This is a genomic window from Paenibacillus massiliensis 2301065 = DSM 16942, assembly GCF_000377505.1.
Lineage (GTDB): Bacteria > Bacillota > Bacilli > Paenibacillales > Paenibacillaceae > Paenibacillus > Paenibacillus massiliensis.
Window position 1 is genome coordinate 57,672 of sequence record NZ_KB898193.1, and the last position, 57,671, is coordinate 115,342.

Genomic DNA, 57,671 nt, shown 5'->3' on the forward strand with positions numbered 1-57,671 from the left:
CCCTGATGACTGCGATACTCCTCCTCCGTTGCAAATTCCTGAGCTACTGTGCCCGGCTTATGCATAAGACGCCCCCGGGACCCTCCATAAGCAAAGGCACGTCCAATTCCGATGGCGCCGATGGCATCCAGCCGATCCGCATCCTGTACAATCTTGCCTTCCAACGTTCCCAGTGGCACGCTATGACCACCACTGTAGGACATATTTGCGATGATATCCATAACATGTGCCATGTCCTGCTTGTCCAGGTCTCGCCCTTGCAGCCAGTCCTGCACCTTGTTCAGTCCCTCTTCCTTGGAGGGATTCAGCTTGGCGTCCGCTACATCATGAAGCAGAGCTGCCAGTTCACAGATGGTTACATTGGCCCCTTCCTGCTTGGCGAGAGCTACAGCCATCTTTCTCACTCGATAAATATGCCACCAATCATGCCCGCTACTATCGTATTGAAGCTGCTCCTTCACGTATTGCTCAGCCTGCTCCAGCAGTTCTGTCTTGTCTTCCGATTGCTCCAGACTCATCGTTATCACTCTTTCCCGAATATGTAATTTCAATCTCATTCTATTGTACAGGCTGGAATAGTTCAGCCAAGTCATTTCTGACACAGCATCCCCGTCCTGAAGCCGCTCATAATAGACTTATGAGGGAGGCATAATCAGAACGGGGATGCATAGACTACGCTTTTTTTCTTTTTTTACGGAACCAATAGATGACGAAGATCAGCAGACATGCAGCAATGAATGCATATGTAACGTTAGAATATACGTCCATGAAGGCCAGAATATCCTCCCAGCGATCTCCTAGTGCCGCACCGATAGATACGAGAATGACATTCCAGATGAGGGTACCTATCGTGGTGAAGAATAGAAACACCCAGAAATTCATACCGGACATTCCCGCCGGGATCGAGATCAGACTGCGAATCAGCGGTATCATCCGGCAGAACAGCACGGTCCAAGGACCATATTTATCAAACCAGGCATCCGCTTTGCGAATATCCTCTTTTTTGACTCGTAAAATATGCCCCCAACGCTCTACGATGCTCTCCATCCGCTCCACGCTCAAAATACGACCCACTCCATACAGAATGACAGCTCCGAGCACAGAGCCAATCGTTGCTGCAACGACTACACCCGGCACAGTCAGCTCCGATGTTGTGGTCATAAAGCCACCGAAGGTCAGGATCACCTCAGACGGAATGGGCGGAAACACATTCTCCAAAGCAATCATAAGCATAATGCCTAAATAACCGTATTCCTCCATAAAGGACGTAATCCAGTTCTCCATAACTCCCCCTCTGTCCAAAGACGAATAAGATAGAACAATTCTACCAAGAATCAGAGGACTGGAGCAAACCCACCAAAGTAGTATTTGAAGGGGGCGTACGGTCTACCTTGCTACGAATTGGAGAACACCAATAATGAAGAAAAATAATGAGAACACAATTGGAATCCCTACCAGCACAATCAGGATAATTAACAGCTTCTTGGTCGTTCGATTCCTCTGCTCCATGATCTGCTCTATATGTGTGAGTCTTGAATTAATCTCCTGCAGTTGATGCTCCTGATCCATTATGTAGCCTCCTTAATTTGGATGATCTTTGTTCCTGCTTACACGTTAACGTTATGCTGAATATGTCAGCCGCATGAGTAGAAGCTCACTGTGCTACGTTTGCCTAAGTCCGTTATTCAATCCTTATCGACAATTTTCCAGCTGTCGCCCTCCTGCTTTCCCCGTTGAAGTACATAATTGTAATCCAGCTCATCTTCACTTCCGTAACGCTTCTCTTTGATAGGAACCACCACCTGGAAGACGTTCCGCTGCTCTTGAATCTGAATATCTCTTACAACTTTCGTATGGCTCACCCGGTAGGACGGCATCCCCTGTAAAGGAGTGTTCGAATGCAACAGCTCCAGGTACTCCTCCTCCTTACCTGCATTTAAAGATTCCAGACTACGATTAATTATGGAGATCACCTCACGTTCTTCTCCTGTATAGGCATCCTCATTGATATATACCGGAGAAGGCTCCAACGGGGCCTGTACTGGCGAATTCGTATGACAGCCGCTAAGAAGTATAAGCAGGGCTACCAGTAGGAAGGTATTTACATACGTCATGGAATCGCCTCCATTTTCACAATCTTATCATCATTCTACAGTATTTTCCTGTCGGATGCTGCAAAAAACAGCAGATTGGCCTCAAGTGGCAATCTGCTGCGCATACTTCTTCAAGTCTAAAAGATATCCTCCAAGAGCTTAGGAATCAAGATCATCCGTGGCGGTCGGTGTGGTCTTGGATACCCATTCCTCTGCTTCTGGCTCAATGTCCTGTCCTTGGGACAGCTTCTTCTTCTCCATCAATGAATCGCCCTTCGGGTCTGGCTTATTCCGAACTTGATCCTCAGATAGATGCTCCATGCTCATCCTCCTTCAACCATAGATAGGGAAGACCTTGATCATGCAGAGTCTCCCGTTCATAGGTTATCCAAACATTCACAGATCCAACCAGCAGAGAGAGCACACACGAACAGCAAGCTCATATCAGTTCCTATACAACCAGACTGCCCGCCTTGTCTGCTCTACTAATTATAGCTTCAACACCTGCATTGAATTCGAGATAATCCTCCTCCATACCGTCACTGAAGATCACGCCCTGCTCAGGCATTTGCGATGTGATTCGAAGCTGCTGGCCTTGCTCAATACAGCCGCAAGCTAATTCACCACCTGTTGTGCGGCTTACAAATGGCTCCCTTACTGTAAAGAACAACTCGGGTAAGCTCCAGCGACTATAACGATTCATATCCATGCCTCTATTCTGCGCTATAGGCTGCTCTGTCTGTCGCTCCTCCTTCACAGGCTGCCGTTCGGACTGTCGAAGCTGATCGGAGGTCCATGACATCCGCTGGCCTGTTACCTGTTCTGCGACCCTTGAGGCTCCAGTCATTACACTGCTTAGCCATCCTGTAGAGCCGAGACCCGTCGAGACAATAACTCCGCTCGAAGACTGGGTCTCCTGCCGACCCTCGAGCTGAAGGAGATAGCGTGCAGATACATGAGTCCTGCGTCCGATGAACAGATCGTTCACAGCGTAGATGATCTGACCGTCATTTAAAGTAGCCTGTGCCAAAGTTACTTCCCGGCTGGATCTATAGCCCTGAAGTACATCGCGCACAACAGCCTTGACATCATGCACCAGAAAGGGGAGCAGTACACCGTCCCAACGAAGCGGGTCTGGATTCACAGCTACCAGTGGCTGACCCGACAGATACTTCATAGTATTGGCTACGAGGCCATCCTGGCCGAGGACCACGACGATATCCTCAGGACCGAATATAAAATTCGGCACATAGGCACGATTCACCAGCTGCACTCTCCCTAGCTCAGCAAGCTGCTGTTGCACGCTGGCAAGTGCTACTTTATAATCCTGATCCTCCTGCATGTAATCTCCAAAATCCGCTCCCAGACGCTCAATATAAAAGCGGGCCTGCTGCACCGTATTGTAACGAACTACCAACTCCGCAAGACGCGACTTTCTGGTAATCAGGACAAACTTGGCATCCCGCTTATTTTTATTTCCATCCATCGCCCCGCCGCTCCTTCATCGTCCGCATATGATCACCAGGCCCCTCCATCAAGCCCTGCAGCAAGTCCGGGGTAATGTTCAGCTGACCAATCTTCTCTGCGTTCTCTGCCATCTCACGGAAGGCAATGGCAATCAGCTTATCCGGATTCATATCCATCTGAGTCATGGATTGCAGCAGAGCCGGCTCCACTCCCTCCAGTGAACGCATGACAGCTGTCAATTCATAGGCCTTGGCATCCGCTTCGGCCTTCTTGTTGGCAACAGCCAGCTCAATCAGTTCACGCTTGCGCTCCTCCAGAAGGGTGTCGTGGTTCAATTGCTCCTCCTTCATCTCATTGTGCTTTTGTAGGGCAAAGCGCTCGGATTCCAGCTTGGCCTCCTGAATCTGCCGCTTCTTGGCCTCCACAGCGATTTCGGTATTCAGCTCATTCTCCTTCACACGTCGCTCCTGCTCAATCGAGGAATTACGTCGTTCATAGAGGGCATCGTCTGCCTGTCGCAATATTTCCTCCCGCGCCTCAGCCTCTAATGCTCGCAGCGTCTCCTTATTGGGAAGGATCGCCAGAATCGATAGACCGATTAGCTCAATTCCTAGCTGCTCCAGCTCTTCATGCACTCGAAGCTCCTGACGAATGCTACCCGCCAGACGTTCACTTGATTGCAGTACCTCCTTTAGGGGCATGTGCTCAATATGCTTCTGAATTTGCACCTTCGCCATATGAATGACACGTTGCGACAGCTTATCCGGATCATCGGAGAGGTGGCGGTGCTTCCTGGGATCATAGGTATAATTCAGCAATCGGGAAATGCGACGAAAATCCGTAATTCGATAAGTCAATTGTCCCTGCACCGTCACCGTCTGATAATCCCGAGTCATCTCATCGAACATGAAGGGTACATCAATAGATGAGACTGGGATAACCACAATCGAAGTCAACGGGGCATAATAATAAAAGGAAAGTCCCACACCTTCTTTGATTACTTTGCCGCTTCGGAACTTCATTACATATTCGCTTGGTTGAAACTTCACAAATTTCCATCCCAGCATCATGTCACCGTCCTTTATCAAGTTTATTTCATTGTTTTGATATTAACCATTTGTTATTAACAAAATAATATCATCAAACGAACATATTATCAATATGTTAATATCAAGGTGTGTATGAAAAATATGATGACAAAATTGTCGTTCATCGTTACGCAAATCATGGTATCTTGGTAAAGTCTTCTGCCAAAGGCTTAATTTTGTGTCAAAGGGATTGAATCCATGAAATTACATAAGTTAAAAATAGTCTCGCTGATCCTGGTACTCACCAGCGTACTCGTACTCTTGTGCTGGAGCATGCAGGACTACTATCATTCACCGCTGCCCGATAAGGCCGCACATACCCGGACAGCCAATGCGGACAGGCTGGCCAGTCATATTTTCCATACCTCAGCTACACCAGATAAGACCTATTATCGCAATCAGGTGATCGTGCTCATGTACCACGATGTCAGCCCGAACCCGGTGGACGATAAATCCATTAGTGTTGCTTCCTTCCGTGCTCAATTAGAGGCGATGAAGGCGAATCATTTTCAATGGATCTCGATGGAGCAGTATGTGAACTTCGTCCTTCATGGTGCTCCTGTACCGGATAATGCTGTCCTGCTGACCTTCGATGACGGCTATGAATCGTTCTATACCAGTGCTTATCCTGTGCTGCAGGAATACGGCGCCCCAGCTACCAATTTCGTCATTACCGCTACAATAGACAACCCCAAGCATATCGGAGTTGCCAAGCTCTCGTGGGAGCAGATTCGTGAAATGCATGCCAAGGGAATTGATTTCTACAACCACACTAATGATTCGCACGGGTACGGTTACGTCAATGAAGAGCACACCAAACAAAAGCCGCTACTCATGGCCCCCATTCACTTGAAGGCGCTTGGACGCATGGAGACTCAGGCTGAATTTGAAGCGAGAGTGCTGAAGGATCTTCGGACGGCCAACAGCTTGCTAGACTCACAACTGAACAATCATCTGCACGTACTCGCCTTTCCTTACGGAGGACATAATGCAGATACGCTGCGTCTCGCCAAGAGCCTCGGAATTGATGTGACCTTCACGGTGAAGCGGGGAATCAATGTCCCTGGCCAGACCAACGGCTACCGAGTCAATGCAGGCGGAATGTATACGAAGGCTGAGGTGCTCATCCAGTACATGAAGCAAGGTGCACCGATGCGACCACTGCCATTCTCAAGAGGCTATAACACCACCTCGTAGCTTCATAACCCTCACTAGCACAGCTATGCTGTGCTTTTTTCTATGCCCACAGCCCACACCGCACAACGAGCGTAAGCCGAGACCTTCGGCATGTCCTCTACCACTTACCAGCATCATATAGAAGTGTATTTCCCATATAATTAACAGTTCATTAACACAAATATGAACATATGATAATATTTCGAGTTTATCTTTATATGTAAGTATTTATATTCCACTCATTTCAGGAGGTAGTATATGTTATCCAAATTCAGCAAAAAGCTGATTCCTGCTACAATTTTATCAACCGTGATGATGGCCTCATTGCTTCCGGGAGCACAGCCGGCTGCAGCGGCTACCAACACTGGCGAGATCAAGAACGTTATCTTTCTGGTGGGAGACGGTATGGGCTTCTCTTACATTACGGCACACCGTTACATGAAGGACAACCCTAACACTCCACAAAAGGAATTGACCGCATTTGATCCATACCTGGTCGGTGCCCAAATGACCTATCCGGATGATGACAAGCAGAATATTACGGACTCGGCTTCCGCAGCAACAGCTATGTCAGCTGGTGTGAAGACGTACAATGCGGCTATTGCTGTAGATACCAACCAACAGGACGTGAAGACCGTGCTGGAGCAAGCGAAGGAAATTGGCAAGTCCACGGGTCTTGTAGCGACCTCCGAGATTACACATGCAACACCTGCCGCTTTTGGTGCGCATGACATTAGCCGCAAGAACATGGACGCTATTGCCAATGACTACTATGATGAATTGATCAATGGGGAGCATAAGGTGGATGTGCTGCTCGGAGGCGGAAAGACGAACTTTGTTCGTGCAGACCGTGATCTGACGAAGGAATTTACAAAAGACGGATACAGCTATGTCACCAACCGCGATGCTTTGCTGAAGGATAGCAACACCAAATTACTTGGCTTGTTCGCAGACGGTGGACTGGACAAGATGATTGACCGTACCAGTGCTACTCCTTCCCTTGAGGAAATGACGAACGCAGCGATTGATCGTCTGAGCAAGAATGATAAAGGCTTCTTCCTCATGGTTGAGGGTAGCCAAATCGACTGGGCAGGTCATGATAACGATGTCGTGGGTGCCATGAGTGAAATGGAAGATTTCGAGCGGGCGTTCCAAGCAGCGATTGATTTTGCCAAGAAGGATGGTCATACCCTTGTAGTAGCTACTGCCGATCACTCCACAGGCGGCTTCAGCCTGGGTGCTGCTGGCGAATATAACTTCAATGTTGAGCCGATCAAGGCAGCTAAGCGCACTCCAGATTTCATGGCCAATGAAATTGCGGGTGGTGCAGATGTGGAGACCGTGCTGAGTCAATATATTGCACTTGAGCTGACACCAGAGGAGATCCAATCGGTGAAGGCTACGGTAGGTAAAGACGTGGCAGACATTGATAATGCGATTGAAGAGATTTTTAATACTCGCTCTTTCACTGGCTGGACCACAGGTGGACATACGGGTGAGGAAGTGCCTGTATACGCTTATGGACCAGGCAAAGAGAATTTCGCAGGCTTGATTGATAACACCAAGAATGCGGATGTTATTTTCGAAATTTTCAAAAAATAAGAGTAGCCTGGATAGAAACAGCAGCTGTAATTACAGCAGATGATATGCAACAGGTGTAGGCTCAGCAACATTGATGTAGATGCAGCACGTTCAGGAACTGGAACGCAGCAAAGGTCCGGAGATATTCTCCGGACCTTATTCCTTTTTAGGAGCAGTGTCTAGTATAGATCGAAATCTCGTACAGCCTGCCCAGTTCGCGCCGAGGTGAAGATCGCTTCAATAATATTCAGCACCCGCAGCACCTCTTCATTACGCACAATCGGCACGCCCGTTCCTTCTACTACCGCAACATAGTTGTCATAAAAGCTGCTCGCATGCTCAAAGGGCTGTGGCAGTGCTTCTGTAATCGTTGCTTCCTCCGAGGGAGGTGCCATGGTCTTCGTGAGCCCCACGCCAGCCTGAATTGGCTTCGGTTCGATACGACCTACATCCTTATTGCGTGTCACCACACGACCACTAAGCGACCAATCCTCGATGATGCCTGTACCTTCCGTTCCTTTCACATACCAGCGGGGGAGTGGAATATAATTAGTCGTTCCCACCTCTACCAGTGCAGAGACGCCATTTTCAAACTCCAGAATAGCCTCGAAGCCATCATCCACCTCATCACCGAGAATGTAGCTGAGCCGACCACTGATACTGGTAATCTTGCTATCCACCATGAAGACCAGCTGATCGAGCAAATGTACACCCCAATCCAGCAGCATGCCTCCTCCATATTGCTCCAGATGACGCCAATCGCCAGGAATACCATTCGCCCCATGTACACGAGATTCAATACGGAACAGCCCACCAATGGTCTCCTGATCATACATCTGCTTGATTATACGGAAATCCTCATCCCAGCGGCGGTTCTGATGCACCATGAGGATCTGTCCTGTCTGCTCGGCAACAGCTACCATTTCACGGAATTCCGCTACCGACAAAGCTACAGGCTTCTCGCAAATGACATGCTTGCCAGCCTTGAGAGCCTCAATGACCAGCTCCTTGTGCACATCATTCGGCGTAGCAATCAGCACTGTATTTACCATCGTGTCATTCAACACGGATGCATAGCTGTCATAGTTACGATAGCCATCCTGCACAGCGGCCTCTTGCCGATCTGTCTGAATATCATAAGCTCCAACTACACGGAGACTATTCGCCTGCCCAATGAGCTTGGCGTGATAGCTCCCCATGCCTCCATAACCCACAATCACAACTGCGTGCTGTCCTTGATTCATAGGAATCGTCCCTTTCAGCCTTGATAGGAAGAATATGTCACTCTCATTCTAGCCCGAAGCGAAGGAGCATAAAATGCACATTATGATAAAAACATGAACAATCTGGTCAATCTTTGGAGGTCATCAGCTTGGTTCGGGCGATAGCTACTGTGCCTGGTGCTATACTGCCGAGCATAGTCATAGATTTCTTACTTTTTTCCTGCTGTAGTTGGCACTAACCTCAGCCTATTAAAGCTTTGTGAGCAACTCGGTATAAAAGCTGTTGCCATTGCGTTGATCCAACCGCTTGGCTGTAGCTTGAGCCTGCTCCGCAAAATACAGAGCAAGACCCGGCAAATTCCCCGCATCTCCTTGATAAGGCAGCGAAGCTGGTAACACGGGTCGAAGTCCCTGCTCCTCCTCGGCAAGCTGTCGCAGTAACGCTGCTGAGGCTCCATCAAATAGCAGCTTCGCAATCGGATTCTCCAGATCAATGGACATCGCCACATGCTTCTCGAACACCTCTAGCGCCTTCATCGGATGAACTCTGCGCAGATATGTAATATGTCGGGCAATCGGAATCATGAAGTCCCTTTCCCCTTTGACCAGACGATAGCTCTTGCGCTCCAGCTTATCCGCCCGTTCCGTCTCGCCTCGTTCAAGAAGTGGAAGGAACAGATGGGACAGGGTCTTATGCGGAATCTCCCCACACGTCATACGTCCTGATACGATCGGCTCGGCCTTGCGCAACAATTCATCAATGTTCCCGGCCACCTGCTCGTACTCTACGAATTGATCCTGCTCACAGGCGATACAGTCACTCATACCATCTCGCTCCATGCCCAAGACCTTGTCCATGTAGACTCCAGCCTCGGCAATGTTACCGCACATGAGGGCAACGAGACTTTTATAATAGTAATATGTGCGATCGCTGTAGCCGTATTCCTGATAGCGTGTCCTCATATCCTCCAGCAGATTATCAATCTGCTTCAAGCTGATCTCCGGAAATGCAGAGATGCTGTTCAGAATCCATTTATAGGACCATAGTAAGTCGAATTCGTCATAGGCTTCCGGCTCACGGTCGAACTGCCCCAGCATCCATGAGAAGGCTACCAGTGCCTTCATCGGATAGCCGCCAAAGGTCCCTGCTTCTACCATCTCTGAACGAGCCGCATATCCCTCCTCTACCAAATTCAGCACATCCGCTGTACGAATGGCCTCCTCCAAAAGAGCAATTTTGGCCCTGCCATTCGGCAATGCGTAAGCCTGACTCATCAACTCATCGAATTCGGTACTCATAGTGTATCCCCTCCATCATTTGTGCCCTTACGAGCTGTATCTGTTGCCAATCCCATATCTATAAAATGTAAAATTCCTTGATTGAGCACAGCCAGCTCTTGTCTATTCATCGGATAATGCCCCATCAGGAGCGAATTCACATAGAGCAGTTCAACTGCTGGCTTGAGCATGCTCGTCAGGCCTGCTTCGAATAAGCGCCCTACGAGCGGATTATCCAGGTTCAGATAGAGCGTGGAGTATGCGGCTTCACGGTATTTGGAGCCAAGGCTTCCAAGGACCGAGGATATGGCTTGCGGACTAATTTCCTCAGCAGCCTCCAGTGCCCGCATGTCAGAGGATTCCTTGGACAGTGTGAAGAGTGCTGGCAGCTCTGTTGGCTTGAAGCGCTTCAGCTCAACACGGCAGCGAAAACGCTGCAGCACAGCATCCGCATGGAGCACCTGCTCATAAAAGCGCATCCGCTCCGCTGCTGTCACCTCCGTGAATGCAAGCGACACATCCTCCGGGATCAATCGCTCCGTGGCAACCTCAGGCAGGATGTCTGGCAAGGTTGCCAACAGCTCCGCATCGTACAGATAGCCACCATTAATGACAAGTAACGATTGGGCCGCAGCGACATGGGTAATCTGTCGGTACTCGTCCAGCGTTAATGTATAATACAGGGTTCTGCCTTCCTCCAGCAGCTCGCCCAGCTCCTTGGAACCGAAGGTACTCTCAAAAGGTAGCCAGCGATAAATCATTCGATAGAAGTCTTTATGCTCCATAGCCAATGACTTCATCGAGAGTGCGTGCAGACGTATCGTCTGGCGGAGTCGTTCCGGCTCTGAATCAGCCATCTGAACCAGCTCCTGACGCAAGGCTTCACCCAGCTCGGTCCGAACCTCCTCCAGACGTTCATTTTCATAGAAGTCCTCACGCGATGCTGTTGGCTGCAGCTCATCAGTCCAGATGATGCATTTCACGAAAAATGCCCAATCCGGCAGCACATTCTGTGCTTTGTCCGATACCAGCATGTTCCTCAGGTACACCCGATGGGTCTTCTTCGCGTTCAGATTCACGGTCTGCGGCAATATATAGGCAATGCCTCCTGTACGTCCAGAGGCTGTCTGCAACGGAATAAAGTCATGGAAGCGTTCACCCAGCAGTCTTGAGCCGAATTGTAGTACCTCTTCCCGATGACTCCGTGCCAATCCTGGCTCTGTAATCCATGTTGGGCGCCATTCGTTGATCGTTCGGGTCTGCTCCTGATCCTGCAACTTGATTGGATAAGGCAGAAGCGCGCCATAGTCATACAACCATCCAGCCAGCAGCTCTGGCTCATAGTACAATTCGAAGCCAGGCTTGCAGCGCAAATACACCTTTGTACCTATCGACAGATCCATATCCAGCTTACGGATCGAGTAGGTGCCATCGGGCTTGCCTCTCCATTCGAGGGCGGGTCCCCCCTTCGCGGAACGGGTGATCATGACAATCTCATTGCTCACGGTGAAGCAGGATAGAAGGCCGATGCCAAACCGACCAATAAAGCCCGATTCCTGCAAGGGCTCGAGCCCTTCTCCCCGCTTGGAGGATTGACCAATCATCGCCAGAAACTCGTGAATATCCGCTTCGGTAAGACCGATACCATTATCCTCAATCATCAGAGTGGCCTCAGTGCCCGTCCCCGTAATCTGCACCAGAATCTGCTCCTCATAGCCGGGGTCCTGGGCTTTGCGTGCCGTGATGGCGTCTATTGCATTTTGCATCAGCTCTCGTATGTACACCTTGGGATTACTATATAGATGATCTGATAGAATCTGAATCATGCCGCTCAGGTTAACCTGAAAACGGTAATTATCCTGTTCACTCATGCTGTCACTCTCCTTTGTTATTTACGCTTTCCCCACTGTTAGACGTTGTGAATCACTGTGATTATAGCTGTGCTCATCGTCATCCATCCGATGGTACAGATATTCTTTCCATGACAAAACAACAATCCAGGAACGCTGCAAGGCAGACTGTGACAGATCACACTCTTCTAGCAGTTACTGTACTGTTGTCAGAAATACGAATACCCGTTTGTAACACTTCTCCGATTTGGTGCAAATTGGATGTTAATTAATAGTATACGTGGAGGATGAATAGCTGGCAATAAGCCCCAAGTAGCATTAGCTCCGTCCAAAGTCCCTACATATAACAGCAAAAGAACCCGACTGCCTCAGCTATCTCAATAGAGTAGCCTAGGACCTTCGGGTTCATCTTGTTACCATCATTATTGAGTCGCTAACCAACAAGACTCAGGTGCAGCTTCATATTCGATAGTTAAATAGCGGCAGCTTCCTGCTCCAGCTTCATCGTATAATAAAGAGGCTTCTGATTGTTCTGCTGTTGATATACCACCAGCACCAATGTACGACCCTGAGCCACTGCTGCGGCATCACCCGCAAGCACTGCTGATAGATCGAAGGGCAGGATTTCAAGCACCGCATGCTTCTGCAGCTCGCGCTCTCCCAGTCGAAGCTCTGCGAATGTCGGTGAGCTCTCGCCCCCTGTCTCAAGCTCGTGTCCACTATGTTCCAGACTACCGTTACTCTCGATATCTGCGATATCTCCCCGAGCTGCCTGCAATTTCTCAGGCTGCTCTGCGGCCAGCTTCATATAGCTTCCCCACTCGTCCTTCTCCAGCCCAAAATCCCACCAGATCTTCCGCGGCTTGTATTTGTGATTCAGGAAGTAATCCAGTTTCATCAGACCAAGAATAATCTCCATGTTCTTCGTATCCCGCTGCTTCAGGAAGGAGTGCAGACGCATGAAGAGATCCTCCAGCTGGTGCCCGATCTTCTGCCAGCCTTGCCCCTCCCAGTAATCGCCGAACTCCTGAAAAAAGTCAAAGGCAGACGGAAATTCCTGCTCCATCAGGAACTTCAAGGTACGATCCATCCGGTGCGCATTCCAATATTTCTCCAGTACATCCTCCAGACGCTTGAGTCGTACAATATCCTCGAAGGACAGCACATCATTGCTCAGCATCTCGTATGGAGCTACATCCATATACGTGTAATTGTATTTCTCTGCATCCAGACGCAGTCCGGTACCGCGAAGCATCTTTAGGAAGCCCAATTGCAGCTCCTCAGGCTCCAGTGCGAATACATCATTGAACGTCTTGCGAAATGTATTGTAGTCCTCCTGTGGCAAGCCTGCAATGAGATCCAAATGCTGATCAATCTTGTGGCTGTTCTTGACCTTCGTCACGGTACGCGTCAGCTTGGCAAAATTCTGACGACGCTTGACCAGTTCATTCGTCGGGTCATTCGTCGATTGGACACCGATCTCGAAGCGGAAGATCCCCGGCGGTGCATGCTCTGCCAAATAATCCAGCACCTCGGGTCTCATAATATCCGCCGTAATCTCGAACTGGAACACGCAGCCCCGGTGGTTCTCGATCAGGAACTGGAACATCTCCAGGGCGTAATCACGCTTAATATTGAACGTCCGATCCACGAACTTGATAAGCTTGGCACCCTGATCTATCAAGTATATGATATCCGCCTTCGTTCGCTCGATATCATAGTACCGGACTCCAACCTCAATACTGGACAGACAGAACTGACAGCTGAACGGACAGCCACGGCTAGTCTCAAAATAGACAATCCGGTTCGCCAGCTCGGGAATATCCTCCACAAAACGATGCGGTGAGGGCAAGTCGTTCAGATCGGCCTTCGGACGGCCTGGCATCAGAATGATCTCTTCTCCCTTGCGGTAGGCAAGTCCATAGACAAAATGGTACTTTCCCTTGCCCTCGATCTCCTGAAGCAGCTGATGGAACGACTCTTCTCCTTCACCCATGACGATGAAATCCACATTCCTGAGCCGCTTCATCCAGTCCTCTGTATCATAGGATACCTCGGGTCCACCCAGTACAATGCGTACCTCGGGCATAACCTTCTTCACAATATCAATGACCTTGATCGTCTCTTCAATATTCCAGATATAGCAGGAGAATCCGATGACGTCCGGCTTGCGCTGGAATAAGTCCGATACAATGTTCATGACCGGGTCCTTGATCGTATACTCTGCCAGCTCAATGTCAAAATCCTTGTCACTGTAGGCCTTCAGACAGCGAATTGCAAGACATGTATGAATGTACTTCGCGTTCAGCGTCGAGAGAACAACTTTCATAATTCACCTTCTTTTTTTAATTCGTAGCGCAGGTTGCTAGTGTCTTGACGGGAACCACTGTGAGTTTAGAGCCTCTGCAAGCAGGAGTCCTGTCGACCGCAGATAAGCTTGCTGTTCTTCGATCTAAGATGAATAGCAGTTGAACAGCAACCTTAAAGTCATCTAGTACCCTGCGTAGTCGTCAAATCCATCATCATAGGGTATTTGCTCCGCCTCGGACTGCTTCTGGAAGAATTCAAGGAACGGACGCCCGTATTTCCGAAACTTCACCTCACCTACACCCTTCACACGCAGCATGTCTGCTTCGCTCACAGGAGCGGCAACGCTCATCTCACGCAAAGTCGCGTCATTGAAAATAATATATGAAGGTACATGCTCCTTGGCCGCCAGCTCACGCCGAATCAAGCGAAGCTGCTCGAAGACCGTCTCGTTCACAGCGGCCGGATAGGCATCCTTCGCACGTCGGCCTCCCGATCCAGTGAAGGACGTCGCATGACGTACCACACGCTGCATGACCTGGCGCTGCCCCTTGAGCACCTCAGCCGCCAGCTGCTGCAGCCGTACTACTGGATATTGTCCTTCCGACAAGGATAAATATCCCTCCGAGATCAAAATGTTGATCATTTCCACGATTTCCTTCTCGGTCCGGCTCCCCAGCACGCCATAGGTTGGCAGGCTGTCGAAGCCGTATTGCAGCACCTTCTTGTTGCGCGAGCCCTTGAGCACGGAGGCGACCATGGAGGCACCGAACCGTTCACGCATACGGTGGATGCAGGAGAATATCTTCTGTGCATCTACGGTAATATCAACGATCTCGCGGTCATCTGTACAGGAGCTGCAATTGCCGCACCCTTCCCCGTCATGCTGCTCCCCAAAGTAGTCCAGCTGCGCACTGCGCAAGCAACGAGTCGTATAGGAATAATCCACCATCTGCTGCAGCTTGCGGTAATCATTGCGCTTGCGATCCTCATCCTGCGGGTTCTGCTCAATCAGGAACTTCTGGGTTACAATGTCCTGAGGGCCGAAGAGCAGAATGCACTGGCTCGGATCACCATCCCGGCCCGCACGACCTGCCTCCTGAACGTAGGCCTCCATATTCTTCGGCATATTATAATGTATGACATACCGTACGTTGGACTTGTCGATCCCCATCCCGAAGGCATTCGTCGCCACGATGACCCGGATATCGTCGTACAGGAAGGCCTCCTGACTCACCGCCCGCTCCTCATCGCTCATACCTGCGTGATATCGTCCGGCCGCGAGCCCTGCTTCCTTTAGGCGGAGATACAGATCATCCACATCCTTACGAGTAGCGGCATACACGATCCCGGACTCATCCGCATGCTCCTTCGCATAGTTCAGCAGAAACGACCGTCGATCCTCCCCGCGCAGCACGCTAAAGGCCAGATTGGGACGTCCCAATCCTGTGACAAAGGTCTCTGGCTCACGCAGACGCAGCAGCCTGACAATGTCATCCATGACCTGCGGAGTGGCCGTCGCTGTGAAGGCCGCCAGCACCGGACGCTCCGGCAGACTTTCCACGAATGGAGATACGGCCAGATAGCTTGTCCGGAAGTCATGCCCCCATTGCGATACACAGTGCGCCTCATCAACAGCGACACAGGAGATTCCGAGCTGGCTCATCTCTTCACGGAACCAGTCCAGCTCCAGACGCTCTGGCGCTACATACAGCAGCTTCAGCTGTCCTTGACGCGCAGCTCGCAGCCGATCATTTACCTCTCTGCCAGTCAAAGTACTGTTAATATAAGCAGCAGGAATGCCCATCGTCGTCAGCGCATCCACCTGATCCTTCATGAGGGAGATCAATGGAGACACTACCAGTGTCACCCCTTCATATAATAAGGCCGGGATCTGGTAGCAGATGGACTTTCCTCCTCCTGTTGGCATAATACCAAGCGTATCGCTGCGCTCCAGGAGACTGCCTACAATCTTCTTTTGTCCTTCCCGAAAGTCGGGATATCCGTAGTATTTGACTAAAAGCTCACGTGCCTGCTCTAGACTCGGTGCTTGTACACTCATTTTTCATAACCCCTTATAAAAAGCCAATACACTCTATTTTCCCATCAAAGCAGCATCATTTCAATAGCTGAGGAAGCCTGAAATTACTTTCCACTATGCGATATTCAAGTCACACTCTATGGATAAAATGATTCTATTCGACTATATTGCACTTCATAGCGCTTCGAATCGAATGATGCACAATGCTGAGGTAAACAAGACCATCTCATGGGCCTGGATGGGCTTAGGATGGGCCTAGTGCCGCTAATAGAAAGGAGCTGCGACGAATGATCGTACCCTTCCGTCGAATTCCTCACATGATATTGTGAAGCATCCGTATAGCCTGTGCTCTGTCCTCCACCCCAAGCTTGCTGTACAAATTACTGATATAATTGCGAGCCGTCCCTTCAGCAATACACATGATCTCAGCAACCTCCTGATTGCTAAGTCCTTGGACCAATAGCCGAGCCAGCTCTTTCTCGCGATAAGTCAATTGATTACTCTGTACTTCTCTTCTGGATAATCCTCCCTTATGATGCAGATCCCGTGCATACCGGGCCAGCTTGGCTGCAATCAAGGATGGGAGAATAAACTGTCCCTTCATCACATCACGAATGGATTCAATTAACCTGTCGGCCTCCATATCCTTCATTACATAGCCCTGTGCTCCTTCAGACATCCCTTCCAGAATATAATCCGTCTCTGCAAATGTTGTTAAAATAATCACCTTAATTTGCGGCTGGTTGGCTCGAATATGCCGTAGCGCGTCCAGGCCATTCATGACAGGCATTTGAATATCTAGCAGTATCACATCAGGCTCCAAGGCTGCTGCATATTCACAGGCCTCTTTACCATTCTCTACGATGCCAATAACCTCCATATCTTCTTCCAGTTCAAGAATTGTACGGAAGCCTTCTCGCACATACTTCTGATCGTCTACTATGAGTAATTTGATCGTGGACACGTTCTGTCTCCTTTCTCAGACGCTGCTTGGTGGTTCAGCCTTTTGTATCATTGGATTCGAAACACTATGATGTGATATATAGACAAATAGAATTATGATCAGATTTCCCCCTATATATCATAGCAGTTCACTTCATGATAATCATGTGTATCCTATGGATAAAGTAATACGTAAAAGCAGCACCCCAACCATACAAGATGGACTGAAGTGCTGCTGTTCACCTGAACTTATGATTTACGACTTCACAATACTCACTTGTTCTCCATCACCCTGTACACTGTGGCCTTATCACCACTCATTCCATCCTTATACGCCACATATGGAGAGCCACTACGATCCATTGCCAACGAAGGGGATGACGCTTGACCTGCGGAAAATCCCGCACGGCCTACGGTTGTCCATTGACCTTCCTCATACTTCATCACCGTAGCTCGATAATTATTCTCTACATCCTGATACGCCACATAGGGTGTATCTTGGACATCCAGAGCCAGCGAAAGGGAACAGGCTGCACCCGCAAACACTCCTGCACGACCTACCTCTATCCATTGACCTTCCTCATACTTCATCACCGTAGTCATATAATCATTCTCTACATCCATATACGCCACATAGGGAGTATCTTGGGCATCCAGAGCCAGCGAAAGGGAATAGGCTGCACCTGCAGACACTCCTGAACGGCCTACCTCTATCCATTGGCCTTCCTCATACTTCATCACCGTGGCCCTATAATTATTCTCTACATCCATATATGCCACATATGGCATGCCACTGGCGTCCAGGACCAGGTCAAGAGAATAAGCTGCACCTGCAGACACTCCCACACAGCCTACCGCTGTCCATTGACCCTCCTCATACTTCATCACCGTGGCTTTAAAATGATTCTCTACATCCATATACGCTACATAGGGAGTACCGCTTGCATCCAGTGCCAAGGAAAGATAATATGCTTCACCTACGGAAAATCCCGAATTGCCTACCGCTGTCCATTGACCTTCCTCATACTTCATCACCGTGGCTTTAAAATGATTCTCTATATCTGTATACGCCACATACGGTGTACCGCTTCCATCCAGTGCCAAGGAAAGATAACCCGCCTGGGCTACGGAAACTCCCACACAGCCTACTTCTGTCCATTGGCCTTCCTCGTACTTCATCACTGTAGCTCTATCATTATTCCCTGCATCCTGATACGCAACATACGGCGTACCCCTGCTATCCAGTGCCAGGGAAGTGTAATTCACTGCACCAGTGGAAAATCCTGCACGGCCTACGGCTGTCCATTTTCTTGCGGCAGCATACGCTGTTTGAGCCGATTCTTTATATTTGTCCACTTCCATCATTCTGTGCATTTTCCACACCCCTATTATTCCTTGTCATAGAACTATTTCCCGTACACATACTGTGACTTTTGTACTAGCATCTATTTCAATATACAAATATTTCACCGCCCAGAATAGTGACTCCTGTCATCAATTTGTCATATGACAAATTGGTAATTTTATGTATCTTCTCCCTCCAAAAAAACAGCACCTCAACCCTGTTATAGCGGGCTGAAGTGCTGCTCTATCCTGAACGTATAATTTCACTTTACTTAGACTTCATTGGGGATAGACTTGATTTGGACGTTTCTTGCTAAGGGTATTCATTTAGAAGGTCGACTTCGTCTCTGGCAAGAGCTGCAGGATATTCAACAGCACTTGTACCACCTCAGCACGGGTAGCCGTCCCTTGCGGATCAAAGTGGTTCTCTTCCTTACCCTTCACCAGCCCTGCTTCCACGAACGCTGTAATCGCAGCTCGTGCATAGCTCGATGCCTCATCCAGATCGTTCATTTGCTGACCTGCTTGTACCTGTGGCAATTGCTGGGTGTCCAGCAGACGGGACAGCATCGCTACCATCTCTTCCCGGCTAATCGGTTGATCCGGTCGGAATTCGTCCGTGCTGTAGCCCTTGACGATCCCTGCACTTGCAAAAGTCTGAATCGCCTCTCTCGCCCAATGCGCTTGCGTATCCGTGAAGCTCACTTGCTCTCCATCATGCTTCACCTCGAACAGCTTCGACAACACCGTTACGAATTCGCCGCGAGTGATCGCCTGGTTCGGACGGAATGTGCCGTCCGGGTAACCCGAGATCAACTGATGCGCTACGAACCATTGGACCGCATTCTTCGCCCAATGACTGCTCACATCCAGGAAGGAACCGTCCGCCGACGTTCCCAATGCTGATGCTTGCAGACGTGCCACCAAGGACACTACCGATACCTGCGGCTGCAGCATCGTCTGCGCAGTGGCGGTTGAATCGGTACTTACTGGCGGGGCTTCATTCGCCGCCGGGGTAGGGCTATCCGCAGGAGGGGTATCCTGGTTCGTCACGGGAGCAAAGTCTCCACTGTCCGAGCTACTTCCCGACCTTGCCTTAGCTCGTACCACATTCAGGGTGTAGCTCTGTAGGGTATTTCCGTCCTCGGCCGTCACCTGAATCCGAATGATATTGCTACCTACGGCCAACGAGATCGGCACACTCGCCTGACCGCTGATGGCGGGCTCCCCATTGATGTGCAGCTTCGCCTGACCGTCTGCAGTTGTTGATGTGATCGTTAAGCTCTTCACACGGTTCGCTACATCGGCTGTGTAGCTCAGTACATCTGCCGAGAATATCGGGTTCAGCGTACCCTCAGATAACGTCAGGCTGCCCAGCTTCGCATCCTCGCTCGCTTGAGGAACGACTTGCAGCGTATAGGTCATGTCGTCGCCATGCTCAGACGTGACTTGGATCTGCACCACATTCTCACCCGACCAAAGATCGGTCATCTGGTAACGATACACATCATCGGTTACCGATAGGTACGTCGCTCCCGTCACGCTCACTTGCTGTGTAGCCTGTTCTTTGCTCAGTGTGAAATCCAGAGTGGTCATCTCCCGGGCGACTTCCACCTCATAGTTCAACATTCCTGGTGAGAATTCCGGCTTCAATTCTCCCTCCTCCACCTGCAGACTGCCCAGCACAGCAGATGTTGAAATCCACTTCGCATGCAGTGTCAGGTCACGGGTGACGGGTGACGTAAAGGCATAAGATTGCGTCAAGGCCTCATCTGTATACCAGCCCGCAAAGACGTAGCCGGATCGCGTTGGTGCTGATGGCTCGCTGAGCAATTCAGTATACTTCACCGTTGCACTATCAACTGCTGTTCCCCCGTTGCTCGCGAAGCTCACCGTGTAGTCATTCGCTTCCCACTTGGCATACAACGTCAGGTCACCCGTTACAGGTGAAGTAAAAGTGTAGGATTGCGTCAAGGCCTCATCCGTGTACCAGCCTGCGAAGGCATAGCCCGTTCGCGTCGGCTCGGATGGCTTGCTAACCAGTTCATTGTACTTCACCACTGCACTCTCGACTGCTGTACCTCCGTTGCTCTCGAAGCTTACGGTATGGGCATTCGCTTCCCACTTGGCATACAACGTCAGGTCACTGGTCACGGGTGACGTGAAAGCATATCGCTGCGTCAAGGCCTCATCCGTATACCAGCCTGAGAAGGCATAGCCCGTTCGCGTCGGCGCTGACGGCTCGCTGAACGTTTCATTATACTTTGCTGTTTCACTACCGATCGCTGTTCCTCCATCGCTCTCGTAGCTCACGGTGTAGTTATTCGCTTCCCACTTGGCATACAGCGTTAGGTCACGGGTTGCCGGAGAGGTGAAAGCATATGGCTGCGTCAGATCAGCATCCGTATACCAGCCTGCGAAGGCATAGCCCGTTCGCGTCGGCGCTGATGGCTCGCTGTACGTTTCATTATACTTCACCGTTTCGCTACCGACCGTTGTTCCTCCATTGCTCTCGTAGCTCACCGTATACGCATTCACTTCCCACTTCGCATACAGTGTCAGGTCACCTGTCACAGATGACGTGAAAGCATATGGCTGCGTCAGGGCCTCATCCCTATACCAACCCGCAAAGGTGTAACCTGTACGTGTCGGCGCTGATGGCTGGCTGAACGTTCCATTATACTTCGCCGTTGCACTATTGACCGTTGTGCCCCCGTTGCTCTCGAAGTCCACCGTATAGTCATTCGCTTCCCACTTGGCATACAGCGTCAGGTCACCCGCTACCAGAGACGTGAAAGCATATGGCTGCGTCAGGGCCTCATCCCTATACCAGCCTGCGAAGGCATAACCTATACGCGTCGGGGCTGAGGGCTCGCTGAACGTTTCATCATACTTCGCCGTTGCACTATTGACCGTTGTTCCTCCATTGCTCTCGTAGCTCACTGTATAGTCATTTACTTCCCACTTCGCATACAGCGTCAGGTCACCTGTCACAGATGACGTGAAAGCATATGGCTGCGTCAGAGCCCCGTCCCTATACCAACCCGCAAAGGTGTATCCCGTTCGCGTCGGCTCGGATGGCTCGTTGACTGCCTCACTATACTTCACCGTTGCACTACTAACCGTTGTGCCTCCATTGCTCTCGTAGCTCACTGTATACGCATTCGCTTCCCACTTCGCATACAGCGTCAGGTCACCGATTACGGTAGACGTGAAGGCGTAGGATTGCGTCAGCCCCTGATCCGTATACCAGCCTGCGAAGGCATAGCCTGTACGCGTTGGCGCTGATGGCTCGCTGTACGTTTCATCATACTTCGCCATTTCACTATTGACCGTTGTGCCTCCATTGCTCTCGTAGCTCACGGTATAGTCATTCGCTTCCCATTTCGCATACAGCGTCAAGTCACTGGTCACGTGGGACGTGAAAGCATATGGCTGCGTCAGGGCCTCATCCGTATACCAGCCTGCGAAGACATAGCCCGTTCGCATCGGCACTGACGGCTCGCTGTACGTTTCATTATACTTCACCGTTTCACTATTGACCGTTGTGCCTCCGTTGCTCTCGTAGCTCACGGTATACGCATTCGCTTCCCACTTCGCATACAGCGTCAGGTCAGCGGTCACGGGCGACGTGAAAGCATATGGCTGCGTCAGAGCCTGGTCCGTATACCAACCCGCAAAGGCGTAGCCTGTTCGCGTCGGCTCTGTAGGCTCACTGTACGTTTCATTATACTTAACCGTTTCACTATTGACCGTTGTGCCTCCGTTGCTCTCGTAGCTCACGGTATAGTCATTCGCTTCCCATTTCGCATACAGCGTCAGGTCACCTGTCACAGGCGACGTGAAAGCATATGGCTGCGTCAGAGCCTGGTCCGTATACCAACCCGCAAAGGCGTAGCCTGTTCGCGTCGGCTCTGTAGGCTCCCTGAATGTTTCATTAACCCTCACCTTTTGAATCTTGACTGCTGAGCCCCCGTTACTCTCGAAGCTCCGTGTACTCACCAGTTCAAAGCTCATCACCGTGGTTTTATTACCATTCTCTTCATCCTGATACGCCAGATACGGCGTACCACTACTATTTAGCGCCAGCGAAGAAGAGAATGCTCTGCCTGCGGAAAAGCCAGCGCTCCCTACAGGTATCCATGCACCTTGATCATACTTCATCACTGTGACTTTATCATCATTCGCTTTATCCTGATACGCCACATACGGTGTACCATTGCTATCCAGCGCCAGCGAAGGAGAGAGCGCTTGACCTGTGGAAAATCCAGCATTCCCTACAATGCTCCATCCGCCTTGGTCATACTTCATCACCGTAGCCTTATTGTCAGATCCATCCTGATACACCACATACGGCGTACCGTTTCGATCCAGTACCAGCGAAGGAGCGGTCGCTGAATTTGCAGAAAAACCATAATCATAATATTGATACCCTACAGTTTCCCATGCGCCTTGATCATACTTCATTAAATTAGCTTTATTACCAGCAAACACATCCCCTTCCATATACGCCACATACGGCGTACCACTGCCATCGAGCGCTAACGAAGTAAACTGTGCTGTAAATAAAGTAAAACCAGCATCCCCTACAGGGGTCCATGCACCTTGTTCATACTTCATCACCGTCGCTGCATTATAATTCGCTCCATCTTGATACGCCACATACGGCGTGCCACCGCCATCCAGCTCCAGCGAAGTGTAATACGCTATACCTGCGGAAAAGCCAGCACTACCTACAGGTATCCATGCACCTTGATCATACTTCATCACTGTGGCTTTATTATTATTCCCACTATCCTGATACGCCACATATGGCGTACCACTGCCATCCAGCGCTAGCGAGACAAACTGCGCTGCACCTGCGGTAAATCCAGCATTACCTACAGGGGTCCATGCACCTTGTTCATACTTCATCACCGTAGCTTTATAACTATTGGCTCGATCCGAAAATGCCACATACGGCGTACCACTACCGTCCAGCGCCAACGAAGTGTAAGGGGCTGCATCTAAGGTAAATCCTGCATTACCTAGTTCTATCCAATCCATTGCGGCGGCATATGCTCTTCCATCCTGCGTATTCCACCCTGGTATCCCACCCACTGTTAGCAAGACCACCAATAACATGGCTACTGCTCTTCGAGCCCATCCTTGATTCTTGCCCACTTTCTTCATCCTGTGCACACCCACTCCCCTATCATTCCCTGTCATAGATCTTTTCCTAGTACACATACTGTGACTTTTGTACTAGCATCTATTTCAATATACAAATATTTCACCGCCCAGAATAGTGACACCTGTCATCAATTTGTCATATGACAAATTCCTATTATTTCACAAAAAAAGCAGTACCCAGAATCATCCTCCTGAGTACTGCCTATCTTTCGTGCCCTATTCGTCCATGGTTCTCTAGTACTTGTTGAAGGACAGAGGGATCATCAGCTGCAGTCGGCAGCCTCCAGCCCGTGCATCCTCAATCGTCATTGTACCGCCAAGCTGCTCTACTCGCTCTCTCATACCGCGTAGACCAAATCCCGGTGGCCGGCCGCGCAGACCCCTTCCATTATCCAGCAGACTGAACAGCAGACGCTGCTCTTTCTCCTCCAGTAGAAAATGAAATTCCGTGCTGTGTCCATGCCGAATGCCATTCGTCAGCCCTTCCTGAAGTGCATGATAGATCACTTTCTTGGCAGACATCGAGACGTAGGAGCTGATCGGAGATAACTGCGCGTGAATTCTGACGCTCGTATTCTGCTCCGTGCTTTCCATTAATTCATGCAAGATGCCTGGCAAGTCTGCATAGCGATCCTCACGCAAAAGATGAACAGATTGCCGAATATCCTCCAGACTGCTGCGTGCCAGATTTTGCGCCTGCTGCAGCCGCTCAAGGCCCTCTTCCCGATCCTTTTTCAACAGCCGCTTGCTGGCCTCCATCTGCAATACCACAGAAGTCAAGGTGTGTCCCACGACATCATGAATATCCTGCGCGATACGATGTCGCTCTTCGAAGATCGAGATCTCCGCCAATGCCGCAGATGCCTCCTTCATTGACCTTTCCAGCTCCCTTGTCCGTTCCTCTACCTGCTGCTCCAGATTGCCATGCATATGCTGTACTTCGGCATACAGTCTCGCGTTAGACAACGTCACAGCCCACTGCATGCCCAGCAGCCTGAGCACCTCCTGCCTGCGTGCCGTGAACAGACCTGCAATCAGCGAGCTCTCCAGATAGAGCACTGCAATCAACCGTTGCTGTGTCATGATTGGCAGGCATAATACCGATTTCAATTTTTTTCGCTTTACATAATCCTGACGGGTGAACTGTCCTTCATGACAGGCATGATCCAGCACTAGTGCCGACTTTGTATTTATGGCATAACTAATCAGTGCAGCGGGCGCCACCTCATCCTCGGTCTCCAGTAATCTTGTCTCGATCCGCACCTGATCTCGGGTTCCATGAGCTTCAATTGTATAGCTGTTCTTCTGCTCGTCACACAGAATCACCGCTCCATATTCAGCTCCCGCGTTATACAGCATCATGCGCAGCAACCCGGAGATCAGAGGTATCATCTCAATCTCCCCAGACAAGGCGTAGCCTGCCTCGATCAGGGACATCATATCTGCCTCCTCCAGACCGGAAGGGTGCTTGCGCTGCAATAGCGAGCTATACTTATGCTCCATATCCCGTACCTTGGCTATGGCCCCCCACTGCTCGTAGGCGTTGCAGGCTTCCGTTAAATAGTGACGTGCGAGATACACCTTCCCCCGCTGGATTCCATAACGACCGTAGCATTCGGCGATCATAGCCAGCTCATGCATGTATCCACTATTCGCTGCTTGCTCCAGTGCTTGCTCATACAGGGTCTCTGCCACGCTGAACTTTCCATCCAAGCGTGCAGCCTCAGCTCGCAAAAGGAGCCATTTCTGCGTATACAACGCAGGAGCTCTTTTGGCGATCCGTCGCATCCTGCCTATGAGCTTGCGAATCATGCCTCTGTATTTTTGTTGCTTGTCGCCAGAGCTCATTTCATAAATACGGACAAGCACCAATCCCTCATAAAAATACTGAACGACATTATCACTAGAGCCTGATTTTCTGAGCTTGCTGGAAAATATAGATTGCTCCAGTGCTGCCAGCGCCTCATCGTATTCTCCAAACAAAAATCCGGTTAGATAAGTGAAGTAAAGCGCCAACTCTCTAATCAGTTGGTCATCGTCTCCATAGCCCTCTCCTGCAAGTCTGCGTCTGTGAAACTCCCCTACTGGATAACGCTCGTCACTTGAACGCTCCCCGATCAGCCTGGACACAATGGCAACAAGACCTGTCGCTGTCCATTTCTGCCATGTATTATTCAACCGATCGAACTCATGCTCTCGCTGCTGCAGTTGGTCATAAATCTGTGACAGGGGACGTCCTTCCATCAGCAGAATGACCGCATTGACAATTACATTATGATTGCCCTGGCGCAAATCGCCTGTCTCCATGGAGATGTTCGCCGAAAATTCCGCGAATTGATGTGCCAGCTCTGGTTCGAATTGGCGCCAACTGTCATAGCAAAAAGTGAACGCCGTCTGTACCCGTATATGCAGCTCAGGATAAGGACGGGAGAGGGCCAGCGCCAGCTTTCCCCATTTATAAGTGTTCCTATCATCCCGCTGGTAGTAGAGCATCATCGCGTAGCCAACATATCCGATAGCCGACTCTGGTGCTTGCCCATGCTTCAATGTGATGTTCATGATCAGCAGTGTCGCAGCTACCCAGGCTGCAGGATCTGCCACAAACAAAGCATCCGTGCTTCCAGCCAATACCGTAATGGCAAGCTTCTGCACCTCATCCTCAAGTGGTGGAAGCTCTGCAAGACTAGCGATGTCCTGGCGCCACAGCTGCTGCTTGATGCGAATCCATTGTCTCAACAGCTGCCCTTTCCCTGTCCGCAAACGATACGCTTCGCCCAGCAAGGCCAGCGCCTGTCTGCACAGCGCGACAGCCTGTTCATTCCGATTATAGCTGGCCTCCAGCCGAATGCGGCCAGTAAGGACCTTTACTGAATCCATATCTGTTGCCGCATGGTCCGTCAGTACCGCAAAAACCTCATACGCCCGTGACTCCAGGGCACAGAGCATGGCAGCCTCTGCCTGCTCCATGTAGAGCTGGAACATTATCGTATAATGCAGCTCCCAGTCACCTGGATAGCTGTATTTTGTCGCGGTCTGCCACCATACAAGCGCCTCCTCGTATGCATAAGCTCGCTTGGCCTCCGCACCTGCAGCCATATTCAAGCGGATCAGTAGAAGACGCTCCTCCTCTGGCAGCGGAAGCGTAGGGCAGATCAAATTCCAATGATAGGCTATTTCGAACGGACTAACCTCTTCCCCGCCCCTCAGGCGCACCAGCAGTAATTCCCCCATGCGTCGATGAAGCTCCTGACGAGTCTCTTCCTTCAAATAGCTGTAAGCAGCCTGACGTATTCGATCATGGTAAAAGCGGTAGCTCCTCTTGCCCTCCTCCGGTACATAGACCAACAAATGCTCCTGTACAGCGGATTCCAGCAGGTCTATCGCCTCTTCCTCCGAGCACCCTGTCAGCGCACTTAACGCAGCAACATCACACCTACTCCCTGCTACAGCCACTGCTCCCAGCAGCCCGAGCGCGTGCTGCGACTTTTGGGCCAACCTGGTGGCAAAATAATGCTCGGTCCCCTTCAGAAGTGTCTGAAATATCTCCTGATTCCACTGCCAGCTGCCTTGAACGTTCTGAAAATAAAGCAAGCCTTGATGAAGCGCATCCTGGAGTACCTGCTCCAGAATAAGTGGTTGCCCCTTTGTATGATTCCAGAGCAGCTCCAGCAATAGCTCTTGTTGTTCAATTCGTTCCCCAAATGTATCCTGTAGTAACTGTTCAAGCTCTCCAAGCGGCAGTGCCTGGAGTTGAAGACTATGTACGGGCAATCCGAGTTCAGCCAGTCCCTGCTCCCAGCTATGCGGTAATTGTGTATGGCTCGTCTCACTCTCAGAGCGATAGCTTACAATCACACAAAGATTGCGGGTTCCCGGGTCCTGAAGCAATTGAAGCAAATATTGCAGTGAAGCAGCATCCGCCCACTGGATATCATCCAGCCCAATGACAAGTGGGTCCTCGTGTGTCATGAACAATTGCAGCACACGGTTCAGCACATACGTAAAGCGACTCAGCGCACCATCAGGAGAGACCGGCGGCAATGGCGGCTGCTCACCGATCAATTCCTTCAACGAACAGACACGCTCTGTCAATAGACCTCCATATTCGCCCAGCACCTCTAATAGCCTGACCCTCCAGACCTCCACTTGCAGAGCAGACTGGTTCAGTACATGCATCAGCAAGCGGTCCAGCACACTGAGCCAGGCCTGATAGGGAGACTCCATGTGCTGTTCCTCGAAGGCTTTTATGCTGTAATATCGACTATTACCAGACCAGGACTGCTTGAGTGTCTCCGTCATGAAGAGAGTCTTGCCGATCCCGCTCTCACCGGTGATAGCCAGTATGCGCGCCCGCTCTCCTACAGTAGCTGTAAGGGCAATCTCTCTGAGCAACCATTCGCGTTCCCTCCAGCGCCCGTGCAGTCCATGCAATTGTCCCGATACGTTCTTGGTCTGCTCCGCAGCAGATAGCTCGAATGTTGGAATCTCTCCATTATGTTCCCATTCCTCCAGACAGCGCACCAGATCATTCCGAACCTCCGAGACCGCTTGATAGGACGTATTCCCGTCCTTGCCCAGACATTTGAAGATCATTCGGGACAACATTTCCGGGAGCTTGGAATTGACCTGATGAGGCAGCTCTGGCAGCAATGCTCGGTGACTATACATTAAATCTCCTGCATTCTTAGCCGTAAAAGGTCTATGTCCTGTGAACCATTCATACAGAACGATTCCCAAGGAGTATATATCTGCCTTCATATCATCTGTACGCACAGGCTGCCCTACAACCTCTGGAGACACATAAGCCAGCAGCTCTGTTGTCCAGAGCTCGCCGCTTTGCACAGAGCCGTGCCCCAGCACAGAAGCGCCAAGACTATAATCCATGAAATGCATCTGCTGTCCCACATCATCATATAAGAGACTGGAAGGGGGCAAGGCCAGCATCACAACCTGCTCATGATGCAATTGCTCCAGACGTTCGGTTAGAGCCACCGCAGCCTGAAGCAGATACCCCATGCTCAGCTTCTCCCATCTCTGCGGCTCCAGCAACGCTGACATACTCTCCCCAGCCAACTGCTGGAACAAGAGCACCGGCTTGCCGTCCACATGCTCCAGCAAGCAAGACCCGCTCAGGCCACGCAACGCCAGATGCCTTAACAAATCCTGTTCATAGTGAAAGCTTGCAACGCTACGGGTATCCCAGAATCCCCCAACGCTTGTCTTGGCAATATACTCGTTCCCATCTGCTTTCCGTTGTACATGATGCCACTCGAACCGATCATTCTTCGCTATTTTTTGCAATATGTTATATCCTGATAGCTCTAGCATCCCTCACCCCTTCTTGCCCTATTGGCTTTATACTCTCTAAGCCTACTTCAATCAGCTAACCCATGTGTTACCATAAGCCCGTTCTGTTCACATTCCTCCATCTATTATGCATCATAGCAGTTAATTCCTGAGTAATCATGTGCATCTTATGGATATGGTATAGTATTCAGTAAAAAAGTGCCCCACCCCCACATAACCGACTGAAAATAGGACCTCTTCCATGACAGGTTTTTGCCAGCCGCCACATAGCTTTCCATCCTCCCACATGATATAGTGGACACGATACTACAGAGGATGGAGATTTTACCGTTATGAGTGAACACACACGCCCTCGCAAGGGGACTCAAACCAAGGCTCAACCTACCAAGCAAACCAATTCTCAACCATATACAGGAAAAAAATCAGGCAAGAGCTATGCTAGCGCCAATCAATCCAGTACAAACCAATCAGGTAAAAACCAATCAGGTAAAGGCCAGCAAGATACAGGCAAACACGTTACAAGTAAAAGTAAACCAAAAGTAGGCCATTCATCGGGCCCCCAAAAAACTAGCTCTCATATGAAAGCTGACGCTCCCAAATCGAGAACCAACATGCAAGCCTTTCAGCGTCAGCGTCCTAGTGCTGCCGATGCAGAGGAGTTGCGCCCGAATGATCAGATTGTTGTCACCATCAAGCGATTGGGAATCAACGGCGAAGGCGTTGGCTATTATCGACGCAAAGCTGTATTCATCACGGGCGCGCTGCCGAATGAGGTCGTCAAGGCCAAGGTAGATACTGTGCAGCAAGGCTTTATCCAGGCTACCCTTACAGAGATTGAGAAGCGCTCTGCGCATCGCATTGATGCTCCTTGCCCTGTCTTCGGAGAGTGTGGAGGCTGCCAGATCCAGCATATGTCCTATGAGGGACAGTTGGAGGCCAAGACCGATATTGTCCGTGAAGCGTTCAATCGGTATGCAGGACTTGATTCCGTACCCATGAAGCCAATGCTAGGCATGGAGCATCCGTGGGATTATCGCAATAAGGCGCAGCTACAGGTCACCCGTCGCCAGGGAGAGGTCATCGCCGGACTATATGAAATGAACAGTCATACGATCGTAGATATTAGTGGCTGCCCGATTCAGCATCCCAAGGTCAATCAAGCGGTAGCAGCGACCAAGCAGGTGCTGGACGAGCTGCGTATTCCGCTGTACAAGGATCAGGGCAACCGCGAGGGCATCCGTACGATTGTTGTACGGCATGGGTTCCAGTCCGATCAGCTTCAGGTGACACTCGTCTCCGCAGGAAGCAAGCTACCACAGCAGGAGCAGCTCATTCGCAGGCTACGGCAAGAACTGCCGCAGATGTCTGGCTTGTCCCTGAATATTAACTCTGGCAAGACTCACCTCGTCTTCGGTGACCGGACCCATACACTGTGGGGAACAGAAGCAATGGAGGAGTCACTAGGGGATCTGGAATTCCGTCTGTCTCCGCGTGCCTTCTTCCAGCTCAATCCACAGCAGACCGTCAAGCTGTATGAGAGTGTACGTATTGCAGCTGCGCTGACCGGCAAAGAAACGGTTGTAGATGCCTACTGCGGAACAGGTACGATTGGCCTATGGCTAGCTCCTTACGCCAGTGAGGTGCGAGGTATCGAGGTTATTCCGGAGGCTGTCGAGGATGCGGCACGCAATGCCCGTCTGAACGGGCGGGACAATGCGACATTCTACACGGGGGAAGCCGAGGCACTGCTGCCTCGCTGGGTGAAGAGCGGCTTCACGCCTGATGTCATCATCGCAGATCCTCCGCGCACAGGATTGGACCGTCGTTTTCTGGAGACCATACTTCGTACCAAGCCACAACGATTCGTCTATGTATCCTGCAACCCGTCGACACTGGCCAAGGATGCCAAAGTCTTGCTGGACGGCGGCTATGAGCTACAATGGATACAGCCCGTCGACATGTTCCCGCAGACGAGTCATGTGGAGTGCTGCTCACTGTTCGTCAGGAAGGGCTAATAGTTGAGATGTATTGGCGCACTGCAGCAAAGAAGCGGGAATTTCCCCGCTTCTTTTTTTGATCATAAATACAATTAAGGACGACTATTGATTAGCCGTTACCCTTTTCGACGTAAAAGTATTGTAATACCTACATGACACAACAGTAGCATACGCAGGGGATATCAAAATTTGAACTGCCCCATCAATGTTTTACTTTCTCTTAGCGGGCCTCCACTTGAAACCACAGTTCATACAGCCGTTAACAATTTCACTTCTTCCAACGAAACCGACTAAGATACTTACAGGCAAGGACAAGCTAACGGATATCCCACAAATAATGCCGATGAAAGCTATCAAACCCTCCATCCCCCCACCGTCTACGCCACTTCCACTACTACCGACGTTAACATTCATCTGTCCCCCACTTAACCTTAGAGAAACTAATCATCTACTGTCTAAATCGTAGTGACACCCCTTCCACGTACCAATGAGTTCAGTAGCCGAAAATCAATGGCTCCGTCCTCAGCATAATTTTTGCAACCTATTTAAATATCAGTCACATTCATTGATTTCCTGAACACATACACGTGATAAATTTCACATTATCCCCTATCTTTATATGCTAAAATTCCAACGAACAATGGTTTCGGACTCTGGAATAACCTGCTAAAAGCTTACTACACAACGTTTTTTACCAATTTTGTTATTAAAATGTGTTGCATTTTAATATATATATATTTTATTTTACTGGAGGTCATTTAGATGAAGAAAGCATCTATTCTACTCTGCACTGCCCTGTTGATCGGTGTTCTTGCTGGCTGTAATTCGAACAGCAGCACCGAGAATACAGCCCCTGCAAACAATGGCGCAACGACTGAAAACACAGGAGCTGCGAGCGGTACGAACAGCGGAGACACTGCCGCTGAGCAAGGCCAATACCAAGACGGCGTGTACTATGCTATTGGTGAAGTTGATGCTAAAACCGGCTGGCAATATTATGTTACCTTGACTGTTGCAAGCGGTAAAATTACCGAAGCCAACTGGAGCGGCATTAACGCTAATGTAGGCCCTGACAAAAAGACATACTCTGAATCCGGCAAGTATGGCATGAAAGCTGGCGGCGCTTCTGCCGAATGGCATGAGCAAGCTGCACTAGCTGAAGCCTACCTCATTGAAAAGCAAGACCCTAAAGCCGTCACTTTGAATGAAGAGGGTAAGACTGACGCGATCTCTGGCGTATCAGTGCATGTCAATGAATTATTCGATCTTGCTGACAAGGCACTGGCAGCTGGTCCGGTAGAAGCAGGTATTTATAAAGACGGAACCTACCATGCCGAAGCTGACAAATTCGCCGAGAAGTCCGGCTGGAAAGAAACGGCTGACGTTGTTGTCGCTGCGGGCAAGATCATCCATGTTAACTTCAGTGGTGTGAACGAAGCTGGTGAAGACAAGAAACAAAACTCCATCGATGGAAAATACGGCATGAAAGCCGGCGGCGCATCTTCCGAATGGCACGAACAGGCTGCTCTGGCTGAGTCCTATCTCGTCGAGAAACAAGATCCTGCCTCCCTTACATTTAACGAAGAAGGCAAGACCGATGCGATCTCCGGCGTATCTGTTTCCCTGAAAAGCTACTATGACCTTGTAACCAAAGCACTTGAAGGTGCGAAATAATTCGTAATTAGAAGTTAGGTAAGTCCCACCACCCTAGTTAAGCAGGTGAATCTTTTGAAGAAAATTGTTGTCCTCGGCGGAGGCTACGGCGGTGTTGTTACTGGTAAGCACCTCGCCAAATTGTTCAAGAAGGATAAGGACGTGTCGATCCAATTGATCGACCGCAATCCTTATCACACACTCCTGACGGAGCTGCACGAGGTCGCGGCTAACCGCGCTCCTGAAGACTCGGTAAAGATTGAGCTCAAGAAGATTTTTGCCGGTCAAAAGGTTGACGTCGTTCTGGATTCTATCGATAATATCGACTTTGCAGCTAAAGAGCTTCGTTCTGCAAAAACAACCTACAAGTATGATTACCTCGTTATCGGTACTGGCTGTAAGCCAACCTTCTTTGGAATTCCAGGTGCGGAGGAGCACTCACTGACTCTCTGGTCCTATGAAGATGCTGTTATAATCAAAGACCGAATCCGTGATAAATTCGGCAAGGCTGCTAAAGAAAACGATCCGGTAAAACGCCATAAAATGCTCTCTTTCGTGATCGTAGGTGCTGGCTTTACCGGTGTTGAGCTTGTGGGTGAAATGGCGGAGTTCCGCGATGAGCTTTGCAAGGAATTCTATATCGATCCTAGCGAGGTTCGTCTTGTCGTTGCTGATATGGCACCGAAAATTCTGCCGATTCTGCCTGACAAGCTGATTGAAAAATCAACCAAGTACCTGAACAAGATCGGCGTAGAAATTGTAACCAGCGCAAAAATCACTGGCGTTACCCCGTCTGGCGTAGTGCTCGGTGATAAACAGCTTGAAGCCGATACGGTAGTATGGACCGCAGGTGTTGAGGGCTCCGAGCTCGTCGGCAAGCTGGATGTTAAACAAGAAGGTCGCAAGCGCATTGTGACTAACGACAAGCTGCAAAGTGTTGATCATGACAATGTATACATCGTCGGCGACAACATCTTCTTCATTCCTGAAGGTGAGTCTCGTCCGGTTCCTCAGATGGTTGAAAATGCGGAGCAAGCAGGCCCGTTGATCGCCCATAACATCTATGCGGATGTGCATAACAAGCCGAAGAAGCCTTACAAACCAGGCTTCCACGGTACTATGGTAAGTATCGGCAGCCGCTACGGCGTAGCGAATGTCGGTCTTCCGAACAAAATGTTCATGCTCACCGGCTTTATGGCGATGTTATCCAAGCACATGATCAACATGTACTACCTCTTCACTGTAGCTGGCTTTAATAAAGTATGGACTTATATGATGCATGAGTTCTTCCATGTGAACCATCGCAGAAGCTTTGTCGGTGGACACTTCGCTAAGCGTTCCCCGAACTTCTGGTTGGTGCCGCTTCGTATCTTTGTTGGCTGGAAGTGGCTGGAAGAGGGTCTAGACAAGCTACCGAAGATTTTGAAGGACCCATCAAATATATTCCTGATTCCACCACCACCGCATGCGGATGTTGTGACCGCAGCAAGTGATGCGGCCGGTACTGTCAAGGATGCTGTCGACGCTTCGTCCGCAGCCTCGGCTGTAGAAAGCGCATCGACTGCCGTAACTGCGTTACCAGTTCCTGATTTTGTGAGTAGTAGTGTGAACTGGTTCATGAACCTCTTCTTCTATACACCAGATGGTGGTTATACCGCTCTTGCTAGCGTGTTCCAATTCTTTATGGTGTTCATGGAAATTGCAGTCGGGCTCATGCTCATCGTCGGTCTGTTCACAGCTGTAGCTTCCGCTATTACTGTTGCTCTCGGCGTTATGATCTGGTCCTCCAGCATGGCCTCGGCTGAAATGCTGTGGTACATGACAGCAGGTGTTGCTCTGATCGGTGGGTCTGGCAGTGCATTCGGACTTGATTACTATGTACTTCCTTGGCTCAAGAAGCAATGGAAGAGGATTCCTCTCGTTCGACGATGGTATCTGTACACAGAGTAATGGATTGAACTTGAGTAAGCTCAACAAATAGCCTCAATTAGAGTAATGCGCGCATGCGTGCATTACTCTAATTTTTACTTTTTCTAGCTTGAGTTGTGCAGCAATACGTCTGGAGGAGTGTGCCATCATGAACAAATACGAGCTGATCCAAGACACATTTCATATGTTGCAGAGAGAAATTTCACCGGATACGGGAATTCGACTGAATATGCCTTGTGAAGAAGCGGAAGAGATGGCGAGTCTGCTGCTTGAATATGGACTTCCAGCGCTACGCACGACCCGTTTATTATCTATTTACATCGCAATCAAGCTCGCCCTCCTGCGTCATTCGGAATGCGACAACGCTCTGAACGGAGAGAAGTTGACCCGCAGTGTGCTCGACGGCGACTACCTATATAGCTTCTATGTGCAGCTTTGTCTGCAATGGAATGAGCATGATCTTCTCGTCCGTCTTGCCCCCGTCATTAAGCAAATACAGATTCGGAGAATCGAAGGCGCTTCCTATGACGATGCCTTGCTTCGCTGCTGGGAGCTGTTTCTGGAGATGGAGGAAGGACATGTTCGCAAGAGTTGTGCCATCTGAGGCCGACAGGCCCTTATCAACATCAATCGGGAGAGAATCATATGACAAGACTGGATGCAGAACTAGGGATCTCGCTTCGCTCCGTTGATCGTGCCATCGAGAGTATGGTCAAATTCGATAAGGATATACCCCGCTCTTCCATGCTTGCCCAGCATGTTCTTCAACTGATCCGTTCTGGCGGCAAAAGAATTCGCCCGTTGCTGGTTATCGTAGGGTCACGCTTCGGCCCATCCGCTGAAGAGAAGGACACCATGAGGCTGGCGGCGGCGGCTGAGCTCATTCATGCGGCATCCCTGATTCACGATGACATTATTGATGATTCATCGGTCCGACGTGGCGAGCCTGCACTGCACGTCAAACTTGGCATCCATGATGCCCTGCATGTCGGCAACTATATGTCCGCACGCGTCGTTGAGCTAATCACCGAATATTCTGCAGAACGGGAGCGCTTTGCCTACGATTTGTCTTCCCTCGTTACCACTCAGCTATGCCTGGGTGAATATCAGCAACTATCCCATTTGTATAATTACGAGGTTCATATTGAGGATTATTTGGAGAAGTCCCGGAACAAGACAGCGCAATTGATGGCGTCGTGCCTGAAGATCGGCGCATTATCTGGAGGCGCGAAGAATGATATCTCAGAGCTGCTTTATTCCTTCGGTGAGAAGCTAGGAATGGCCTTTCAGATTCGCGACGATATTCTGGACTTTACTCAATCCGCCGAGAAGCTTGGCAAACCGGCTGGCAGCGATCTCCGCAAGGGCCAGGTAACCCTTCCTGTGCTGTTCGCACTGGAGCAGGAGGAGCTGGCTTCAAGGATTCGTTCTATCGGACCGGATACTCCTAAAGCTCAGGTTGATGCGGTTGTGACCCTCATTCAGCAGTCGGATGCGCTCCGGCAGAGCGAGCTGATCAGTGAACAATATCTCGACGACGCTCAGCACATTATTCGGCAGCTGGAGTCCTATCCTGCCCATCGGGATTTGACCGTCCTGCTGAACTATCTTAGCGGACGGGAACATTAATGGCATACATGTATGCAAGAGAGGGTGCCCCTCAGTCATCTACGATGACCTTTGGGACAGCCTTTTTTTATGGATCGCCCCATTTCAGCTGAGATAGCCCGCTGGTACTGCGCTAATCTGAACATTTACGTCAAATATCCTCAAATAAGCTTCGGATTGTTCTGCAAATGCAGACAAGAGCACCGCCCACAATTGCTGGCAGTGCTCTTGAGATTGACATGAGGGTAGCTACCCTCATGGGAAAACATCAGCCATGCTACGGCTAATACATATGGCTAACTCAACAGAAAGAAATCAGCCATCGTGAACAACAGGATCGTCATACTGATTACCTGATTCAGATTGTACGAAGCCACCTTCATGACCTTACGGTTAGAAGGCTTGATGATCCGATGCTCTGCCATCAGCAGCAGAATCGAAATGACCAGGCCCAAAATGTACAGCCAGCCAAGCTGCTGGATCGGAATCAGCGAGATCAGCAGCAGCACCATAATCGAATGAAGTCCCGCAGCAATGCGCAGACCGTTCTTTAAGCCGAATATGCTAGGGACGGACCATAGCTTGTGCTCCCGGTCGAACTCAATGTCCTGGGAGCCATAAATGATGTCAAACCCGGCGATCCACAGCATCACGACGGTTCCCAGGATAAATGGCAGAAAGGCGAATTCACCTGTGACGGCGAACCAGGCGCCGATCGGTGCTGAAGCGATGGTGAAGCCAAGATACAGATGGCTCATGTAAGTAAACCGTTTCGTATACGAATAGGATGAGATCAAGAAGATCGCTACTGGTGACAAAATCAGGCAGAGCGGATTCAGCATTCCCGCTGCGACAATAAAGATGGCGTAGTTCACCACGACAAACAAGAGCACTTCTCTCTCCCCTAACAGCATCCTCGGTAGATGACGATGCGCCGTGCGGGGGTTCTGGGCATCGAAGACCCGGTCAACGACACGGTTGAAGGCATTTGCCCCATTACGGGCAGCGACCAGGGCGATCAGCCCCCATAACATGATCCGCCCTGACGGTAGCCCGTCAGCCGCCCAGATCATGGAGATGACCGCGAAGGGTAGGGAGAACAGTGTGTGGGAGAACATAACCAATTCACCGTACAGCTTGATGCGGTGAACAATTTTACGCGTGATCTCCATGATGAACTCCCTCCTGTGCCACGGATGATGCTGTGTGCACCGCTTCCTCAAGCGCTTGGTCAAGCGCTGCAAGCATCTCTGTGATGTCCTTCTCCGTAATGACGAGCGGCGGCTGGAAGGCCAGCACATTGCGGCCGACACCGTTCTTGCCGATAATGAAGCCGCGATCCTTCAGCGTCTCAAGGACGTCATCGACAAGGTGGGCGCCAAGCTCCGTGTCGCCCGCACTCAGCTCAGCGCCAAGCATCAGACCGGCGCCGCGCACCTCGGACAGCACGCGCGGATAGCGTGCTGCCAGCTCTTCCAGACCGGCGCGCAACAGGCCGCCCAAGCGCTCGGCACGTTCCGGCAGGCGGTTCGCTTCGATGTAATCCAGCACCGCCAGCGCGGTGGCCGATGAGACGGGATTGCCGCCGAACGTGGAGGCCGAAGGCCGCGTGAAGCTGGCGGCAATGACATCATTCGAAGCAAACGCCGCTACCGGAACACCGCTACCGAGCGCCTTCGCCATGGAGATAATATCGGGCGTCACGCCCCAGCGATCCATGGCGAACATGCGGCCTGTGCGGCCGAAGCCGGTCTGAATCTCGTCGGCGATGAGCAGTACGCCATACTGCTCAAGCACAGCCTTCACTTCAGGGAAGTACCAATCCGGCGGTACAATAATGCCAGCATTGCCCTGAATTGGCTCTACGATCATAGCGGCAATATCGCTGCCTTTCTCCTCCAGCACCGCCTTCAGCGCCTCGAGCGAGCGGCGTGCCGCAGCATCTGCACTCATCCCTTGCTCATAGGGACGCGGAATGAATGTTACGTCTTCCGCAGCATCCAGCCTAGGAAGCTGCGGATCTGAGCGCCACATCTGTAGCCCTGTGACGCTCATCGTCAAATAGGTCCGTCCATGCAGCCCCTGCTCTAGCGCGATGAATCCTTTGCGACCTGTATGCAGCCGGGCAAGCAGCAGGGCTCCCTCATTGGCCTCGGAGCCGCTGTTGACAAAGAACGTACGGCACAGGTCTCCTGGCAGCACCTCCGCAAGTCGCTCCGCTAGATCGACATTGGGCTGCGTCAAATAGATGGTGCAGGTATGCTGCAGTGTTCTAAGCTGCTCCATCGTTCTTTCCACAATTTCCGGATTGCAATGGCCGCTGGCCACCACCGATACGCCAGCAAAAAAGTCGATGTATCTTTTCCCGTCATGTCCGTACAGGTATTGCATATCTCCTCGTACAAACTGAGGTGGATTCCGATAGAAGTGACTCGTAGTAGGGTAAAAATACTTACTCCGCTTCTCCAAAATGCCTTCCGGTCCAATATATTGCTGCATGCTTCATTCGCCTCTCTTCTGTTCAATCGCTATTTCACTTATACTAACGGCCGGACACTGTTATAGCGCCCGGCCCATGCATTGGCTTACCGCTGTACTGCCGGCTCGCTTTCTTTGGTCACTGCAGCTTCATTTTGCACGGTGCTTAAGGTCGTATTCGCGACAGCAGCCCCGCCGTCAAACTGAAGTGCGCCCAGCGTATACCCGGCATAGATTGGGTTCAGGGATGCGAGTAGCTCTTCCGCACGCTCCGGCTCATTCAAAGCGGTCTTGTACGCTGTGACAATCGCTGCCAGCTGCTCCGGGCGATAAGTCGTACCTTCGATCCGGAATACGGCCAGACCTGCTTTCTTTAACTCGGGAACGAGCGGCAGAAGACAGAGCTCCTTGGCCAGGGTCAAGTGATTGCGTCCATGCACATCACGGTACACGGGACTCTCTCCCTTATCCGTTTTGAGCACCAGAACCGAATTGGCGACATAGGTATTATCCTCTTCGCCCATCGGCTCAAGCACCTCCGTATTCTCATACAGATCATGCTCCATATACATTAATGCTGGTGATCCGTGAACAATCGCCTCAAGCGGTACCGGCGTCTCCGCCAGCAGCGCCCGGAAATCAATCGCAGGTAGCTCCATAGAAGCAGTGAGACGCGTCACCCCCATCTTGCTATAGAAGCCAGCAGATAGCTTGTTATATACGTTCAAGTTGAAGTCTCCGATTAATGGATAGCCTTTACTGGAAAATTTACGAACAGCCCCAAGGTTGGTCACCATGACGCCATCAATCGGCAACCGTTCACCCGAGAGCAATCCGTCATAGATGTCGAACTGTAGCTCTGTCATCATCCGCGGCAGGCAGACATATAGCTTCGCCTCGCCCTTTATGGCTGCAAGCTGTCTAATCTCTTCCTTCGTAAACGCATGGTCGGGTTCGTATACATCTCCTGATAGGTAGATATGGTCCGCACCCGCTGCAAGCGCCGCCTCAGCCTGTGTGACATTATTCACATGAACGGAAATCTCTGGGCGCTCAGCAGTCACTTTCTGTGTCCCTGTATATGCAGACCACATGCTGCGAAGCTCGTTCAGCCTTTTCTCTCCAAGCTCCCGTTCCTCGGTCGGTGTGCTGAATACTTTGCCTGTACTATAGAACTTGCCTGTTCCTTCATAACGCTCATTGATGTTGGACAACCCAGGACGTCCAAAAGCATATGCCGTCGAGAAGTCGCGTTTCCGATTGTCATACAGCACATCACGATCCTTGGCACGTTCAAATCCGACCGGATCCGCAATATAGCGGTCAATAGCATCTCCATAGGCGTTGACCAGCATAAGCACGAACGCCGTGTCCCGCATTCGGCCCTCGATCTTGAAGGATGTAATTCCACCATGGATCAGCTCTGGAATGTGCTCATACATATACATATCTTTAACGGCCAGCGGATATTCGGAAGGATAGATGAAGCCGTCCTTTTTAACTCGATAATCCCAACGACATGGCTTCAGACATTTGCCCCGGTTACTGCTCATTCCGAATACCATCGAGCTAAAGTAGCAATTCGCACCGTGAACGGAGCACATATCGCCGTGAATAAAGTATTCCAGCTCCATGCCCGTCTGTGCCTGTAGATAACGCGTAGATGCCAGATCCATCTCTCGGGAAGTAACTACCCGGGTGACCCCTAGCTCCTTCAAGGCCTCCACCATCTCAATATTATGAACATTCATCATGACCGAGGAATGAACCGGTATCGACAGGCCCAATTCACGAATCAGCTCCAGAATAGCAAAATCCTGAACGATGATCGCATCTGGACCTGCATGCTCCAAAAAGCGCAAGTAATCTGCTGCTTCCTCCAATTCCCCTTCATTTAGCAAATTATTAACCGTAACATAGACCTTCTTGCCGAGGGAATGTGCGATTTGTACCGCCTCGATAATTTGCTCAAACGTAAAATTGTACCCTTTGCGCATCATGCGCATATTCAGACTCGGACCCCCAAAATACACCGCATCACAGCCCGCTGCGATAACCTCCTCGAAAATCTCAAACGTTCCCGCCGGTGCAAGCAATTCGACTTCTTTTCCATTAAAAAAGCGCGCCACAGCGTTTCCCCTCCTTCTAGTTGCCTCGAATAATATGTGTTATTTATCTGTATAGCTTAAACCCCTAACATCCATTGAAGTCCAAGCACAACTCCAATCAAGCCCACGAATGATAGCACGAACCCTGTAGCCCGTGTGCACCAGACCAGCTTGTGGTACTCCGAACGCGGTTCTCCGATGATGAAGCCCCGGGCCTCCATGGAGAACACAAGCTCTTCCGCACGGCGAAAGGCACTGACGGTCACGGGTACGAGCAGTGAGACCAACAGCTTACCCTTTTCCTTCCAAGCGAGCTCCTTCAGGTCTGCACCACGTGCCGCCTGGGCCTTGAGTATTTTGTGGGTCTCATCCAGAATGGTCGGGATGAATCGCAGCGCAATGCCCATCATCAGCGTTAGCCGCTCTGCGGAGATGCCGATTTTTTTCAACGGAGAGAGCACCCCGCCAAGACCTTGATTCAGGACCCCAGGTGTCGTTGTAAATGTCAGCATTGCCGTAAAGGATACCAGTAAGGCCATTCTGCATGCAGAGATCATTCCGCGCGTCAGCCCACCAGCAAAGAGCGTAATATGGCCTACCTCAAGCAAGGGCCTTCCCTCCTGGGTGGTCAGACTCTGCACGACAAAAATAAAAACCATCAACACCCACAAAGGCTTGGCGGCTTTGGCGTAATATTTGAGTGGAATTAGAGTCATTTTCATATAAATTAGAGAAAATACCGTCGCAAGCAAGAGTGGAATCCATGAATTCACCAGCATCAGTGCCACCAAATACAGCACCATCCCGGTCAATTTCGCCCGCGGGTCGATCAGGTGAATCCAGGAGCCGGTATTGATGCTCCGTCCGAACAGGAGCTTGTTTTGCATAATCTAACCGACTCCTTTTCTCTTGATGTCACGCTGCTCCAGCAAGTCATGAATTCTTACAGCTGCCTTTTCCGCTGTCAAGCAAGGCTCTTCGTGCTCCAATCCCAACTGCTTGGCAAGACGGTTCCATACCTTGATGCAAGCAGGCACAGCAAGATTGCACTCTCGCTCGAGCCTGCCCGCTTCACGCACAAGCTCCGCCGGGCCACCTTGAAATACCTTCGTTCCCTGATGCATCACAATCCAGGTATCGGCGTAGGGAAGCATTTCCTCAATTCGATGGGTAACGACGATAATCGTCTTGCCTTCTTCCGCCTGCATCTTCCCGAGCAGACCAGCTAGCTCGGACCGGCTCTCGGGATCAAGCGTTGCCGTCGGCTCATCCAGCACGATGACATCTGGGTCCATCGCCAGCACAGAGGCAATCGCTATCTTCCGCATTTGTCCACCACTTAAGTGGAACGGATTCCGGGGCAGGAAGGAGGCATCAAGTCCGACCAGCTCCAAGGCGCGAATCGCACCCTTTCGTGCAGCTTCGCGGTCCATACCGAAATTGAGCGGGCCGAACATGAGATCCTTTTCTACCGTATCCTCGAACAGCTGCTGCTCGGGGAATTGAAATACTAGTCCTACCCTGCGCCTCAGCTCCTGCAGTGGAGGCTGCTTGCTTCCTGCCTTCAGCATGAAGTCCAGTACACGCACCTTGCCCCCAGTGGGCTTCAATATCCCGTTAAAATGCTGGAGCAATGTCGATTTACCCGAACCAGATGCACCAGCAATCCCCGCAAAGGCTCCATTCTCAAGCTGGAGACTTACATCGTGCAGGGCGGAATGGCTCCACATGCTGCGGGCATCATATGCATAGCTTACTTCTTCGAAAACAATTGCCATATCTGATCCGCCATCTCCCTGCTCTGCTGCTTCCCGTTCGGCATCGTAATTCCCAGCTTGTAAAGTTCTGCCTCCAGCCGGATGGAGTAAGGGGCAATGAGACGGCAGGTCTGCAATAGTTCGCTGTCATGAAACAGCTCCCATGGTGTCAAATCTGCTGCAATCCCACCGTTGCTCAGTACGATGACACGGTCTGAAGCCATAATCTCCTCCGCATCATGCGTAATCGAGATCATGGTGTATCGGCCTCCTGCCTTCATCTCTCGCAATATATCCAACAATTCTCCTCGCGCCTTCTCATCCAGCATGGAGGATGCCTCGTCAAAAATGACGATCTCCGGTTCAAGCGCCAATATTGAAGCTACTGCGACCCGCTGCTTCTGTCCACCGGACAGCTCGGACGGATGCTTGGTCAGCAAATGGTCAATCTCCAGCTTCTCTGCATAGCTGCGGACCCGCTCCTTCATTTCCTTGCGTGGAAGATGACGGTTCTCTAGCCCAAAGGCAATGTCCTCCTCCACAGTTGAGCCGATGAACTGATTATCCGGGTTCTGAAATACCATTCCGATCCGGGGACGCAGCTTTCCAATGGTTCCGCTGGACAGCAGGATTCCATCCACCTCAATCGTCCCCTCATTCATCGTTAGCAGACCGCCGAGCAGCTTGGCCAGCGTCGACTTGCCGCAGCCGTTCGGGCCCACCAGTGAGACCCAGCTTCCCGGGAGGATGCTGAATGACAGATCGCTCAGCACCGGCTTCTCTGGTGAATACGCGAATGATACATGCTGTACGTTATAAGCGGGTTGCCGCTCTGTCATTCTTCTCCCTCCTTGCTCTCCTATCAACCTCTTCAAGCTGGCTTCGTCAAAAACCCTTCAAACAGAGAGAGCTTCGACAAAGATGGGATCAAGTAGCGCACCGCGATCCCTACCGCAATGCCGGTCAATATGCCGGCGATCAGCAGCAGTGGTAAATACGACATGACTTTGGTTGTCTTCAGATAGAGCGACGCAGCCCCGAGCTGTCCGATATTATGAGAGATCCCGCCGACAATACTGACGCTGATCATACTGAAATGCTCACGCCCCAGGCTGAGTAGCCCCCACATAGCCAGGAAGCTCAGCAAGGCTCCGCTAATACTGAACAGAAAGGTGGAGAACGTTCCTAAAATGAATGAGCTAAGCACGGTCTTAAGAATAACAACCATAAATGCGTCCCTGCCTCTTAGAAAATATAGACAGGTCAAGATCATAATGTTGGCCAGCCCGAGCTTGGCACCGGGAATGCTCACATTCACCGGAATCAGGCTCTCGATTAAGCTAAGAACTACGGCGACCGCCGAGAATATAGCGATGATCACCGTCCTTTTTAAAGAGAGATGAGCTTGCTCATGTAACGATGGCATCAACATCACCTCCTTCGTCTGGCACACCTTGAACTTCTACGATCAATTTATAAGGCAGACAGACGATCGTCCCGCCGTTGCGCGTGATGAAGCCGAAGGTAAGGCATATCTGGTCAGGACAATCCGCATCAATCATTTCAATTCCGTAATCATGAACCTTGAGCAGGTTATATCCATGGTCGGTCTTTATCTCAATCTCCTGTTCTTCCTCTGTCAGCTCTACTGTGCGGAACAGTTTGCCGTCAATCGTAATTTTTGCGATACGTTTCTCATTGTGATTAATTTCACTATCACTGCCGTCGAGCCATCTAGGTACTAGAAATGCACCTGCTATAACAACGACAAGAACGATCAGTAGGATGTCTCCGCGCTTCATAGCATACTCCTTATTTTTTTAATTACATAAATTATAGATGAATTTATTATACCTGCTAGCTTCTGAACCATCGTGTGACAAATGTATCTTTCATTTAACTTTTCACAAAATCATCACTTAGAAAGAGTTAATAAATATTAAAAACCCTGTGAGAATTGACACATTTCATATGGATTCTTTTCTGCTAAACTCAAGGTCCACATGATCGAGAAAAGAGGATGCACATTGAAGTACATGAATAAATTCACCGTCCTGCTGCTCACGATGTCCTTGCTTACAGCCCTTCTAAGCGGTTGCACAGGCAATACGAATTCCAGCGGACAAACTGTCACTCCTGTTAGCGAGACCTTCTTCATTTTTGATACCGTCGTCACGATCAAGATTTACGATAAGCGGGCAACTACAAAAAACTTTCAAGAGCTGGAAGCTCTGATGAAAGATATCGACTCTAAAATCAATCGTTCGAATGAGAATAGTGAAATTTACGCAGTAAATGCAAATGCAGGCATTGCCCCGGTTCAGGTATCACAGGAAACTTTTGACCTAGTGAAAATTGCTGTCGACTATGCCCAGCAAACAGGTGGCCTGCTTGATCCTTCCATCGGGCCGCTCGTCAGTCTCTGGAATATCGGTCACGAAGGTGCCCACGTCCCCCCGGCAGCCGACATTGAAGCAGCACAGAAGCTGGTCGACTACCATAAGATTGAGCTAAATGAAGACTCCCTTGAGATTTATCTTCAAGACAAAGGGATGGATATTGACCTCGGCTCGTATGGCAAAGGCTTTGCGGCTGACCTGATCTATGATTATTTACAAGCCCAAGGCTTCGAGAGCGCGATTATCGACCTCGGCGGTAACGTCTTTGCGATGGGCAACAAGCCAGGTGGCCGTGAATGGAACGTCGGTATTCAGCACCCGGATCAGAAACGCGGCATTGATATCGGAACGTTAAAGGTGACAGACAAGAGTATGGTTACTGCCGGGATTTACGAGCGCTTTTTCGTAGAGAACGGAAAGACCTATATGCACATTCTCGATCCTCGCACCGGTTATCCGGTGGACAATAATATCAGCAGCGTCACCATTATTGCCGATTCCTCCACAGCAGCCGATACGATGGATACCTCATTGCTCATTATGGGTATCGAAGACGGACTCAAGTTTGCCAAGGAGAACAACACCGAGGCACTGTTCATTACCAAGGACAAGAAGCTGTATGCAACTCCTGGCTTTAAGGAAATGCTGAACAAAACGAACGACGAGTACACCTTTGCTAATTAAGGAAGTGTCAGCCTGCGCATAACGAATAGTTGAACGAAAATAAAACTAGAAAAGAGGGGCGCAGCGCCCCTCTTTCTCTTTTTCTTAGCTTAATTCAGCTTTGTAAAATACCTAATCTCTTCTGATTCCTTACAGAATCCAACTGATTCGTATAGAGATAAGGCAGATCTATTTGTAGTTAATACCATAAGGTTCGCATATTCTAGCTGATTGGCTTTGAGATAGCTCAGGGCTTGTGTAAGCAAATACTTGGCAAAGCCGCGCTTTCTCCATGGTTCACGGACAAAAACATCCTCTATGACACCGTGATCTGCTTCTTGCCATGCCATCAGTCCGCCAACAATAGCGTCTGATTGACGTATGACCATGGATGTCCATAGTTTGTTATTCTTGTATTCAGACAACCTATTAAGTCCCAGTGGAGTGTCAGGCCAGATCTCAGCTTCTATATCCAGGTAATCTCTTTCCTCACCCGATGATTCCATCTTCCAATAAGAAAATTGAAATTCCTCTGAGAGTTTTAGCTCAGGAATAGACTCATTCAAGTCTCGTTTCATACAAAATAGACTGTTCAGTTGAAGATACCCTTTTTGGATAAAAAACTGATTATTGGCTGTCTCGGTCGAATCGTTACCAACACAAAGTATTGTTCCATATTCTTCTGGTAATGTTTCCTGTAACTGCTTTGCTCTTGTGAAGAGTTGTTGATAGATGCTGTCGAGCAAAGCAATGTCATTCTCTCTCTCGGGAATCGTTTTAAGATTAACATATATGGAGTGGTTGTTCTCTCCTGAGCGACCGGGAGGTACAACATTCATAATACTAACTTGGCCCTTGGCGACCATTTTTCCATGTTCAAATGCGCAATACACGTTACTCCAATTATCTTCGTTCCCTACCCACCAAAATACTGCATTTTCTCTCGCTGTTACGGATCGGTACAGCTCGCCAAGTAACGGCATATCTGCATGCTGGAAATTACGTATAATCATTTCTGTTGATGATTGACTCAAATTAATACCCCTCTCAAGTAGAAGGGGATTTCGCAGTTTAGAGGGCTAGCTATGCGAGTTCCCCTTAATAAATTTGCCCTTTAATAGCATTTGTCTACTCACAATAAACGCCTCCCTTAACTGTTATTACCATCGACATTAACATACCTTGAGCGTTGTATCAAACATAATTTACAACTATAATTATTTTCTTCAATACGTATGTAATACGGTTCAAAAGCAGTTACAATATATAGCGTAAGAAATGACATGAACACATTTTTTAACAGGTACAAAAAGTTGGACAAAAAATTCCCACCTTCATTTAAATCCGTGTGTGTTGGTGAAAATAGTAAAGAGTAGCTAACGAATGAACCATCCATAGCTTATTGATGGACTAGCCTTCCTACATCTCAATTCAAAGGAGAGACCAACATGTCCAAGAACAGTGAAATCAACAATAAGAAGGAATTGTCGCCGGAGCAACGTGATGAACTACTCGGAACATTGAAAGCTCGTTTTGAGAAAAACATGTCCCTCCATTCCGACATCGAATGGGCTAACGTGGAGACAAAGCTCGAAGCTCATCCTCAGAAGCTGTGGTCACTCCATGAGATGGAGAGAACGGGTGGGGAGCCGGACGTTGCGATGCATGATCATGAGACAGGCGAGTACATTTTTTACGATAGTGTCGTGGAAAGTCCTAAAGGGCGTAGAAGTGTCTGTTATGACCGTGAAGCATTGGAATCCCGAAAGCAGCACAAGCCGGAAAATAGCGTCATGGATATGGTGAGCGAGATGGGGATAGAGCTCCTGACGGAGGAGCAGTACCGCGAGCTGCAGAAGCTTAAACCATTCGATCTTAAAACGTCCAGCTGGGTGAAAACACCTGATCCCATTAGAAAGCTCGGCGGAGCGATCTTCTGTGATCGCCGCTACGATACAATCTTTGTCTACCACAATGGAGCAGATTCCTATTATGGGGCCAGAGGCTTCCGTGGCTTGCTAAGAGTCTAGCGTCGACATTAACCATTCCACTACGACAGGGCATAATCAGGATGAAGGATGGCAGGAGTGAAAATGATGCTTCATGAGCTACACTTTTTAACTTGTCCGTGGGAACACCTAACTGAAAACACAGCTACAGCCTTTCAACAAGAGCTAAATAAAGAATTAAGTCCATCACATCGTTTGTTCGGTACAAAGTCTATCGCTCTCGCGCGTCGTATAGACAATGATGATGTACTATTCTGGATTGAGGATCTCGATACATACGCTATTGTTCACCTCACATGGACTCATGCAAATGCAGAGGGCTACCCGATAACACAAATGCTGCCGGTGGATGAATTGGCTGCATATTGCAAGCGTATTTCTGAAGAGTACAAGACTTGATAACATTCGAAGAAACGGTGGAACAACGTATGAACAATATTTCTCGGCGTGACACACCAGAGCTTCTTCTCAGGGAACGACTAACACAAGGCAGACGAGCAGCCCTATCAGCACTCCAGAATCTGTAGACAATGGCACCAGTTAATAAGAACATCCTAAAAAGGTCATAAGCGAGCTCAGACGTTCTGGCGCAAGACTTTAACTGCATACACCAAAGGGACCCACTCTGAAGCGCATGGAAGTTATGCGAATGAGGAGAAGCTCGTATTTCGATTCACAAATCAGAAATGAAGATCGTTCATTACAAGCATATATAACGAAATGACTTGAGGAGGGTAAGCTAATGAAGCCTTATATGAAATGGAGCTATACCGTAAAAATCGTGAATCAAGCCATGAGAGGAGTGTGAGCACACGATTAGAAAAGGAGCGATGCTACATGTGTAGCCTATACAGTAAAAAAGCAACTTCCAGTGATTATGAGCTGATACTGCAGCTATGGGAAAGATCCGTTACGGCCACTCATGATTTTTTACAGCCAGATGATCTGAAGGAGATTCGCGAAGAAATCCCTGCCTATCTACCTCTATTGGATGTTCAACTGTGGTACGTAGACGATCATTTGGTTGGCTTCTCCTCTGTCCATGAGCAACATCTGGAGATGCTGTTTCTGGATTCTGATGCGCTTGGCATGGGGTATGGAACTCAGATTATGCAGCGGCTGATTCATGGCGGTGTAACATCCGTTGATGTCAATAAGGACAACCCGCGTGCAACAAGCTTCTATTTGAAGCATGGCTTCAGAATCATTAGTGAGTCACCAACAGATAGTGCCGGCCGCGCTTATCCCATATTGCATTTATCACGGTTCGTTTCAGATATTACTGCTATACTGTAACAGTTTGAGCAAATTGGGCTACAGACTATTTTATTTTGCAAGGAGGTACCTTGAATTGAATTATGGAAGGGCACTTCATAATGTGCTGGAATTCAGCCATCAGTTGGATGTGCTGCACAAGCATATGACAGAAAGCAATTTACCGGTGCGTAAAAGCGATTCTTTCGATAGGCAATGCTTTTTATTGGAGCAACACCTTGGAGAGGATGTCTATCAAACTACGTACAAAAAAATGAAAAAGGTCAATCTTCTATCAGGGATCACAGCTCTTCCGGTGCTGCTCGTGATTGCGGTGGCCTACATCTACAGCCGTTGGATCGACAAGGAGCTGAACATGTTCGGATTCTTCATAGATCATCCTGTGTTCTATCTCGTACCTGCTGTGCTGATCGTAGTAACTCTGATACTCGCTGTGTACCATTCTATTTTGCGTAAAAAGCTATATTACCGGATCTATCCGGAGTTGAAGAGTAAGCTCCACATTCAGGAGTAGAATACTCCGTTCAGCTTTTCCTCCTTCATCAGCAACAGACACTTGCACTTATTACATTCTAATCGGTGAATTTGATCAGTAAGAACGTTAGAGAGGAGCGACAGCTCCTCTCTTTCTTCATACAGCTCCATGAATCCTTATCATTGACTATGGTGTAGCATTGATGATTCCGTTATGCCCTCTCGATGCAATTGTAAATAAACCAAGCCATCTCTAAGCTCCTCAGCTCTGTCAAAACCCAATTTCCCTAATAGATGTATGGATCGTACGTTCTCTGGCTCTACAGTCGCATCTATCGTTGCTAATTCCGTACCAGCAAATCCAAAGCGAATAACCTCTCTCATGGCTTCAAGCATATAGCCTTTTCCCCAGTAGCGCCTGGACAGGTCAAACCCGACCTCGGCGGTCCATTCGCCCCCTATATTTCTTAGGTAATGATATCCGCATGTACCGATCAAGCGATGATCGCTCTTATCGAATAGTCCCCAGCGACAGCCTGCATCCTCGACATGATAGCTGATGATGTCCTTCGCTTCATCCAGATTTTTGCAGGGCTCAATATCCATGAATCTTGTTACTGCCTCATCTGAGAAATGCCCAAAAACCTCCTCCACATCCTGTAATGTCAAAATTCTAAGCTGTAGTCTCGTTGTCTCCAACAACGGATACTCCGCTACTCCCTTGCCCAATATCATCACTACTCTCCTCCATTGTCTTCACGGGTCTTAGCACAGCATAGCCATAGCCCTCAGGGTAATGTCGCTGGTAATCATACAGGGTCCCCTCATTCCATTCGAACCCCAGTTCCGTGGGATCAAAATTCCACGCCTTGTGCTCCACCATCTTCATGACCTGCCCATTGGTTCGTAAGTAATCAAAAGGCGGGTGGAAGAACACCAGGTAATCGGACTCTGGAATATCACGGCATTCCATACCAGGGGGAATCTCTCCATCATAGTCAGCAGCTACCATGATCCCATATAGATATCCCTTCTGCCCATCCTGATAGAACCATCCTGCCGTCTGCGCCAGCTGCCCAGGAAGGCTAAGATGAGACATACTATCTAGCGTTCCGCTGATCTCATCGCAATTGTGTCCATTTCTCCAGAACTCCCCGTAATTTTTGGATGTGATATCCCAGGTCCCTATAAATTTGTGCGCCGGGATCCGTTCAATTTTGACCTCTACAGCCTTCACTTCAACTTCACTCATTACAATCCTCTCCCTCAGATGATAGTGATAAGGAGAGAACACCTCCGCACGAATGGCTAACGGAATGGGACGCGGGGCTCTACGATAGGCAGCCGGAGTCATGTGAAAGGCTTTGACAAATGCTCTCGTAAAGGCCTCCTGCGATGAAAATTGATACTTCACAGCGATATCAAGAATTCGCGCATTCGAGTCACGCAGCTCTAATGCTGCGCGGCTAATACGCCGCATCCATATATAATTTCTTAGCGTCATGCCTGTCAGAGCATGGAACTTCTTCGTACAATAATAGGGCGAGTAGCCCAAGTCCTCGGACATGTTCAGCAATGTCGGCGTCGAAGTCAGATTATCCTCGATCCAGCTGATCATCAGCTGAACCATCTCGTTCCATTCATACATGGAGTCCCCCTCCTTTCGACACCATCATAGCAATCTGAGAATGAGCTTATTTGACCTGAGTTGCAGAAGCAGAGCATTGGGCGCGCGTTGAGCCAGGATAAGCATCTATTAGATAACGAGATTACATAACACGATTACAACTCATGCTAGTATAAGCGTATTTATAGGGTCGATAATCGAATGAACGAAAGGAAGAACGAGTAATTCATGAATTCGGTCAATAAGTAAGCAAGCCTGTTTGACATAAAGCTACCGCCAACATACAATGAGCATAACAATGATATGAGGAGGTGTTTGTTTGTCGGTTCTCCGCTAAGGAACGATGTCTATCACAGGTTGACGGCTGCTCGCCGTTATGATTCGTTGTGCCATTGACATGCCTTACGGACACCGCCGAACGGACACCTGTCCGGACTCTGCCAAGCAGACGCGGTTATTATACCGTGTCTGCTTTTTTTCTGTGAGGCATGATCTCATTTGAAAAGGAAGTTGAAGCCACTTGAGTAACTTATCCAATCCTGATTTTGTTCGATCACTGCTTATGGGCCCCAACTGTCTAACTCTGCTGGAGGAGATGCTTCCTCACCTTGATTTACCCGCTGCTAAGCGTATCCTTGATCTTGGCTGTGGCAACGGCCTGACCTCTATGTATCTGGCAGAGCGCTATCCTGCAAGCATATTTGCCATGGACCTCTGGATCTCCGCCACAGAGAATGACCATCGCTTCCGTCAGGCACAGCTTGACAGGCAGATCATTCCTATACATGCCGACGCTCATCATCCTCCGTTTGCAGATGGATATTTCGATATGATTATCAGTGTAGATGCCTATCATTATTTTGGCCGTGATGAGAGTTATATGGACGACGTATTATCCCGACTTGTCACACAGAACGGACTAATCGCCCTAGCTCTGCCCGGCTTGAAACAAGAGCTTGATGGCGAACTGCCTCCAGAGATGGCGGTCACCTGGACGCTCGATGATCTGGACACATGGCATAGCTGTGCATGGTGGAGCAAGTTGTTGTCCTCCTCCAAGACAGTGGATATTATCTCCATTAGGGAGATGAACGGTTTTGATGAATGCTGGGATGACTGGCTGGCCTCTGATAATCCGTACGCTCAAGCAGATCGCCGTGCACTGGAAGCCGGTGCAGGTAAATATATGAATTTCATCTTCATTCTCCTGAAGCGCCTATAAGCGACTAGGATAACACTCTATAACACGATAGCCGAATTATATGATTCCTTTCCTTACGACAGGGTCCTATAGCTCGGCTATTGCTGTTAATTCCCTCACTTTAGTTTTTTCAAATTTAATTGTATACTGCTTATTGTTATAAATTAGAGAAAGGATGATTCCGCATGTCGGATGCAAATCAATTATTTGGGCAAGCCCTTATCAAATCACTCATTGGAGAACGTGGGCATCTTCCGATTGCACGCGCTTTGACTGATATCAGCGCTGAACTGGCTGGACGAGTACACGAAGGTATGCCCTACAGCATCTATCAGTTGGTAAAGCACATGCATTACTGGCAACAATTCATGCTGGCTCATCTGGAGGGTCGCAAGCCGCACATGCCGGCAAGTGTCATGGAGAGCTGGCCGGAGGAGACAGCTCCTCAGGATGAGGAGAGCTGGCAGGCAGATATTCAGGCCTTCCTGTCCGGGGTCGATCAAGCCGTGGCGATTGCTGGACAAGCCCAACTGGACGAGTCTCTTCCCTATTTTCCCGGAGAGACCAAGGCCGGATTGTTGCGTAACATCGCATCGCATAACTCATATCATCTTGGTGAGATTGTGCTATTACGTCGCTTCTATGGCGCTTGGCCACCACCTGGGGGCGGTTACCCCGCTTAAGCCATGTCTTTATGTCAGATCACATAGCTTCTCTATTCTTCCTATCCTGTCCCCGATCCCCATATAATAAGAGTAACTGGCGTGGTATTGAAGCCATAGAAGCCCATCGGGACCTAAGGTGAAGGAATGAGCAAGCATGAGATTGTACTGACCAAGCAAGGCAAGACCTTTAAGGATTATCGGCATTTAGCGATTACTGAGGCCACCGAAGTGTGCATTCTGAATATCATCAAAGGTCGACTATACACGGGCCGCAAGACGATGAACCCTGTCTACGAGCCATATCCTACGAAGCAGGAAGTCGTGGCGAGATGACTCCGATGACTTGTACAAAGAGGGCAATTGTGCCCTCTTTTCGCGTTCATTTGCCTACACCCCTTATGCTGGATGACTTAAGCCTTATTAATTTATGCGTCTCCTTCAGCTTCGTAATCCGCCCGGGTCATGCCGTAATAGACTACATCTTCGAAATGATCCCACTTCAGAATGTGCTGTTTAAACTCACCTTCAAATGTCATGCCCACTTTTCTCATCACATTGGCCGAAGCCGGATTTTTGGTCATCGCCGCTGCACACAGCTTATTTAAATCCAGCTCCCGAAATCCGAACTGAACCAATCTTCTAGCCGCTTCAGTAGCATATCCCTGTCCCCAAAATGGTCTTCCCAACCAATAACCCAGCTCGCCTCTTCGATGTGACGGGGCTATATTGATGCTCATACAACCTATTAACTGCATATCTTCTTTACGGATTACAGCAAAAGGATAATCATGCCCATTATCTGCTCGATCTACACAGGCTCTAATCCAGCGTTCAGCACCTCCCTCGGGGTAGGGATAGGGGATAGACAAGGTCGTTCTCGCTACCTCTATACTCCCGGCAAATTCCTGTACCTTGCTGGCATCTGCCAATTCAAATGGTCTCAACGTTAATCGTTCCGTGTTCAATGTTGGCTGCAATGGAATCCCTCCTTAGCGTCTGGTATCAAGGTACTACCCCTCATTCTCCTTATTAGCCTGCTGAAGGATATCTGCAATGAACGAATGCTTACCCTCGGTGTAAGCTACCCGATCCTGAGGGAATTTCGCAGCGAGCTCCTCCTTCAATTGCTGGTATTGTTCTTTTGCCACAGAATGCTTTCGCAAATAATTTCTGAAGAGAATCTGATTCGTCCAGCCTGTACTTCCGAAGATGTAAATATGCAGATGATGCGTTCCCGCTCTCCATGCTCCTTTTCGGAAAAACCTTCGCTCAGGGAACTCCGCATGAATCACATGCTCGTATCCCAGGCTAGCCAACGGCCCTATAAAGGCTTCAACGATCTCCAGTTCCTGCACGCCAGCCATGAAATCGATCACTGGCTTGGCAGTAAGTCCGGGTACAGCTGTGCTACCGATATGCTCGATAGAGATAACCTGATTGCCCAGAAGTTCGAGTATTTTCCTTCGTTCAATGTCGTATTCGGCAGCCCAGTTGGCATTGTAGGCTTCAAGTATTACCACCTCTTTCATAGGCCCCTCCATTATAATTAGAATTAAGAACGTGACCCGCGATTATCTGGAATTGTTACCCAATATTATAACGAGAAAGCAGACCCTATGGATATGCTGTATCCTACACTGCAGTGTGCTTCTTCTCACATATCTATGCTATGATATTCATATCTTCAAAAGTCTGAATAAAGGAGCATAGAGCATGAATCAGAGCATCCAACAGTTTAAGGCGGATTTCTTCAAGGCATTGGCCCATCCGATGAGAATCCGTATTCTGGAGCTGTTAAGCGATGGCGACAAGACTGTCAATGAGCTGCAAAGCATTCTTGGCTCGGAAGGCTCCGCCGTATCCCAGCAGCTGGCTGTGCTGCGCAGCAAAAATGTCGTTCAAGGGTCGAAGGACGGCACCTCCGTCATTTACTCTCTGCGTGATCCACGGATCAAGGATCTGCTGGTGGTCGCCAAGCAAATTTTTGACAATCATCTCGTAGACGCCATCTCCCTACTGGAAGATATCCGCAAAGAAACCTAAACACGAAGAACAAGGAGCGCTGTAAAGCAAGATGCAGGAACTTCTTGTTTTTTTGTGATTTCATGATCCATTACACGGTTTGGACCGATTTTTCGTGTTTGACAAGAGTAGAGGTCGGGAGTACATTCTTAATATATTCAAATATTCAAATATATAAAGAAAAGAAGGTCACAACAGATGAAATGGACGGGGAGATTTGCAGGATATCATGCATCCGCTTTTCGAAAGGATCTGTTGTCGGGACTGATTGTCGGTATTATCGCCATTCCGCTGGGAATGGCGTTTGCCATTGCTTCAGGCGTTCAGCCAGCATATGGGCTCTATACGACGATTATTGCCGGCATACTCATATCCTTGCTGGGAGGCTCCAAATTCCAGATTGGAGGACCAACAGGTGCATTCATTCCAATCCTCTTCGCTATAGTGATGCAATATGGCTACGAGAACCTGCTGATTGCCGGACTTATGGCAGGTGTCATGCTAGTAATCATGGGGGCGCTCCGGCTGGGAGCCTTGATTAAATTCATTCCGCGCCCTGTCACGCTAGGATTCACAGCCGGGATTGCGGTTACGATCTTCTCGGGGCAAATTGCTAACTTCCTGGGACTCCGCGATATCGAAAAGCATGAAGATTTCATCTCCAATATGAAGGAGATCGGAATTCACATAACGACGCTAAATGTGTACAGCCTTCTTACCGCCGGAATCTGTCTGGCTGTGATCCTGGTCCTGCCTAGATTGGCACCAAAAGTACCTGCATCTCTGCTTGGACTGATTCTCTCTACGCTGGTTGCTGCTTTCTTGTTCAAGGGACAGGTCGCTACGATCGGCTCTGCCTTCGGTGCTATTCCCAGTGCGCTGCCGAAGTTCAGTCTTCCAGACCTAACGTGGGAGCGAATCATTACTTTAATCCAACCTGCTTTTGTCATTGCAATGCTTGGCGGCATTGAATCCTTGTTATCTGCTGTAGTAGCCGATGGGATGACGGGGACAAGACATAACAGCAATCGGGAGCTTATCGGGCAGGGCATTGCCAATATCGTGACACCTTTATTTGGCGGCATCCCTGCGACGGGTGCCATCGCTCGGACAGCGACTAATATTAAATCCGGTGCCGTCTCGCCTATATCCGGTGTTGTGCATGGCATCGTCGTACTGCTCGTGCTCGTTGTCTTCGCACCGTACGCTTCGCATGTTCCGCTTGCCAGTATGGCTCCAATCCTGATGGTGGTCGCCTGGAATATGAGTGAACGCAAAGCCTTCGCACATGTACTGAAGACGCGCACCAGTGATTCGATTGTGCTGGTGATTACCTTTTTGCTTACTGTATTTACAAGCTTGACCACAGCTGTCGAGGTCGGATTGGTGCTCGCTGCCCTGCTATTCGTCAAACGCATGAGCGATATTATGAAGGTGGCCAAGGTACTGCCCGATCCAAGTCACAAGCATGAGAAGGTCATGCCACATATGGTGCACGAAGGACACGATTGCCCGCAGGTTAGCATGTATACCATTGAGGGACCGTTATTTTTTGGTGCTGCTGATCTGTTTGAGAAATCCATCACGGATACCCTTCATCAGCGTCCCGGGATTTTGCTGTTGCGGATGGGAAAGGTTCCGTTCATGGATACGACGGGGGAATCCAACCTGGCTAGTATCGTGAAGCATTTTCAGAGTCATGGTGGAAAGATACTGCTCGCTGGTGTTCAGACACAGCCATTAGAGGTGCTGCAGCGCACAGGCTTATATACTCGAATCGGGCAAGAGCATTTCTTCGCCCATACAGGAGAAGCGATAGACTACGCCATGCTGCACCTCAATTCCAAGCAATGCATCGGCTGCAAGCATCTTGCCTTCCGTGAATGTGCGACTCTGTCTCAGGCAGGCTTGCAGCCAGACATGAACCAACGTCCAGTGGCTGGTCAGACATCCACAGGGGTACAGCAGCCTGCATTCGCTACACCGAAGTGAATGTAATGCTGCCATCCATAGCAACACCTCTTTATAACAATCCCCCGTTGTTTCGGACTTGTGGCCAGCAACGGAGGATTGTTATAGATGTATCAAGTGGAAGCCAGTTCAACCAACATGACCTGGATCTGCATCAGGATTGTGAAGATTTCTTTCCCTCGCTGTCCTTGCAAGTACGTGTCCTAAATGCGTAATGGCTTGCTTCGAATGGCGATAGAACGTCGTGCGGCTCATATGAAAAGCCTCTGCGAGCTGCGATTTTCCATGATATTTATACAAATAGCTCTCTCGTAAAATATGCTGCTCCAGCTCCGTTAACGGATACGGCGGTGGCGCAGTCGTTAATAAATACTGCACCTGTTCTCTCAGTCCCGCCCCTTTCATTCCCATCTCTCGGACCGCTGTCTGTGTCTCCAGCAGTGTATCGTCATACAAATGCTGCAGGAGGCGCTTCACCTCAGTCCAAGGCAATGGCTGGATTTCGCTTGCATGGACGATCTTAGTCGCCTGTGTAGTCTGCTGAATTATCCGCTCGACCCATACCTCGAACGTTGCCTGCCGCAGATCCAGCTCCCATAGCATCATGCTCGCCCATGGTAGCTGCTCCAAGCTCGTCTCTTCATTCTGCTGAAAGCCCATTAGTGGCAGTAACATATTCATCTGCTGGTCTGCTGTTGCTATAATTGCCCGCAGCCCACTCGTCGCCTCAATGAGCCATGACTGGAACAGCATCGCCCCAAGCTCCTCCGGTCGGTGATAGGGCTGCTCGATATCGACCGCGGCCAGCAGCATGCACATAGTATCGGCCGCCTCTGGAGGAAGCCTTCGCAGTAGATCTGCCTCTTCGCCGAGTACTTGCAGATAGGCTGGCGCATATCGCTCCAGTAACGGCAGTGTTCTTGCGTGCAGCCACAGACCAGCCGAAAATGCTAGCGGGATCCCATT

At 49.6% G+C, this 57,671-nt stretch carries 47 protein-coding genes (2 of these 47 cut by a window edge); 17 read left to right on the top strand and 30 right to left on the bottom strand.

Annotated features, from left to right (window positions below; genetic code table 11):
- The 7 genes from D328_RS0118240 to D328_RS0118270 form a co-directional block, all read right to left on the bottom strand.
- On the bottom strand, positions 1-518 hold the 5' portion of the coding sequence (locus D328_RS0118240) for an HD domain-containing protein (protein WP_018886476.1). Its footprint begins 163 nt before the window's first position; only the first 518 of its 681 coding nucleotides appear in the window; its start codon is at positions 516-518; its stop codon lies beyond the left edge, outside the window.
- 154 nt (positions 519-672) lie between these two features.
- On the bottom strand, positions 673-1,284 hold the full coding sequence (locus D328_RS0118245) for a DedA family protein (RefSeq protein WP_018886477.1): 612 nt from the start codon (positions 1,282-1,284) through the stop codon (positions 673-675).
- Between the two features lie 102 nt (positions 1,285-1,386).
- Positions 1,387-1,569: a hypothetical protein gene (locus D328_RS0118250; RefSeq protein ID WP_018886478.1), complete on the bottom strand. Its 183-nt coding sequence runs from the start codon at positions 1,567-1,569 to the stop codon at positions 1,387-1,389.
- A gap of 116 nt (positions 1,570-1,685) precedes the next feature.
- A complete protein-coding gene (locus D328_RS0118255) occupies positions 1,686-2,114 on the bottom strand; it encodes a hypothetical protein (protein ID WP_018886479.1) in 429 nt (142 codons plus the stop codon).
- A gap of 138 nt (positions 2,115-2,252) precedes the next feature.
- The gene (locus tag D328_RS31275) at positions 2,253-2,414 is read right to left on the bottom strand and encodes a hypothetical protein (RefSeq protein ID WP_018886480.1); all 162 of its coding nucleotides are present in this window, start codon (positions 2,412-2,414) and stop codon (positions 2,253-2,255) included.
- 130 nt (positions 2,415-2,544) lie between these two features.
- Positions 2,545-3,579 carry an NAD(+)/NADH kinase gene (locus D328_RS0118265; RefSeq protein WP_018886481.1) on the bottom strand — a complete coding sequence of 345 codons (1,035 nt, stop codon included), beginning with the start codon at positions 3,577-3,579 and terminating at the stop codon, positions 2,545-2,547.
- Positions 3,566-4,627: an SPFH domain-containing protein gene (locus D328_RS0118270; RefSeq protein WP_018886482.1), complete on the bottom strand. Its 1,062-nt coding sequence runs from the start codon at positions 4,625-4,627 to the stop codon at positions 3,566-3,568. The genes D328_RS0118265 and D328_RS0118270 overlap by 14 nt, the downstream gene beginning before the upstream one ends.
- A 219-nt stretch (positions 4,628-4,846) precedes the next feature.
- Between D328_RS0118270 and D328_RS0118275 the strand changes: the two genes are divergently transcribed.
- Together D328_RS0118275 and D328_RS0118280 are read left to right on the top strand one after the other, a co-directional pair.
- The gene (locus D328_RS0118275) at positions 4,847-5,845 is read left to right on the top strand and encodes a polysaccharide deacetylase family protein (protein ID WP_018886483.1); all 999 of its coding nucleotides are present in this window, start codon (positions 4,847-4,849) and stop codon (positions 5,843-5,845) included.
- A gap of 294 nt (positions 5,846-6,139) precedes the next feature.
- Positions 6,140-7,426: an alkaline phosphatase gene (locus D328_RS0118280; protein ID WP_407667806.1), complete on the top strand. Its 1,287-nt coding sequence runs from the start codon at positions 6,140-6,142 to the stop codon at positions 7,424-7,426.
- A 158-nt stretch (positions 7,427-7,584) separates the two neighbouring features.
- On the opposite strand, the gene D328_RS0118285 is transcribed toward D328_RS0118280, so the two are convergent.
- The 9 genes from D328_RS0118285 to D328_RS0118325 all read right to left on the bottom strand — a co-directional run bounded on the left by D328_RS0118285 (position 7,585) and on the right by D328_RS0118325 (position 28,890).
- Entirely contained in the window at positions 7,585-8,649 is a 1,065-nt protein-coding gene (locus tag D328_RS0118285) for a Gfo/Idh/MocA family oxidoreductase (protein WP_018886485.1), read from the bottom strand.
- Between the two features lie 228 nt (positions 8,650-8,877).
- On the bottom strand, positions 8,878-9,927 hold the full coding sequence (locus D328_RS0118290) for a hypothetical protein (protein ID WP_018886486.1): 1,050 nt from the start codon (positions 9,925-9,927) through the stop codon (positions 8,878-8,880).
- Positions 9,924-11,777, bottom strand: a complete 1,854-nt coding sequence (locus D328_RS0118295) for an HSP90 family protein (RefSeq protein ID WP_018886487.1) — start codon at positions 11,775-11,777, stop codon at positions 9,924-9,926. The genes D328_RS0118290 and D328_RS0118295 overlap by 4 nt, the downstream gene beginning before the upstream one ends.
- Before the next feature lie 451 nt (positions 11,778-12,228).
- The gene (locus D328_RS0118300) at positions 12,229-14,085 is read right to left on the bottom strand and encodes a B12-binding domain-containing radical SAM protein (RefSeq protein WP_018886488.1); all 1,857 of its coding nucleotides are present in this window, start codon (positions 14,083-14,085) and stop codon (positions 12,229-12,231) included.
- A 162-nt stretch (positions 14,086-14,247) separates the two neighbouring features.
- The gene (recQ, locus tag D328_RS0118305; RefSeq protein ID WP_018886489.1) at positions 14,248-16,125 is read right to left on the bottom strand and encodes a DNA helicase RecQ; all 1,878 of its coding nucleotides are present in this window, start codon (positions 16,123-16,125) and stop codon (positions 14,248-14,250) included.
- Positions 16,126-16,417: 292 nt separating this feature from the next.
- The gene (locus D328_RS0118310) at positions 16,418-17,068 is read right to left on the bottom strand and encodes a response regulator transcription factor (RefSeq protein ID WP_018886490.1); all 651 of its coding nucleotides are present in this window, start codon (positions 17,066-17,068) and stop codon (positions 16,418-16,420) included.
- Between the two features lie 251 nt (positions 17,069-17,319).
- Positions 17,320-18,420, bottom strand: coding sequence for an NHL repeat-containing protein (locus D328_RS0118315; RefSeq protein WP_018886491.1), 1,101 nt, complete (start codon positions 18,418-18,420; stop codon positions 17,320-17,322).
- A 297-nt stretch (positions 18,421-18,717) separates the two neighbouring features.
- Positions 18,718-23,562, bottom strand: a complete 4,845-nt coding sequence (locus tag D328_RS0118320; protein ID WP_169445806.1) for an InlB B-repeat-containing protein — start codon at positions 23,560-23,562, stop codon at positions 18,718-18,720.
- A 234-nt stretch (positions 23,563-23,796) separates the two neighbouring features.
- On the bottom strand, positions 23,797-28,890 hold the full coding sequence (locus D328_RS0118325; RefSeq protein ID WP_018886493.1) for an AAA family ATPase: 5,094 nt from the start codon (positions 28,888-28,890) through the stop codon (positions 23,797-23,799).
- A 590-nt stretch (positions 28,891-29,480) separates the two neighbouring features.
- On the opposite strand from D328_RS0118325, the gene rlmD reads away from it, so the two are divergent.
- The 5 genes from rlmD to D328_RS0118355 all read left to right on the top strand — a co-directional run bounded on the left by rlmD (position 29,481) and on the right by D328_RS0118355 (position 36,077).
- Complete coding sequence (gene rlmD, locus D328_RS0118330; protein WP_018886495.1) at positions 29,481-30,884, top strand: 23S rRNA (uracil(1939)-C(5))-methyltransferase RlmD; 1,404 nt, start codon at positions 29,481-29,483, stop codon at positions 30,882-30,884.
- A gap of 744 nt (positions 30,885-31,628) precedes the next feature.
- Positions 31,629-32,540 carry a hypothetical protein gene (locus D328_RS0118340; RefSeq protein ID WP_018886497.1) on the top strand — a complete coding sequence of 304 codons (912 nt, stop codon included), beginning with the start codon at positions 31,629-31,631 and terminating at the stop codon, positions 32,538-32,540.
- Positions 32,541-32,594: 54 nt separating this feature from the next.
- Positions 32,595-34,469 carry an FAD-dependent oxidoreductase gene (locus tag D328_RS0118345; RefSeq protein ID WP_018886498.1) on the top strand — a complete coding sequence of 625 codons (1,875 nt, stop codon included), beginning with the start codon at positions 32,595-32,597 and terminating at the stop codon, positions 34,467-34,469.
- Positions 34,470-34,596: 127 nt separating this feature from the next.
- Positions 34,597-35,052 (top strand): hypothetical protein, encoded by a 456-nt coding sequence (locus tag D328_RS0118350; protein WP_018886499.1) that lies wholly within the window; start codon positions 34,597-34,599, stop codon positions 35,050-35,052.
- A gap of 41 nt (positions 35,053-35,093) precedes the next feature.
- Positions 35,094-36,077, top strand: a complete 984-nt coding sequence (locus D328_RS0118355; RefSeq protein WP_018886500.1) for a polyprenyl synthetase family protein — start codon at positions 35,094-35,096, stop codon at positions 36,075-36,077.
- 275 nt (positions 36,078-36,352) lie between these two features.
- Here D328_RS0118355 and D328_RS0118360 read toward each other — a convergent pair whose 3' ends face one another.
- The 8 genes from D328_RS0118360 to D328_RS0118395 all read right to left on the bottom strand — a co-directional run bounded on the left by D328_RS0118360 (position 36,353) and on the right by D328_RS0118395 (position 44,201).
- On the bottom strand, positions 36,353-37,228 hold the full coding sequence (locus D328_RS0118360; RefSeq protein ID WP_018886501.1) for a UbiA-like polyprenyltransferase: 876 nt from the start codon (positions 37,226-37,228) through the stop codon (positions 36,353-36,355).
- Entirely contained in the window at positions 37,212-38,555 is a 1,344-nt protein-coding gene (locus tag D328_RS0118365; RefSeq protein WP_018886502.1) for an aspartate aminotransferase family protein, read from the bottom strand. The genes D328_RS0118360 and D328_RS0118365 overlap by 17 nt, the downstream gene beginning before the upstream one ends.
- Positions 38,556-38,641: 86 nt before the next feature.
- Positions 38,642-40,663 (bottom strand): peptidase U32 family protein, encoded by a 2,022-nt coding sequence (locus D328_RS0118370; RefSeq protein ID WP_018886503.1) that lies wholly within the window; start codon positions 40,661-40,663, stop codon positions 38,642-38,644.
- 56 nt (positions 40,664-40,719) lie between these two features.
- Positions 40,720-41,529, bottom strand: coding sequence for an energy-coupling factor transporter transmembrane component T family protein (locus D328_RS0118375; RefSeq protein WP_018886504.1), 810 nt, complete (start codon positions 41,527-41,529; stop codon positions 40,720-40,722).
- A gap of 3 nt (positions 41,530-41,532) precedes the next feature.
- Positions 41,533-42,420, bottom strand: coding sequence for an ATP-binding cassette domain-containing protein (locus D328_RS0118380; RefSeq protein ID WP_018886505.1), 888 nt, complete (start codon positions 42,418-42,420; stop codon positions 41,533-41,535).
- Complete coding sequence (locus D328_RS0118385) at positions 42,396-43,238, bottom strand: energy-coupling factor transporter ATPase (protein WP_018886506.1); 843 nt, start codon at positions 43,236-43,238, stop codon at positions 42,396-42,398. Before D328_RS0118385 ends, D328_RS0118380 begins: the two co-directional genes overlap by 25 nt.
- 32 nt (positions 43,239-43,270) lie before the next feature.
- Entirely contained in the window at positions 43,271-43,825 is a 555-nt protein-coding gene (locus D328_RS0118390) for a Gx transporter family protein (RefSeq protein WP_018886507.1), read from the bottom strand.
- Complete coding sequence (locus D328_RS0118395) at positions 43,809-44,201, bottom strand: NusG domain II-containing protein (protein WP_018886508.1); 393 nt, start codon at positions 44,199-44,201, stop codon at positions 43,809-43,811. The genes D328_RS0118390 and D328_RS0118395 overlap by 17 nt, the downstream gene beginning before the upstream one ends.
- Before the next feature lie 234 nt (positions 44,202-44,435).
- Here D328_RS0118395 and D328_RS0118400 point away from each other — a divergent pair, with 234 nt between their 5' ends.
- A complete protein-coding gene (locus tag D328_RS0118400; protein WP_033413244.1) occupies positions 44,436-45,482 on the top strand; it encodes an FAD:protein FMN transferase in 1,047 nt (348 codons plus the stop codon).
- 89 nt (positions 45,483-45,571) lie between these two features.
- On the opposite strand, the gene D328_RS0118405 is transcribed toward D328_RS0118400, so the two are convergent.
- Positions 45,572-46,495, bottom strand: coding sequence for a GNAT family N-acetyltransferase (locus D328_RS0118405; RefSeq protein WP_026281254.1), 924 nt, complete (start codon positions 46,493-46,495; stop codon positions 45,572-45,574).
- A 414-nt stretch (positions 46,496-46,909) separates the two neighbouring features.
- Between D328_RS0118405 and D328_RS0118410 the strand changes: the two genes are divergently transcribed.
- The 4 genes from D328_RS0118410 to D328_RS0118425 all read left to right on the top strand — a co-directional run bounded on the left by D328_RS0118410 (position 46,910) and on the right by D328_RS0118425 (position 49,259).
- A complete protein-coding gene (locus D328_RS0118410) occupies positions 46,910-47,491 on the top strand; it encodes a DUF4256 domain-containing protein (protein ID WP_018886511.1) in 582 nt (193 codons plus the stop codon).
- Between the two features lie 48 nt (positions 47,492-47,539).
- The gene (locus D328_RS0118415) at positions 47,540-47,869 is read left to right on the top strand and encodes a hypothetical protein (RefSeq protein WP_154659186.1); all 330 of its coding nucleotides are present in this window, start codon (positions 47,540-47,542) and stop codon (positions 47,867-47,869) included.
- A 438-nt stretch (positions 47,870-48,307) separates the two neighbouring features.
- Positions 48,308-48,766, top strand: a complete 459-nt coding sequence (locus D328_RS0118420) for a GNAT family N-acetyltransferase (protein WP_018886513.1) — start codon at positions 48,308-48,310, stop codon at positions 48,764-48,766.
- A 55-nt stretch (positions 48,767-48,821) separates the two neighbouring features.
- Entirely contained in the window at positions 48,822-49,259 is a 438-nt protein-coding gene (locus D328_RS0118425; RefSeq protein WP_018886514.1) for a DUF6097 family protein, read from the top strand.
- Between the two features lie 140 nt (positions 49,260-49,399).
- On the opposite strand, the gene D328_RS0118435 is transcribed toward D328_RS0118425, so the two are convergent.
- Together D328_RS0118435 and D328_RS0118440 are read right to left on the bottom strand one after the other, a co-directional pair.
- Positions 49,400-49,954 carry a GNAT family N-acetyltransferase gene (locus D328_RS0118435; RefSeq protein ID WP_018886516.1) on the bottom strand — a complete coding sequence of 185 codons (555 nt, stop codon included), beginning with the start codon at positions 49,952-49,954 and terminating at the stop codon, positions 49,400-49,402.
- Entirely contained in the window at positions 49,893-50,867 is a 975-nt protein-coding gene (locus tag D328_RS0118440; RefSeq protein WP_018886517.1) for an AraC family transcriptional regulator, read from the bottom strand. Before D328_RS0118440 ends, D328_RS0118435 begins: the two co-directional genes overlap by 62 nt.
- 499 nt (positions 50,868-51,366) lie before the next feature.
- On the opposite strand from D328_RS0118440, the gene D328_RS0118445 reads away from it, so the two are divergent.
- From D328_RS0118445 to D328_RS0118455, 3 genes are all read left to right on the top strand, one after another.
- Entirely contained in the window at positions 51,367-52,068 is a 702-nt protein-coding gene (locus D328_RS0118445; protein WP_018886518.1) for an SAM-dependent methyltransferase, read from the top strand.
- Between the two features lie 164 nt (positions 52,069-52,232).
- A complete protein-coding gene (locus D328_RS0118450) occupies positions 52,233-52,730 on the top strand; it encodes a DinB family protein (RefSeq protein ID WP_018886519.1) in 498 nt (165 codons plus the stop codon).
- Between the two features lie 126 nt (positions 52,731-52,856).
- Positions 52,857-53,045, top strand: coding sequence for a hypothetical protein (locus tag D328_RS0118455; RefSeq protein ID WP_018886520.1), 189 nt, complete (start codon positions 52,857-52,859; stop codon positions 53,043-53,045).
- A 92-nt stretch (positions 53,046-53,137) separates the two neighbouring features.
- Here the strand turns inward: D328_RS0118455 and D328_RS0118460 are convergent, their stop codons facing one another.
- A complete protein-coding gene (locus D328_RS0118460) occupies positions 53,138-53,689 on the bottom strand; it encodes a GNAT family N-acetyltransferase (protein ID WP_018886521.1) in 552 nt (183 codons plus the stop codon).
- 33 nt (positions 53,690-53,722) lie between these two features.
- On the bottom strand, positions 53,723-54,241 hold the full coding sequence (locus tag D328_RS0118465) for a GrpB family protein (RefSeq protein ID WP_018886522.1): 519 nt from the start codon (positions 54,239-54,241) through the stop codon (positions 53,723-53,725).
- A gap of 184 nt (positions 54,242-54,425) precedes the next feature.
- On the opposite strand from D328_RS0118465, the gene D328_RS0118470 reads away from it, so the two are divergent.
- Both D328_RS0118470 and D328_RS0118475 read left to right on the top strand, forming a co-directional pair.
- The gene (locus D328_RS0118470; protein ID WP_018886523.1) at positions 54,426-54,755 is read left to right on the top strand and encodes an ArsR/SmtB family transcription factor; all 330 of its coding nucleotides are present in this window, start codon (positions 54,426-54,428) and stop codon (positions 54,753-54,755) included.
- Positions 54,756-54,932: 177 nt separating this feature from the next.
- Positions 54,933-56,726 (top strand): SulP family inorganic anion transporter, encoded by a 1,794-nt coding sequence (locus D328_RS0118475; protein WP_018886524.1) that lies wholly within the window; start codon positions 54,933-54,935, stop codon positions 56,724-56,726.
- A gap of 108 nt (positions 56,727-56,834) precedes the next feature.
- Here the strand turns inward: D328_RS0118475 and D328_RS29390 are convergent, their stop codons facing one another.
- Positions 56,835-57,671, bottom strand: the final stretch of a protein-coding gene (locus D328_RS29390; protein WP_154659188.1) for an ATP-binding protein. Its footprint extends 1,290 nt past the window's final position; the window shows 837 of its 2,127 coding nt (coding positions 1,291-2,127); its start codon lies off the right edge, out of view; it ends in the stop codon at positions 56,835-56,837.

Coding starts and splice junctions, on each gene's coding strand:
- D328_RS0118255 (WP_018886479.1), bottom strand. CDS start 2,114: ATGACGTATGTAAATACCTTCCTACTGGTAGCCCTGCTTATACTTCTT.
- D328_RS0118400 (WP_033413244.1), top strand. CDS start 44,436: ATGAATAAATTCACCGTCCTGCTGCTCACGATGTCCTTGCTTACAGCC.
- D328_RS0118435 (WP_018886516.1), bottom strand. CDS start 49,954: ATGATATTGGGCAAGGGAGTAGCGGAGTATCCGTTGTTGGAGACAACG.
- D328_RS0118275 (WP_018886483.1), top strand. CDS start 4,847: ATGAAATTACATAAGTTAAAAATAGTCTCGCTGATCCTGGTACTCACC.
- D328_RS0118415 (WP_154659186.1), top strand. CDS start 47,540: ATGGCAGGAGTGAAAATGATGCTTCATGAGCTACACTTTTTAACTTGT.
- rlmD (WP_018886495.1), top strand. CDS start 29,481: ATGCAAGCCTTTCAGCGTCAGCGTCCTAGTGCTGCCGATGCAGAGGAG.
- D328_RS0118450 (WP_018886519.1), top strand. CDS start 52,233: ATGTCGGATGCAAATCAATTATTTGGGCAAGCCCTTATCAAATCACTC.
- D328_RS0118250 (WP_018886478.1), bottom strand. CDS start 1,569: ATGGATCAGGAGCATCAACTGCAGGAGATTAATTCAAGACTCACACAT.
- D328_RS0118355 (WP_018886500.1), top strand. CDS start 35,094: ATGACAAGACTGGATGCAGAACTAGGGATCTCGCTTCGCTCCGTTGAT.
- D328_RS0118245 (WP_018886477.1), bottom strand. CDS start 1,284: ATGGAGAACTGGATTACGTCCTTTATGGAGGAATACGGTTATTTAGGC.
- D328_RS0118315 (WP_018886491.1), bottom strand. CDS start 18,420: ATGCACAGAATGATGGAAGTGGACAAATATAAAGAATCGGCTCAAACA.
- D328_RS0118285 (WP_018886485.1), bottom strand. CDS start 8,649: ATGAATCAAGGACAGCACGCAGTTGTGATTGTGGGTTATGGAGGCATG.
- D328_RS0118350 (WP_018886499.1), top strand. CDS start 34,597: ATGAACAAATACGAGCTGATCCAAGACACATTTCATATGTTGCAGAGA.
- D328_RS0118410 (WP_018886511.1), top strand. CDS start 46,910: ATGTCCAAGAACAGTGAAATCAACAATAAGAAGGAATTGTCGCCGGAG.
- D328_RS0118360 (WP_018886501.1), bottom strand. CDS start 37,228: ATGGAGATCACGCGTAAAATTGTTCACCGCATCAAGCTGTACGGTGAA.
- D328_RS31275 (WP_018886480.1), bottom strand. CDS start 2,414: ATGGAGCATCTATCTGAGGATCAAGTTCGGAATAAGCCAGACCCGAAG.
- D328_RS0118465 (WP_018886522.1), bottom strand. CDS start 54,241: ATGAAAGAGGTGGTAATACTTGAAGCCTACAATGCCAACTGGGCTGCC.
- D328_RS0118475 (WP_018886524.1), top strand. CDS start 54,933: ATGAAATGGACGGGGAGATTTGCAGGATATCATGCATCCGCTTTTCGA.
- D328_RS0118380 (WP_018886505.1), bottom strand. CDS start 42,420: ATGGCAATTGTTTTCGAAGAAGTAAGCTATGCATATGATGCCCGCAGC.
- D328_RS0118325 (WP_018886493.1), bottom strand. CDS start 28,890: ATGCTAGAGCTATCAGGATATAACATATTGCAAAAAATAGCGAAGAAT.
- D328_RS0118290 (WP_018886486.1), bottom strand. CDS start 9,927: ATGAGTACCGAATTCGATGAGTTGATGAGTCAGGCTTACGCATTGCCG.
- D328_RS0118320 (WP_169445806.1), bottom strand. CDS start 23,562: ATGAAGAAAGTGGGCAAGAATCAAGGATGGGCTCGAAGAGCAGTAGCC.
- D328_RS0118440 (WP_018886517.1), bottom strand. CDS start 50,867: ATGTATGAATGGAACGAGATGGTTCAGCTGATGATCAGCTGGATCGAG.
- D328_RS0118395 (WP_018886508.1), bottom strand. CDS start 44,201: ATGAAGCGCGGAGACATCCTACTGATCGTTCTTGTCGTTGTTATAGCA.
- D328_RS0118300 (WP_018886488.1), bottom strand. CDS start 14,085: ATGAAAGTTGTTCTCTCGACGCTGAACGCGAAGTACATTCATACATGT.
- D328_RS0118455 (WP_018886520.1), top strand. CDS start 52,857: ATGAGCAAGCATGAGATTGTACTGACCAAGCAAGGCAAGACCTTTAAG.
- recQ (WP_018886489.1), bottom strand. CDS start 16,125: ATGAGTGTACAAGCACCGAGTCTAGAGCAGGCACGTGAGCTTTTAGTC.
- D328_RS0118470 (WP_018886523.1), top strand. CDS start 54,426: ATGAATCAGAGCATCCAACAGTTTAAGGCGGATTTCTTCAAGGCATTG.
- D328_RS0118265 (WP_018886481.1), bottom strand. CDS start 3,579: ATGGATGGAAATAAAAATAAGCGGGATGCCAAGTTTGTCCTGATTACC.
- D328_RS0118270 (WP_018886482.1), bottom strand. CDS start 4,627: ATGCTGGGATGGAAATTTGTGAAGTTTCAACCAAGCGAATATGTAATG.
- D328_RS0118390 (WP_018886507.1), bottom strand. CDS start 43,825: ATGCCATCGTTACATGAGCAAGCTCATCTCTCTTTAAAAAGGACGGTG.
- D328_RS0118340 (WP_018886497.1), top strand. CDS start 31,629: ATGAAGAAAGCATCTATTCTACTCTGCACTGCCCTGTTGATCGGTGTT.
- D328_RS0118365 (WP_018886502.1), bottom strand. CDS start 38,555: ATGCAGCAATATATTGGACCGGAAGGCATTTTGGAGAAGCGGAGTAAG.
- D328_RS0118385 (WP_018886506.1), bottom strand. CDS start 43,238: ATGACAGAGCGGCAACCCGCTTATAACGTACAGCATGTATCATTCGCG.
- D328_RS0118375 (WP_018886504.1), bottom strand. CDS start 41,529: ATGCAAAACAAGCTCCTGTTCGGACGGAGCATCAATACCGGCTCCTGG.
- D328_RS0118280 (WP_407667806.1), top strand. CDS start 6,140: ATGGCCTCATTGCTTCCGGGAGCACAGCCGGCTGCAGCGGCTACCAAC.
- D328_RS0118420 (WP_018886513.1), top strand. CDS start 48,308: ATGTGTAGCCTATACAGTAAAAAAGCAACTTCCAGTGATTATGAGCTG.
- D328_RS0118295 (WP_018886487.1), bottom strand. CDS start 11,777: ATGAGTGAACAGGATAATTACCGTTTTCAGGTTAACCTGAGCGGCATG.